The following is a 55,791-nucleotide window of genomic DNA, read 5'->3' as shown; positions in this document are numbered from 1 at the left end:
AGCCGCAGGAACATCGCGGGCCAGCTCCGCACGGCCAGCCGGGGCCAGACCCACAGCGTGCCGAGCACGGTGAACACCGCGAGCAGCGCCGTCAGAGCCAGCAGCTTGTGGCTGGTGAGTCCCATCGGTCCCGACCTCCCCTACCACTGTGGACTCCCGGTCGTGGAAACGGAGCTCCGTACTCAAAGTAGCCGGTCAGGCACCCCCGGACACGCCGCCGCGAGCGCGGGATCCGCAACTTCGACAGTCCTGTCGAAGTTGGCATGCCCGGGCTATGCTGACCCGAAGCCCACCCGCAGTCGGGCCCCTCGCCCCGTCGACGAACGCGCCGCCCAGGCGCGCCCGACCGGAAGGAGGTGCGGCACCAGCCTCCGAGAACCGGCCGACCGGCCAACAGGCCTCCCACAGCGCCTTCTTGACGAATCGTCAATTCCGATCCGCGATTTCACCGCCTGAGCCTTGACGCGTGCCCCAGGCCGCCCACCGCCGTTGTACGGAAGGTGAATCGCCGCGCCCACCCGAAACCCCCGGCCACCCCGCCGAGGAAGAGGTTCCGCATGACGACGTCCCGGACCCACCCGCGCCCCGCCGAAGCCGCGGTGCTGCTCACCGCGCTCAGCCTGCTCGTCCTGGAGGAGATCGCCCTCGGCATGGCCGAGGAGGAGGACCGCCCCGTCATCGGCGGCATCCTGATCGGCGCCTCCGGCACCGGCCTGCTGGTGGTCGGCGCGGTGCTGCTCAGCCGCTGGCTCGACCTCCGCCGCCCGCTCCCGCTGCCCCCGCCCGGCCCCAACGGCCGCGAGTACAGCGCCCGCGCCCTCGAGGGCTTCCCGATGGAGGCCGTCCGCCCACTGCTGCTCGCCGAGAACGCGCCCCAGCTCGGCCACCTGTACTCCGCCTGGATGCTCGCCCGGGCCGGCCGCCCGGCCCCCTGGATCGCCCGCCGCCTGGCCATCCCCCCGGACGCCGCCCAACTCCTGGTCGACGCCGCCCGCTCGGCGAGACTCGATCAGCGCCGCTGACCCGGCGCCGCACCCGCCTGCGCCACCAGGTACGGCACCAGCCCGCGCTCCGCCAACGCCGACCGCCAGGCCTCCCGCGCCAGCGGCAACTCCCCCGGCCCGTCCGACGCCTCCACGGCCCCGGCCCCGGCCCCCCTCGACCGGGCCGCCCCCAGCAGCCCCAGGCCGCCGACCACCAGACTCACCGCGGCCACCCCGGCCGACACCCACCCGGCCTCCACCAGCGCCCGCGCCAGCACCCCCAGGTCCTCGACCAGCCCCAGCACCGAGCCCAGCAGCAGGAAGATCACCGCCGCCGTCCCCGCGATGATCGGCACGACCACCCCCAACACCCCCCACCACCCCGACGCCCGCTCCCGCGCCGGCACCTCCACCGGCACCCGCGCCACCGCGTCCGCATCCGCCCGCAACGCCGCGTACCGCTCGTACTCCGGCGCCGCCGCGGCCAGCACGAACTCCGCGTTCTCCCGCGCCGCCCGCCGCAACCGCTCCACACCCCGAGCGTCCTCCCCCGTCTCCCGCAGCGCGGCCCGCACCTGCGGCGCGGCCAACGCCCGCCCGAGCTCCGTCTCGAAGTCCGCCCGATCCTGCTGCGGCAGCCGAAGCGGCCTGTCCATGCTCGTCCCCGATCGTCGCCCCGTTGTAGTTCTACAGAACTGTAGAACAAGGAGCAGCGTTGCAGCAGCCCTGTTCACGGGTGGATTCGGTGCTCAGGAGGGGTCGGCCATGGGGACCCGGGCGAGGGCGTCGCGGATCAGCTGGGCGGGGTCGGGGACGTCGATGCCCCACTCGCGGTACCACTGGGTGATCTGCACCATCGAGTGCCCTGTCTTCAGCGACAGCCTCAAGAGCTCGGCCAGGTCGAGATGCTCGACCCACAGCAGTCCGATCGATCGAGACCTACCTCGATTGAGGAGGACAACCGCTTGGTCCAAGGTGAGTCCGGCCGGCAACTCGCCACTGGACGAGACGATTCCGCGAGTCCGGAGGTGGCGAGCAAGATCTTCAGGCCGCCGCTGGAGTGTGCGAGCCGCCATGATCAACCGGGCAAACGGGACTGGATCCGCCACTCGCAGGTCCTCCCAGTCCATCGCACCATCGAGCAAGAACAGCTCCTCGTCCAGCCGGGCGAGCTTCTCCGGCAGAACAATCGAGATCTCCACGCCATAGACCCTGAACCGTTCGATCACTTCACGTAGCGAGGATTCCCGTGAACCCATCATGTCAAAAAGCTGTTCGAAGGTCAGATCGGCCGCATCCCGCAGCGGCTCCCCGTCCACCAGCAGCAACTCCAGATCCGCGACACATGCGTCCTCCGGAAAACGCTGCATGCGAAATCCCATGGCTCCGAGCGTCTCCGTGGCCCACTCCACAGAAACCCCCAGGTCTCGCAGTGCACACAATAGATGACGTGCCGGCACCTCCTCCGATCGGCTCAGCCATGGGCTGGAACCATTGAGTCCCCAACTCAGCAATGCCAGAGTCTCGTCCGAGACGGGCGATGGCAGGCCCGTTGGGTCTGCCTCCAGGCCGTGGTCCGCGATCGCTGCACAGACCCGGTCGATTGGCATCCCGAAGACCCGACTGGCTTTGGCCAGATGCCCCGGCGCAATCGCACCTCCTGGCTGCGGACCACTCCAGAAGGTTCCCTCCCCCGACCGCTCCCAGAGGAATAGCGGGTTGGTATCGACGGCAATCGCCAGATCCACGACCTCGTGAGTGGCATCCCGGCCCAGACGAACCCATGCATCTGCTGCTTCCGATGCGGAAATGCCGTTCAGATCGGCAATGACCAGGAGATTATTGACAGTCGCTGGCGATCGATCGTGCTCCTGCCGAAGGCGAACGCTACGCCTCGGGTGCACGCCGAGCTCATTTGCCCTGGCGCGAGCGCTCTCGGCCGAGACACCAAGCTTTCGCGAAAGCGCTGAGATCCAGCTGTCGTCCGGATGCATCAGGGACCACCCCCCTCGCGGCCCATCCGGCGCAAACACGGCAATGTCGGAGGGCATGGCGGGGCGCACCCTTCGAGACACGGAAGACCTAGGAAAGAACTCGGCTAGCTCCGGAATCAATCGCTCCATCCCATGCGCCATCAGCCGCCACAGCAGGACGTGGTCGGGCGGGCTTCCCATCACGTGCCTGGGGTTGAAATCATCCCGGTCCTCAAGCCACTTGATAATTCCGTCGTCAGCCAGGAAGCAGCCCGTACGGCGGGTCTCGTACTCAATACCGTGGTATTCGAATTGGCGGCCCTGCCGAATTACTTCGGTTCCCACCAGATCGGCGAGGTGGTAGTTTCCCTCCGTCACCCGGTGGATCCACTCCATACTCAGCACAGCCGAGTCGCCGCTCACGAAATCGGCTACTGCCGCCTCCAACAGCCCCCGGACCGACTCTGACAGGTCGCTGATGACGCGGCGGCGATCCACGGACAGCTTTGCTGGCGAGAACTCTCCGCTGAGGTTCACCACGACCCCTGACAACCCGCCCGCCGAGATGACTCCGCGAACGACGTCCGGCTCAGCCAGCAGGCCGTCAACCAACAAGGCGCCACCGTACTCACACCACGTCACCTGCGCGCCCTCCGGAGCATCGTTCCAGGGCGTCAACCGGCCCCAGGCACTGAAGCCGAAGGGTTCGTCCCGAGGCATCTCCCGCGCCTTCAGAACTCCGGACTCCCAGGCCGCCTCCCGGCTGTCGTGCACCGCCGACGTGGAGAACTCCGCCACGGCCAGGAGGCGTTCGAGGACTTCCACGCACGACCAGGACTCTGCCATCTCGATGTCGTCCCGCAGGTACAGCCGTACGGTGGTGCCCGGCGCGTGGCCCTGTTCCGACCGCTCGGCAATGCGGAAGAGGTGGCTCGGGCCGTAGATGGAAACATCCAGCTGCGAGCCCAACCGGCCCGAGGCGTCCATGCGGCAGGTCGATACCTTGATCTCGTCGGCGAGCATGAAGTAACTCAGCACGCCGATGCCGAAGCGGCTGTTGGGATACAGCTCAACGGGCGGGTCGACCTTTCGCCACTCTGCCCGTTCGAGCTTGTAGTCCAACTGCTCCGCGAAACGGGCGCCGGCGTTGGAGAAGACTCCTCGTAACTCCTCCTCGCCCATGCCGACGCCGTTGTCCTGGCACTCCAGGTAGGCGCGGCCGTCCTCGTCCACGCCTTGGCGGAACTCGATGCGCCCTTCGTACGTGAAGGTGGCAATGGGATTCGTGCGGTCCAGGTACTCCGTCCGGGCGCGGCGGTACCGGCAGGCGTCGAGGGCATTCTGGTAGAGCTCGCGAACGGCCAAGTCCCGGTCGCGATACAGCTCTACGCCCATCAGCAGACTGCGCACCCGGCGTTCATCCATGCGGAACCGCGCCCAGCCGGTGAACGCACCAGTGGCGGGGACGGCTTCGTCCGAGGTGAGGCGGGTCGGGAGCGGGTGATCGGTGAGGACGCGGCGGACGGCGTGGAGGAGTTCGTCGGCCCGGGCCGTGTACTCGTGCAGGCCCTCGACCACCGCCTCGTGGCTGCACTCGGCACGCAGTACCGGCAGGTCGTACGAGCCACCCCACGCAGCCTCGTCCAAGGTCCGGCGCAGGGCGGTGAGGTCGACCTCGTCCGGGATACCGAGGTGTTCGGCCACGATCTCGGGCAGAGCCGTCATCTCGATGGCGGTCCCGTATGCCAACGCCAGCAGCAGGGCCAACCGTTGCTCCCGGACCTGCTGCTCGCCCGGGGCCCTCAGGTGGTCATCCACGCTGAGGCTTGCCAGGTAGTCACGGTTGCCGACGTCGGGTCCCCGGCGCAGGCCGTGCAGCAGGGCGCAGACCCGCTTGAGTGCGAAGGTCTCGCCGAGGTCAGCAAGAGCCGGGAGTCGACCGAGGATCTCCTGCACACCCTCGGGGTCGACGAGGTCCTCGTGCTGGTCGAGCCAGCGGTGGAAGAGCCACCAGCCGAGGGGCGCCGCGGAGGCGGGGCGCGTCCGGGTGCGGCCCACCAGTAGGTCGTGGGACTCGATGAACTGCTCGTACGCCGCGCGGTCTGCGTCGGGCTCGGACGCAGGAGCAAGATCGGTCGGGCCGACGGAGACCCGTGCCGCCGCCAGGCGCAGTGAGCGGACGCGGTAGAGGAACGGCAGCACTGCCAGCAGCGCGGCCTCGGCCGGGTAGAGGTCCAAGCGACCCAGCAGCCAGTCGATCCGCTGCGCGAAGCGCTCCGCGATCCCGGGGTCCTGCCACGGGTCCTCGGCGAGCCCCGTCTCGTCCCGCAGCCGAGCCAACTCGCCGACGGCCTCCAGCGCGACACGCTGATAAGGCTCGACACCCCAGCCTTCCCGGACATGCTTCCAGACACGCGAGCCCGCGACGAGCTTCACCCAGTCGTCGGCGGTGTCGGGCACCGCCTGGGGCAGGCCCCCTAGGAAATTGACGGTCTCGGCCTGCACGGCCAGCCCGTGCACCGTGCCACTCATTGTGTTCGACGTGCTGTCGGCCATCCCTCGTGCCCTCCCCAGGTGCAGGGCACGAGCGTAGGGCAATCGCCCCTCAGGACACGGTCAGAATCCCGCGCATGAAGTGGTGGAAGGAGCACAGGTACGCGTACGCGCCCGGCTGGCTGGGCGCCGTCACCGTGGCGGTGGCGCCCGGGGCGATGGGGCCGGTGCCGAAGGTGCCGTCCTGGGCGGTGAGGGTGTGGGCGGTGGTACCGGTGTTGGTCACGGTGACCACCGCGCCGGGGCCGGCGGTGAAGTCGGCCGGTTCGAAGGAGAAGTCGCGCGCCGCCACCGTCCCGGCGGCAACGGACGGGCTGGGCGAGGCGGCCGGAGAGTTCTCCACGGACGGCGACACGACGGCGGGGCTGCTGGTCTCCTCCGGCGCCGGCCCCACCAGCGCGCTGACGCAGCCGGTCAGGGCGGGACCGGCCGCGAGCAGCAGCGCCAGGGCGACGGCCCGGAAACGGGACCGCATCACTCAGCGGTGACCAGCGTGACCCGCTTGGCGTCGGCGGCGGCGGGCGGGGTGGCGCCGAGGTCGGAGACGGTGGCGGTCAGGATGGCCTCGACGTCCGGGAGCCAGTTGTAGGTCTTGGACTGGACGATGACCTCCCGGGTCTGCGGCGTCCCGTCGCAGACGACGTCCGTTTCCGCCGTCCGGCTGGAGCCGAAGGCGGTGACGGTGGTGTCCTCCGGGTCCTTCTGTTCCACCGAGACGGTGAGCGAGCGGGCTTCCTCCGCGTTCGCGCAGACGTACCCGATCTCCACCCGGACCCGGCCGGCGGCCTTGGGGTCGATCCTGGCCTCACCGAGGGTGACGGCGGTGGCGACCGGGTCTTCGTCGGCCCAGGCGGGCACGGCGGCGCCGGTGAGGCCGGTGAGGCCGGTGAGAGCCGAGGTGAGTACCGTCATGATGATCCACCGTTGCACTGCAGCCTCCGGGGTCCGAGGACGTGTTGCGGCCGACGCTAACCGCCCGGAGAACCACCCGCGCGCCGGGCCGTCCTGACCGTCATACCAACGGCCCAGCCCCCGCCGCCCGGAGCGCCGTCACCACCACGGCGAGCCGGACCAGCACCCCGCCGGCAGCCCACCCGGCCGTCGCCCGCCTGGTACTGCGGCGCTACGACGAGGCGAGGGCGGCCACCGCGCTGCCCTCGGCGGCCTGAGCGCCGCAGGACCGGGACCGGCACCTCCGCATCTATCCACAACCGGAACGGCACGAAACCGTGGCGCGGACGGGACGGGCGTGCCAGCCTGTTCCAGGCCTCGGGGGCGATGGTCCGCAAGGGACCCGGCCTGCCCGGCCTTCCTGCACTGTCGACTGGGACGGGAGTACGGAATGCGCATCACGTTCGGACAACGCGCGGCCAAGATCGCGGCGGTGGCGGCGTTGACGGCCGGCACGGTGGCCATGGCCACCGGGAGCGCCCACGCGGCGGGCCCGGGCGGGGCGGAGGCGTGCCCCAGCGGCAGCGTCTGCCTGTACTACAACTCGCCTGGCGCCGGCTGGGGTTCGTTCGACAACTTCTCGCCGAACCAGTCCCTCTACCTGGGGAACTACACCTTCGCCCGCTACGCGAACGGCTCCGGCTACGGCCAGAACATGTACGGGAACGCCGCGTCGATCGTCAACAACACCGGCCACACGGTGTCCGTCGGGCTGATCACCGGGGGCTACCAGTCCTTCGGGGCGGGATACGCGGGATCGCTCAACGGCGCGACGAACAACGACTCCTACCTGTACAGCTGACAAACACCGCCAGGCGACCCTGAAGGGCCCTCACCGAGTGCGGGCCCTCCAGGGTCCTGGCGCACCGCCCGGCTACGTGGCCCGCCGCTCCCGCCCGACCTCGCCGATGAAGCCCAGCAGCCGCTCGTTCACCGTCTCGGGCTGCTCCAGGTTGAGCCCGTGGCCGGCCCGCTCCAGGATCTCCGCCCGCACACCGGGAATCAGGCGGGTGACCCGCTCCACCACCCGGCGCGGCCGCAGCAGCGCACTGCGCCTGCCCAGCAGGACGAGTACCGGCAGCCGGATCGACGCCAACTCCTCGTCCGTGAACGTCCGGACCGGCGGGCGGCCGCTCGGCTTGTAGCTCCGCAGCGCGAGCATCAGCGGCGCCGTCATCTCCCGCGGCGCGCTCAGCGCGGGGTTCGCCAGCAGCCGGCCGACCGCCGGACGCAGCGGGCGCGGGGCGAGCATGCCGAGCAGCCCGGCGACCAGGTGGACGTAGAAGCGCGCGGGCACCTTCTCGATCCCGCCCGGGTCGAGCGGCACGACGGAGGCCAGCCGCTCGGGGGCGTGGACGGCCTGGTTGAGCGCCAGCCAGCCACCGTACGAGGCCCCGACCAGGTGCACCCGCTGCAGCCCGAGGCCGGCCAGCACCTCCCCCAGCCAGGCCGCGTTCTCCGGCGATCCGGCCGCGACGGCGCGCTGGACGCTGCGGCCGGGGTCGTCCAGGGTGTCGATCGCGTAGACGGGGTGGTCCTCGCCGAGGGCGGCGATCTGCGGGTACCAGTTGGACGGGTGCCCGGCGTGGCCGTGCAGCAGCACGATCGGGTCGCCGGTCGCCGCGCCGTAGCGGTGGACGTGGACGCTGCCGTAGGCGGTCTCGACGTCCAGCTCCTGGCGCGGACTCGGCCAGAGTTCCATCGCCCGGTCGTAGGCCGCAAGGAACTTCGCCCGGGCCGACTCGCTGACGAAGTGTCCGACGGTGGTCCTGGTCATGATCGCCCTCCCTTATTGGTGGTATGGTTGTACCACAAAAACATCCGGAAGGAACCCGATGCCGAAGCTGGTGGATCACGAGGAACGGCGGGCGCAGATCATCGACGCCCTGCTCCGCTCAGCGGCGAGCAACGGACTGCACGCCGTCACCATGCGGTCGGTGGCGGTCGAGGCCGGTGTCTCGGTGCGGCTGGTCCAGTACTACTTCGACACCAAGGAACAGCTGCTGCTCGCCGCCATGACCCGCCTGGCGACCCGCATGGGCGAGCGCGTCCAGCGCCGCGCACGCGAGAGCGGGGCGAACGGCGACCCGCGCGGCATCATCGAGGCGGTGCTGCTGGAGGCGGTGCCGACCGACGAGGAGAGCAGGGCGTTCCACCTGATCTACACCGAGTACGCGGTGCTCTCCGTCACCGATCCCGGGCTCGGCGGCCAGCCGTTCCTGGCCGCGCCGAACGAGATGGAGGCCTTCCTGGCCGCCCAGATCACCGCCGCCCGACAGGCCGGGGACGCCGTCCCCGGCCTGGACCCCCGCCAGGAGGCCGTGGTGCTGCTGGCCGTCTCCGCCGGCCTCGGCCTCAGCGTCCTACTCAACCAGCGCACGGCGGAGGAGGCCGTCGGCGTACTGCACTACCACCTGGGCCGGATCTTCCCCGGCCGCGGGTGACGGAGCGAGCTACCCCGCCGCTGGTCTCGACTTCCTTTCTCCATGGGACAGTTGACGAGAGCGCGAGGGGACGCGGGGGCCCTCAGTGCGCGGCCCGGTCCCTGATCAGCCGGGCGGCGAGCAGCCCGGAGGCCGCCGTGAGGACGGCCGCCGCCACGATGGTGGCGCTCAGGCCGAGGGCGTCGGCGAGCACTCCGGCAAGCAGGGCGCCGGCCGCGTAGCCGATGTCGCGCCAGAACCGGTAGGTGCCTAGCGCGTTGGCCCGGCGGCTCGGGTGGGCATGGTCGGAGACGGCGGCGATCAGCGCCGGATAGACCATGGCGGTGCCGAGCCCGAGCAGCACCGCCGAGACGATGCCGGCCAGCAGCGGACGGTCGAGCAGCACCAGGGCCAGGGCGAGGCCGGCGGCCTGCACCAGCATGCCGGTGACGATCAGCGGCTTGCGGCCGATCCGGTCGGCCAGGTGGCCGGTGGGGATCTGGCCGAAGCCCCAGAGCAGCGGGTAGAGCCCCTTGATCAGGCCGACCGCGGCCAGGCCGAGCCCGTGGTCGGTGAACAGCAGCGGGAAGACGCCCCAGGTGAGGCCGTCGTTGAGGTTGTTGACCAGGCCGGCCTGGCTGGCGCCGCGCAGCGAGCGGTCCCGCCACGAGGTGTGCGCGAAGGTCTGCCAGAGGCCGGGGCGCGGCCCGTCACCGTCGGGCGCGGGGTGCTGGGCGAGTTCCAGCGCGACGTGCGCCGCCGTGTCGCGGACGGCCAGGGAGAGCGCGAGGCCGGCGACGACGAAGACGGCGCCGATCAGCTCGGGCGCCGGCCGCAGCCCGTACGAGGTGGCGAGGTAGCCGGTGAGCAGGGCCGTCGCGCCGAGCGAGGCGTAGCCGGCCGCCTCGTTGAGGCCGGTGGCGAGTCCGCGCCGGGCCGGGCCGACCAGGTCGATCTTCATGTTGACGGTCATCGACCAGGTGAGGCCCTGGTTGATGCCGAGCAGCACGTTGGCGGCCACGATCCAGCCCCAGGAGGGTGCCCAGGCGAGGGCGAACGGGACGGGGACGCCGACGAGCCAGCCCGCGACGAGCAGCTGCTTGCGGCGGAAGCGGGCGGTCAGGGCGCCGGCGGCGAGGTTGGTGAGGGCCTTGGTGACGCCGAACGCGATGATGAAGGAGAAGACCGCGAGGTCGCTGGTGAGGTGGAAGACCTCGGAGCCGATCAGCGGCACGGTGGTGCGCTCCAGCCCGACCAGGCCGCCGACGGTGGCGGTGGCCACGACCAGCAGGGAGAACTGGAGCCAGTTCTCCCGTAGGCCCAGCCGGACCGGTCGGGCGGCCACCCGGGCGGGCGCTTCGGGGGTCGTGGTGCTCATCGTTTCTCCTGTGTGAGTCCCGTCGATGACGGGTGCGTCTGCGGCGCGCCTTGTGCGTCCTGCGCGTCCTGTGCGTCCTGCGCTCGGTGGCAGCGACCGACCGCATCAACAATATTCCATGGATTTATGGAGGAAGGACTCCAGTACAATATTCCATGGAACCTTGGACAAGAACCACGGAGCGTCCGGACGGACCGGCGGAGGCGGAGGAAGCGATGGCCAAGAGCGAGGCGAAGGCGCAGCTGTACGACGCGTTCGCGGCCAGCGGCAAGGCCCTGGCCAGCGGAAAGCGCCTGGAGCTGCTCGACCTGCTCGCCCAGGGCGAGCGCACCGTGGACGCGCTGGCCAAGGCGGCCGGGCTGAACCTGACCACCGCCTCCGCCCACCTCCAGGCGCTCAAGCAGGCCGGTTTCGTCGCCACCCGCCGAGAGGGCGTCCGGATCCACTACCGGCTCTCCGGCCCGGACGTCGGCGAACTGCTCGCCCTGCTGCGCAGGGTCGCCGAGCGCCACCAGGCCGCGGTGCCGCCCGCGCTGGACGCCTACCTGGGCGAGGACGGCGCGCGGGAGGTCGACACCGTGGAACTGCGTGCCCGCGCCGAGACCGGCGAGGTGGTCGTGCTGGACGTCCGCCCGGCCGAGGAGTTCCTGGCCGGGCACATCCCCGGCGCGCTCTCCATCCCGGTCGACGAGCTGGCCGAGCGGCTGGACGAGCTGCCCGCGGACACCGAGGTCGTCGTCTACTGCCGCGGCGAGTACTGCGTGCTGGCCTACGACGCCGTCCGCCTGCTCACCGCCCGCGGCCTGCGGGCGGTCCGGCTCAACGACGGCATGCTGGAGTGGCGCCTCGCCGAGCTGCCGGTGGCCGTCGGAACCTGAACGGTGGCCACCAGCGCCTGAACGATCGCCACCGGCACCCGAACCGCCGTCCCCCGGCCGGCCGACCGGTCGGCCGGCCGGGGGACGCCGTCGGGGAGTCCTCAGCGGACGCCCGGCAGGCCAGTGGTGACTCCCAGGGCGTGCGAGCAGACGCGGTCCCGCTCGGCGGGCAGGCTCTCCAGCACCTTGGACAGCACCGCGCGCAGCCGGTCGACGTTCCCCGCGAAGACCTCCGGCACCTCCGCGTGGGTGATCCGCGGCTCGGTGACGTGGTCCGGCAGCGCGTACGGCCCCGAGCCGCCGATCACGCCCGACTCGGCCCGCGCGGCGCCCTGATCGATCGTCATCGTTCGCACCCTTCTTCGAGAACGCCCGGGCCACTGTGGGTCGGTGACGGACCGCGAGGGTGACGGACGATCGGCCGCGGGCCGCCGGGGTGGTCCCGGGCGGCCATGCGGGTGACCTGTCGGACGTGTCGGCGCCGGAGCACCCCGTCCGGCGTGCATGGGTGGGAGTGCGCCGTCCGCGGACGGTGCGAGTCCTTGTCCCCGAGTCTGTGAGCCGCGCATGCCTCCCACCGCCCGTCTACGCCGTATCGTCCCGACCGCGCTCTGCGCCCTCTCCGTGGCCGTCGCCGCCCCAGCGGCCCTCGCCGCGCCACCGGGCCGCGACACCGGGTCCGACCCCGGGAGGTCGGGCGGCGGCTCGTACGACTGGGACCGCGTGGCGTCCTGCGAGAGCCACGGCAACTGGCGCATCAACACCGGCAACGGCTACTACGGCGGCCTCCAGTTCGACCAGCCCACGTGGCGGGAGAACGGCGGCCTCGCCTACGCACCGCGTGCCGACCTCGCCACCCGCGAGCAGCAGATCGCCGTCGCCCAGCACCTCGCCGACCGCCGCGGCCTCTCCCCCTGGCCCGTCTGCGGCGCCCGCGTCCCCCGCGCCCCCCGCGGCCAGGGCCGCGAGGCCGTCAAGCCACCCCCGGCGGCCGCCCGGACCTCGCCCGTGTCGGAGGACGGCACCTGGACCGTCCGCCGGTACGACACCCTCGGCGAACTCGCCGAGAACCTGGGCGTCCCCGGCGGCTGGCCCGCACTCTTCGAACTCAACCGCGACACCATCGGCGAGGACCCGGACCTCATCCAGCCCGGCATGGTCCTCGACCTCCCTTCCTGACCCCTCCTGAATCCGTCGATCCCTACGACCCCACCGACCACCCGACACCGACCACCCGACCACCTGACCCCATCGACCCGCCGCCCGCGCCCGCCCCGGCGCGGGCGGCGCCCTGTTGCCCCCCGGGGAACGCCGCCGGCCCGCCCGCTCACTCGGAGCGGACGGGCCGGCGTGCGAGTGGCCTCCGGACGGGGTCAGCCGACGTGGACGCGCGGGCGGCGCGAGCGGTCCGGCTCGGCCTCGCGCAGCACCTCGCGGGTGACCGGCGCGACCTCGCCCTGTCCGAACAGGAAGAACCGCAGGAACTGGGCGAAGGGGCTGCCCTCGGTCCACTCGAAGTAGAGGTGCGGCTGCTGCCCGGTGCGGTCCCGGATGTTCAGCGCCAGCGCGGCGAGCGCGTTCGGGATGCTGGAGCTCTCCAGGGTGAGCACACGGTAGCGGCCGTGCAGCACCTCGCCGCGCACGGTCAGCTCGGCCTCGAAGTCGGAGGCGTCGCGGACGGTCACCTCGACGAAGACCAGGTCGTCCTCGCCGGGGATGTCGTTGTCGGCGCGGATCTGGCGGATCTTGTCGCGGTACTCGGCGATGTCGCGGTGGCTCGGCTCGTTGGCGATCAGGCGCAGCGGTCGGTGCGCGTAGTCCCTGATGAAACGTTCCGCCACGTCGTCCATGGCCACGCTGGTGACGCGCAGCTCGAAGGCGCGGCGCAGCCGGGAGAGCAGCGAGACCAGGATGATCCCGGCGATGAAGCAGGCGCCGATCTTCAGACCGTCCGGCCGTTCCAGCACGTTCAGCACGGTGGTGTAGAGGAAGATCGCCGCGATGACCGCGAAGGCGATGGTCCAGCCGCGCTCGCGCTTGCGGTACGCGGCGATGGTCACCGCGATGGCGGCGGAGCTGATCAGCACCAGCACGCCGGTCGCGTACGCGCCGCCCTGGGCGTCCACGTCCGCGTCGAAGATCCAGGTGACCAGGAAGCCGATCAGGGTCAGCACGATCACCATCGGCCGCACCGCGCGGGCCCAGTGCGGGGCCATGCCGTAGCGCGGCAGGTAGCGGGGCAGCAGGTTGAGCATGCCCGCCATCGCGGAGGCGCCGGCGAACCAGAGGATCGCGATGGTGGAGAGGTCGTAGACGCTGCCGAAGGCGCCGCCCAGGTACTCGTGCGCCAGGTACGCCAGGGCGCGGCCGTTGGCGTCACCGCCGGCCTTGAACTGGTCGGCCGGGATGAGCAGCGTGGTGATGAAGCTGGTGGTGATCAGGAAACAGCTCATGATCACGGCGGCGGTGGTCAGCAGCTTGCGGGTGCCGCGGATCCGGCCGGCCGGGTCGGCCTCGGTGTCGGTCGGGTCCCCCTGGATGTGCGGCATCACGGCGACGCCCGTCTCGAAGCCGGACAGGCCGAGCGCCAGCTTCGGGAAGGTCACCAGGGCGACGCCGACCATGACGATCGGGTTGCCGTGCTGGGCGGTCAGCGCGTCCGTCCAGTCGGTGACCACGTGCGGCGCCTCGATGATCTTCCAGAGGCCGACGGCCACCACGACCACGTTCAGCACCAGGTACGTCCCGACCAGGAACACCGCCAGGCCGATCGCCTCGCTGAAGCCCTTGAGGAAGACCGCGCCGAGCAGGGCCACCAGGACCAGCGTGATCAGCACCTGCTTGCCGCCGAGGAAGCCCGTCAGGTGCGGGTTCTCCACCAGGTGCGCGCTCGCGTCGGCGGCGGACAGCGTGATGGTGATCAGGAAGTCCGTGGCCGCGAAGCCGAGCAGCGCGAGGACGAACAGCTTGCCCTTCCAGAACGACAGCAGCCGCTCCAGCATCGCGATCGAGCCCTCGCCGCGCGGGCTCTCCTTGGCCACCCGTCGGTAGACCGGCAGCGCGCCCAGCAGGGTGACCACCACCAGCACGATGGTGGCGATCGGCGACAGCACGCCCGCGGCGAGGGCGGCGATGCCCGGCTGGTAGCCGAGCGTCGAGAAGTAGTCCAGGCCGGTCAGGCACATCACCCGCCACCAGCGCTGACCGACGTGCCCACCCGGCGCGGCGGAGTCCCCCGCCGCCGCGCCCCCGTCCGACGCCTCGGGGGCACCCTGCGCCGAGGACGTCTGCGCGGGCTTCTCCGCGGTCACGTCCTCCAGCAGCCAGTTGCGGAGGCGTATTCGCGCCGACGGCGCATCCGACTCCGCCGTCTCCGTCGAACCCGACGAAACCACCTTGCACCTCTTGTTTAAAGACCCCGTAAAAACGCCGTCGGGCGACGGCAGAGCGACACGCTATGCGACGGGCGTTAAGAATCCGCTACCGGCCCGCGTTAAGAAAACGTCATGGCCGCGCAGGTCGGCGGGGTGGCACGGCGCGGTGGGTCGGGTGCCGCGAACGGAGTGGCCCCGAACCGTTGCGCCGGTTCGGGGCCACTCCCGGGGTGAAACCCGGGACCATTTCCGCGGGGGGGGGGGGAGACCTTGAGGGTCAGGCCCGGTAGCCGAGGACGGTCATCATGCCCGTCTCCGCGTGGTAGACGTTGTGGCAGTGCACCATCCACAGGCCCGGGTTGTCGGCGTCGAACTCGACGGCCAGGGTGGCGCCCGGCAGCACGATCGCGGTGTCCTTGCGCGGGCCGTCGCCGGGCAGCGCGAAGCTGTGGCCGTGCAGGTGGACGGGGTGCCACATGGTGGTGCTGTTGCGGAACTCCAGCCGCACCCGCTCGCCCGCCGCCACCGGGTGGCGCTGCGCCGGGTCGTACGGGCGGCCGTCGAACGCCCAGTCGGCCTTCGCCATCCCGCCGGTGAGCTCCAGCTTCACCGTGCGGTCCGGCGACTTGGCGGGCAGCCGGACGCCCGGGGCGGCCTTGAGCTGCCCCGCGGTGACCAGCCGGCCGTCCAACTCGGCCGGGCGGACGGCGGCGTCGGGCGCGGCGCCCCCACCGGTGCGCAGCACGGCCAGGGCGGTGGCGTTCTTGCCCTCGGCCAGCGCGGTCAGCGGGAAGGCGCCGTCCTTGGCGGTGACCAGCACGTCGTAGCGCTCGCCCATGCCGAGCAGCAGCGCCTGGGTGGTGGCGGGTTCGACCGGGAAGCCGTCGGTGTGGGTGACGGTCAGCTCGTGGCCGCCGAGGGCGACCCGGTAGGCGGTGTCGCCGCCGGCGTTGACCAGGCGGATCCGGATCCGGTCGCCGGGCTTGGCGGTGAAGGTCTCGGGCGCGGTGGCGAGCCTGCCGTTGACCAGGTGGAACGGGTACGCGACGTCGCCGGCGTCGCCGCCCAGCAGCGGGCTCCGGGCGCCCATCAGCATCCGGGTCGGGCCGGCGGGCGTGCCGGGCGTGCCGGCTGCGCCGCCCGTGTTCATGCCCGGCATCCCGGACATGTCGTGCCCGGCGCCGCCCGCGTGGTCCATGCCGCCCGAGTGGTCCATCCCGGCCATCCCGGCCATCCCGCCCATGCCCTTGGCGAGTTCGGCGAGGACGGCGTCCGGGGTGCTTCCGTCTACACCGTCCACCCAGTCGTCCAGGACGACGACCCACTCCCTGTCGTAGGCGAGCGGCTCCCTCGGGTCCTCGACGATCAGCGGGGCGTACAGGCCGCGGTCCTGCTGGACGCCGGAGTGCGGGTGGAACCAGTACGTGCCCGGGTGGCTGAGCGCGAAGCGGTACTCGAAGGAGGCGCCGGGCCTGACGTCGGCCTGGGTCAGGCCCGGGACTCCGTCCATGTCGTTGCGCAGCGCGAGGCCGTGCCAGTGCAGCGAGGTGGCCTGCGGCAGGTGGTTGGCCAGGGTGACGGCGAGGGTGTCGCCGAGGGTGGCGCGCAGCTCCTGGCCGGGCAGCCGGTCGCCGTACGCCCAGCTGCGGACGGTGCGGCCGCCCAGGTCGAGAGTGGTCTCGGTGGCGGTGAGCGCGACCTTGCGCTCCGGGCCCGGGTTGCGCGCGGCCTCGGCGGCGGCGACCTCGGGGCCGTTCGGGGCGAGGTAACCGGCCGGGGCGGCGGTCGCGGTCGCTCCGCCCGTGGGGCCGTGACCCATGGACGCGTGGTCCATGCCCTTCATCGAGTCGGAGGAGCAGGCGGTGAGCAGACCGGTCCCGGCGGCGGCGAGCGCGGCGCCGAGGACGGTACGGCGGGTGGGTATGCGCATGACGGAGTGCACCTCGTGCGGTGTGTGGGTGTGCAGGACGTCGCGTCGGCCGTTCCGCGCGCGGGCGCTCGGGAGTGCGCGCGGGCGCGTTGAGGTGCGCGCGGGCGCCTCTGAGCGGGCGCGGGCACGGAACGGCGGGCGCGCGCCTACTGACGCAGCACCGAAAGCCGGGTGAGGAGCATCCGCCCGCCTCCGGGCGGGGGAAGCGCGCGTACGGCCCGCAGCAGCCGGGCCCGTACGTCGGCGGCGGCGTCACCGCTGTGGCGCGGCAGCGAACCGACGAGGAGGAACACCAGGGTCCAGCCGGCCAGGACGGCGAGGCAGACCGCCATCGGGTCCATGCCGCCGGGGGCGGCGGGGTCGGCCGCGGAGGCGGCGTCGCGGACGGGCTCGGCGGCCGGTCCGTGGTGGACGGCGCCCCCCGGATGCGTCGCGGAGGCGTGCGTCCCCGGGCCCTCGTGCCCGCCGGCGCCACCGGAGCCGCCGTGCCCGCCGCTCGGATGGCCGAGGGTGTGCATGGTCACGATGCCGAGCAGCAGCGCGGCGAGCAGCAGCAGGCGCGGCGCCCACGGCACCGGCGGACCGAACGCCCGCAACCGCGCCATCCTCCGCCTCCTCGACCTCCACACCGCCCCTTGTTACCCCCGCAGGGTATCTCGACCTTACGCGCCGGACCGCGCCGGGGCGCGCCGTGCACCCTCCCGCTCAGGCCGTGCCGTGCGGGTCCGCGCCCGACCCCGCACCCAGGACCGTGGTCGGTCCGGGCGCACGACCGCCCGGGACCAGTGGTCCCGCGGCCGGGACCACCCGGCCCTCGCGGCCACCGCTCCGGCTCCAGAAGGCTGGAAGCAGCCTGCCGACCCTACGCAGGGCGCCCAGGGGCGCCGTCCCCCACATCCGGAGAAACCATGATCGACAGTTCGCGGGAGACCAAGGCCTACCTCGTCGGCGGCGGCATCGCCTCCCTCGCCGCAGCGGCCTTCCTGATCCGGGACGGCGAGTTCCCGGGTGAGAACATCCACGTCCTGGAGGAACTCCCCCTGGCCGGCGGCTCACTGGACGGCCGGGGAGCCGCCGAGCAGGGCTACGTGACGCGCGGCGGGCGGATGCTGGAGGACGAGGCTTACACCTGCCTGTGGAACCTCCTGGAGACCATCCCCACCCTGGACGACCCGGACCGGACGGTCCGGCAGGAGATCCTCGACTTCAACGAACAGTGGCCCACCGACGCCAAGGCGCGCCTGATCGACCGGGACCACCGCATCCTGGACGCCTCGCAGCTCGGCCTGGACACCCGTGACCGGATCGAACTCGCCCGCCTGCTGGCCCTGCCCGAGTCGGTGATCGGCCCCCGGCGGATCGACGAGTTCTTCTCCGAACACTTCTTCGCCACCAACTTCTGGGCGATGTGGCGTACCACCTTCGCCTTCCAGAACTGGCACAGCGCGATCGAGCTCAAGCGCTACTTCCTGCGCTTCGTCCAGGAGTTCCCGCGCATCCACACCCTCTCCGGGGTCCGCCGCACCCGGCTGAACCAGTACGACTCGATCGTCCGGCCGCTCATCCGGTGGCTGACCGAGCACGGGGTGCACTTCGAGCACGGCGTCACGGTGCGGGACGTCGACTTCACCGAGGACCGCGGCATCCGCCGCGCCAAGCGCCTCCACCTCGACCGGGACGGCCGCCCGGAGACCGTCGAACTCGCCGATCCCGACCTGGCGTTCATCACCCTCGGCTCGATGACCGCGGACGCCGCCTACGGCTCGGACGACACCGTGGCCGAGCTGGTCCGCGACAAGCGCGACGGCGGCTGGGCGCTGTGGGAGACGCTCTCCCGCAAGGCCCCCGACTTCGGCCGGCCCGCCGTCTTCAACGGCAACATCGCCGAAGCCGCCTGGCAGTCCTTCACGTTGACCATGCGCAGCCCGGCCCTGCTGAAGCGGATCGAGGAGTTCTCCGGCAACGCCCCCGGCACCGGTGCGCTGATGACGTTCAAGGACTCGCCCTGGCTGATGTCCGTCGTGGTACCGCGCCCGCCGCACTTCGAGGGCCAGCCGGAGGACGTCCTCACCCTCTGGGGCTACGGCCTGTTCATCGACACGCCCGGCGAGCACACCGGCAAGGCGATGGCCGAGTCCACCGGCCGGGAGATCCTGGACGAACTCCTCGGCCAGCTCGGTTTCGACGACATCGCCGACGAGGTGCGCGCCACCACCACGGTCACCACCGTGATGATGCCCTACATCACCAGCCAGTTCGTCCGGCGCGGTGTCCACGACCGGCCGCTGGTGATCCCGCACGGTGCCCGGAACTTCGCCTTCCTCGGCCAGTTCGTGGAGATCCCCGAGGACGTGGTCTTCACCGTCGAGTACTCAGTGCGCGGCGCCATGCACGCCGTCTACCGGCTGCTCGGCCTCGAGAATCCGATTCCGCCCGTCTACCACGCCCTCTCCGACCCGAAGACGGCGTTCCAGGCGCTGAAGACCGCCTTCGGCTGAGCCCGCGACGCCCGGATGCCGCGTCCACCCCCGGGTGGGCGCGGCTTCCGGCTCCCGGCTCCCGGCTTCCGGCTTCCGGCTTCCGGCTTCCGGCCGGCTAGCGCCGCCGCACGCCACACGGGCGCACGGGCGCACGTGCGTACGGGCGTACGGGCGTACGTCAACGGCCCGCCACCGTGGCTTCGGTGGCGGGCCGTTGACGATCGGGCCGGGACCGACCCGGGACGGGACCGGCCCGACGCGGCCGGGGCGGCCCCGCCGGCTCGGCTCGCGCCGGCTCGGCTCGCGCCGGCTACTGCGCGGGAGTGATGACGCCGTAGTGGCCGTCGTACCGGTGGTACAGCACGTTGCCGCGCCCGGTCTCGCTGTTGGTGAAGAACACGAAGGGCAGGCCGCTGAGGTCGAGCCGCGATACGGCGGCGGCGACGGTGAGTTCGGGCGCCGCGTGGGTGCTCACCGAGATGCCCGGCTCGGCCTCGGGCGCCGCTCCGGCCGAGGCGATCCGGTACACCCCCGTCTCGCCGTCGTGGTGGACGACGCTGTCGCAGCCCGTCACCGCGTCGGTGTACAGGTGGAAGTCGTAGTCCATCGCCTCCAGTTCGTACACCGCCGCCCACGTGGTCTGACGCGCGAGGCTGTAGCTCTTGTGCCGCACGATGCGGCGCTCCTCGGCACTCAACGCCTGGCGCTGCGGCCGGTGTTCGCGCCCGGCGGCCGCCGACGGGCCGGCGTGGTGGCGGTGCTGGTGCCGGTGGGCCCGGACCCGGGCGATCCTGGCGTTCAGCCGGTCCTGGAGCAGGTCGACGGCCTCCTGCATGGTGGCGGCGGCGACGTGGGCGCGCACCGGACGGCCGTTCAGGTCGATCGTGGCCTGGGCGGTCGACGGCCTGGCCACGGCGTGGTTGGGCTCCTGGGTGAGCCTCACCCGGACGGAGAGAACGGGCTCGTCGAGGCGTTCGAGTACGGCGAGCAGCTTGGTCCGGGCGTATTCGGGTGCGGCCAGGGAGACTTCACCACGGGTCGTCACCAGGACGTCGGTGGCGGGACGGCTCTGCAGACGGGTCATCGGAGTTCCTTTCCGGGTGGGCTTCAGACTGCCGCGCGCCGGTCCGCCGGGCCGAGGGCTGAAGGTCCCGTCGGCAGCGCCTTGGGTCCCGGTCCCGCGGCCGGTCGGCAGCGCCCTGGGTCCCGGTCCCGCCGTCGGCAGCGCCTTGGGTCGTGCGGTAGGGCCGTCCGGCCCTACCGGCGCGCCCCGCTGTCCGGCACACTGCGGTGAGATCTGTACGACCTGCCCCTGGGGGCGGGCTGAGCACGGAGCGGTGATGGCGGACGACACGGTGGCCGACGCGGGCGAGCCGGTGAAGGTGTTCCTCCTCGACGACCACGAGGTGGTCCGGCGGGGTGTGCACGACCTGCTGGACGCGGAGCCCGGCTTCACGGTGGTCGGCGAGGCCTCCACGATGACGCAGGCACTCATCCGCGTTCCCGCCCTGCGCCCCGACGTCGCGATCCTGGACATGCGGCTTCCCGACGGCGACGGCGTGACCGTCTGCCGCGAACTGCGCTCCCGGATGCCGGAGTTGGCCTGCCTGATCCTCACCTCCTTCGACGACGAGGAGGCCCTGCTCGACTCGATCATGGCCGGCGCGGCCGGGTACGTCCTCAAGCAGATCAGCGGCACCGACCTCGTCTCCGCGGTCCGCACGGTCGCCTCCGGGCAGTCCATGCTCGATCCCGGTGCCGCCACCCGGCTGATGGCCCGGCTGCGCGGTGAGGCCGCGGCCCAGCAGCCGTCCGACTTCCCGCAGCTCACCGACCGCGAGCGGGAGATCCTCGCCCTGGTCGGCGAGGGCCTGACCAACCGGCAGATCGGCCAGCGGCTCTACCTCGCCGAGAAGACGGTCAAGAACCACATCTCCCGGCTGCTCGCCAAGCTCGGTGTGGAGCGCAGGGTCCAGGCCGCGATCATCGCCAACCAGGTGCTGACCGGCCAGGACCCGCAGTCGGCCCGCCGGACCGTCTGATCCGCCGGATCGTCTGAGCGGCCGGGCTGTCTGCCGGCACCCGCGCCCGGGCCGAAAGCACCCGGTGTCCGGGGACCACCCGGAGGCCTTCGGGGGGACCATCAGCCCCTCGCGGAAGGACGTGCCCCCGCCGAGCATGGATGCCATGACCGCCGAATTCACACCACTGGACGAGCCGCAGTGCCTGGCCCTGCTGGGCGGGGCTGCCGTCGGCCGACTGGTCTACACCGTTGGTGCGCTGCCGGCCGTCATGCCGGTCCGCTACCGGATCGCGGCGGACGGCAGCGTCCTGCTCCGCGCCGACGCCGACTCCGAGATCGCCCGGGCGGTCGCCGACGCAGTGGTCGCCTTCGAGGTGAGCGAACTCAGCGAGACCGACGGCAGCGGCTGGAGCGTCACCGTCCTCGGCCGGGCGGACGTCACCTCCGATGTCCCGGACGGCCGCCCCGTTCCCGCCGTCGTGCCCGCGCCGCCCCCGGAACCGGCCGCCGGCCACGTGACCATCCGCATCCACCCGGAACTGGTGACCGGGCGTTCCCTGCCCGGTTCACCCTCCTGCTAGGGCGTGACCGGGCCCGCGGGCGGGGCCGGCCGGTCCTCACCCCAGCGGAGCGGACCAGGTCAGCCGCGTGCCTCCCCCGGTCGGGCTGATCACCTCGAACACGCCGCCGAGGCCTTCCGCCCGCTCGGCGAGGTTGCGAAGGCCGCTGCGCCGCCCCTGCTCGGGGACGCCGACGCCGTTGTCCTGCACCGTCAGCACGACGTGCTGTCCGGTGGCGTGCAGCGCGACCTCCACCCGGTTCGCCTTCGCGTGCCGGGCGGCGTTGCTCAGCGCCTCCCCCAGGACGGCCACGACGTGTTCCGCGACCTCCGCCGGGACGTCGGTGTCCAGCAGGCCCTCCAAGCTCAGCCGGGACGGGTAGCCCAGGACCGCCTGCGCCCGTTCGACGGTCCGCATGGCCCTGGCCCGCAGGCCCTGCCCGGCGCGTTCCTCGCGCGCGCGGAGCCCGAAGATCGTCGACCGGATGATCTCGATGGTCTCGTCCAGGTCCCCGACCACACGGAGTACCCGGTCCGACGCCCCGGGTGTTCGTGCCGCGGACCGGGTCGGAGACGATCGCCGCCCCGCCGGTCAGCGGCAGGTCGTTGCTGCGAATGCTGTCGGCGGTGCCGGTCAGCTTCCACCGGTCGGCGGCCTGCCAGGCCGACGTCCGGGCGCCCGGGATCCGGGTGATGGTGCCGTTGCCGGACGTCGTGACCGGAAGAATCACCGGAAGCGGCACCACCCCATTCTCGGAGGAACAGCGGTGGCGAAGGACTACTTCAAGACCTCGCTCGAGACCTGGCACGGAAACGACGCAGTCATCTACATCGAGTTCACCGACGGATTCCCCACTCGACAGGTGTCGAACGTCGGCGACAGGTGGCTCTCCTCCAGGGAGGACTTCGATGACGACATCGGCCCGCTCCTGACCGAGTCGAAATTGCTGCCGGGGGAATTCGAAGAGGAGGATCGGTTGAGCTCCGACGAGTTCGAGATCCTCTGGAGCAGAACGGCCCCCGGAAAGGAATAGCGGCCTCCGGGAGAAGGCTCCTGCACGTCGGATGTGCGGGGCATGGCGAACATGCCCCGCACATTGCTTTTCCGGGAGTGCGGACGGAGGTGTCCGTCAGGCCTTCGGTGAGCAGGCGGACGACCGCCTCCCCGAGGTCGTCCGCGGCACCGGGCCACCCGCCGCGGCCGGTTCCCGGAACCGGAAGGGGCCCGGTCCCGGGCGGTGACCCGGACCGGCCCCTGAGGAACGACCCCTAAGGGCGTGAACACGCTCGCCGACGGGCATGGCACGGTCGTAGTGCAACGCCATCAGCCGTGAGAAGGTAGCAAGCATGAGTGCAATAAGGTTCATCCTCAATGTCATCTGGCTTATTTTCTGCGGCATTTGGATGGCTCTTGGCTACCTGCTCGCCGGAATCATCTGCTGCGTACTCATCATCACGATCCCGTTCGGCATCGCGTCGTTCCGGCTTGCCGGGTTCATCCTGTGGCCGTTCGGACGGTCGGCGGTGGAACGGCCGGACGCGGGGCCGGCGTCCTGCGTGGGGAACGTCATCTGGCTGGTGTTCGCCGGGTGGTGGCTGGCTCTCGGGCACCTGATCACGAGCATCCCGCTGTTCCTGTCGATCATCGGCATCCCCTTCGGGTGGGCCAACCTGAAGATGATCCCGGTCTCGCTGATGCCGCTCGGCCGCGAGATCGTGCCGACCGACCAGGAGTGGGGCGCGCGGTAGTCGTCACGGACGTCGACGGCCGGCGAGGGCAGCAAGCCCTCGCCGGCCGTTCGTGTTCCCGGGGGTCAGGCGCGGCGGGTCAGAGCCTTGCGTGCCGCGTAGGCGGCGGCGCCGAGGGCGAGGACGGCGGCGCCCCAGAGGACGGAGCCGGCGGGGAGGGCGAACGCGAGGACGAGGCAGCCGGCCGTGCCGAGGACGGGGACGGCTCGCGGGGGCCGGCCCTCTGCGGGGGTGAGGGTCCAGGCGGAGGCGTTGGCGACGGCGTAGTAGGTGAGGACGCCGAAGGAGGAGAAGCCGATCGCGCCGCGGAGGTCGCCGAGCGCGGCGGCGAGGGCCACCACCGCGCCGACGGCCAGCTCGGCGCGGTGCGGGACGCCGAAGCGGGGGTGGACGGCGGCGAGGGGGTGCGGGAGATGGCGGTCGCGGGCCATCGCCAGGGTGGTGCGGGAGACGCCGAGGATCAGGGCGAGCAGCGAGCCGAGGGCGGCGACCGCCGCACCCGCGCGCACCACCGGGACGAGGGCGGGCGCTCCTGCGGCCCGGACGGCGTCGGCCAGCGGAGCGGTGCTGTGGGCGAGGCGGTCGGGGCCGAGGACGGCCAGGACGGCGAGGGCGACGGCGGCGTAGACGACCAGGGTGATGCCGAGGGCGAGTGGGATCGCCCGGGGGATGGTGCGCCGGGGATCGCGGACCTCCTCGCCGAGGGTGGCGATCCGGGCGTACCCCGCGAAGGCGAAGAACAGCAGGCCGGCGGCCTGGAGCACGCCGTGGAAGCCGGCGTCCGCACCGACGGCCCAGTGGCCGGTGTCGGCCGCGCCGCCGGCCAGGCAGGCGGTGACCACGGCGGCGAGCACCGCCAGGACGACGGCCACGATCGCCCGGGTCAGCCAGGCGGCCTTCTGCACGCCGACGTAGTTGACGGCGGTCAGCGCCACCACGGCGGCGACCGCGACGGCGTGGGCCTGGCCGGGCCAGACGTAGGAGCCGACGGTGAGGGCCATCGCGGCGCAGGAGGCGGTCTTGCCGACGACGAAGCCCCAGCCGGCCAGGTAGCCCCAGAAGTCGCCGAGCCGCTCCCGGCCGTAGACGTACGTGCCGCCGGACTGCGGGTAGCGGGCGGCGAGCCGCGCCGAGGAGGTGGCGTTGCAGTACGCCACCACGCCGGCCAGCGCCAGGCCCACCAGGAGCCCGGAGCCCGCTGCCCCGGCGGCGGGCGCCAGCGCGGCGAAGACGCCCGCGCCGATCATCGAGCCCAGCCCGATGACCACGGCGTCGAACACCCCCAGGTGCCGCCGCAGCTCCCCCGGGGCGGCCACCGTCGGCGACGAACTCATGCGCTGTACCTCTCTCGATCCGGCTGTGGTGTCGGCGCACCCTACCGGAGGGAGGGGAACAGGGGGTGCGGGGCCGAGGAACCGAGGAAACCCCTGGTCAGCGGGGAGGTGAGGGAGGAGGCGGGGGTGGAAGGGGCCAGGGTGTCGGCGCCGGAGGGAGGGGAACGGCAGCGGTCACCCGCTGAGCCGGGCCTCCAGGGCGCGCAGGTCCGCGGTGAGGGCGGCACGCACCTGGCAGGACATCAGCGGGGCGACCAGGAGGGGGCCGCCGCGGACGCGGATGCGGGCGAAGGTGCCGGCGTGGGTGGGTTCGAAGGTGTAGGTGACGCGCATGGGCATCGGCCCGAAGACGGAGACCATGTCGAGCACCGTCGGCGGGCGGTGGAGTGCCACGCGCAGCACGTACCGGAAGGACCTGCCGAGGAAGTGCGCGGTCCGGGTGACCTCGGCGCCCACGCCGAAGCCGCCGGTGTCGGCCTCCCGGGTGAGGGCCGCGGTGCGGATGCCCCGGGTCCACTCGGAGTCGTGGCGCCAGTCCATCGCGTAGGCGGCGACGGTAGCCGGCGGGAGGGGGATCAGGCGTTCCACTGTGACGTCGAGGGGCATGATCACACTCTCCCGCCGGGTGGGCCACTGCGCTCCCTGGACCCGCCCGGGGGAAGGGCCGAACGGGTGGATCCGCCGGAGCCTCGGGGTCAGGGCCCCGTGATCAGAGCCCCAGGATCCGCTGGGCCTGCGCCCGCATCTCGACCTTGCGGATCTTCCCGGTGACCGTCATCGGGAACTCCTCGACCACGTGCACGTAGCGCGGGATCTTGAAGTGGGCGAGCCGGCCGGCGCAGTACGCGCGGACGGCCTCGTCGGTGAGCGGTTCGGCGCCCTCCCGCATCCGGATCCAGGCCATCAGCTCCTCGCCGTACTTGGCGTCGGGCACGCCGATGACCTGGACGTCCAGGATGTCCGGGTGGGTGTGGAGGAACTCCTCGATCTCGCGCGGGTAGAGGTTCTCGCCGCCGCGGATCACCATGTCCTTGATCCGGCCGGTGATGGCGAGGTAGCCGTCCTCGTCCATCACCGCGAGGTCCCCGGTGTGCATCCAGCGGGCGGCGTCGACGGCCTCGGCGGTGCGGTCGGGCTCGCCCCAGTAGCCGAGCATGACGGAGTAGCCGCGGGTGCACAGCTCGCCGGGTTCGCCGCGCGGGACGGTACGGCCGGTGGCCGGGTCGACCACCTTGACCTCCAGGTGCGGGCCGACCCGGCCCACCGTGGTGACCCGGCGCTCGACCGGGTCGTCGACCCGGGTCTGGGTGGAGACCGGCGAGGTCTCGGTCATGCCGTAGCAGATGGAGACCTGCGCCATGCCCATCCGCCCGATGACCTCCTTCATCACCTCGCTCGGGCAGGGCGAGCCGGCCATGATGCCGGTGCGCAGGCTGGTGAGGTCGTAGCGGTCGAAGTCCGGGTCGGCCAGTTCGGCGATGAACATGGTCGGCACGCCGTACAGCGAGGTGCAGCGCTCGGCGGCGACGGCGGCGAGGGTCGCACCGGGCTCGAAGGACGGGGCGGGGATGACCATGCAGGCGCCGTGCGAGGTGGCGGCGAGGTTTCCCATCACCATGCCGAAGCAGTGGTAGAAGGGCACCGGGACGCAGACCCGGTCCTGCTCGGTGTAGTCGAGCAACTCGCCGACGAAGTAACCGTTGTTGAGGATGTTGTGGTGCGAGAGTGTCGCACCCTTGGGGAAGCCGGTCGTCCCGGAGGTGTACTGGATGTTGATCGGGTCGTCGGGGGCCAACTCGTCCTGCCGCTCGGCGAGTCGGGCGTGGTCGGCGCGCCTTCCGGCGGCGGTCACGGCGTCCCAGTCCGGACTGCCGATCAGCAGGACGCGCTCCAACTCCGGGCAGCGGGGCCTGACTTCCTCGATCATTCCGGCGTAGTCGGAGGTCTTGAAGCGCTCGACGGCGACCAGCAGCCGGATGCCGGCCTGGTTCAGCACGTACTCCAACTCGTGGGCCCGGTAGGCCGGGTTGACCGTCACCAGGATCGCGCCGAGCTTGGCGGTGGCGTACTGGGTGAGCGTCCACTCGGCGCAGTTGGAGGCCCAGATGCCGACCCGGTCCCCCTTGGCGATCCCGAGCTCCAGCAGGCCGAGCGCCAGGGCGTCGACGTCGGCGGCGAGTTCGGCGTACGTCCAGCGGCGGGCGGTGGCCCGGTCGACCAGGGCGTCGCGCTCGGGGAAGGCGCGCACCGCGCGGTCGAGGTTCTCCCCGATGGTGTCACCGAGCAGCGGGACGTCCGCAGTGCCGGAGGCGTAGCTGCGTGGGGTCGGCGTGGTCGGCACGGGCTGGCTCCCGGGGACGGCGGTGCGGGTCAGGGACCATGGTCGCCCGCCCCGACCCCGCGCCGCCACCCCCGAACGGGGGTGCGGACACGGCGCTGGGGCCGCCCGTCGGCTTCGACGGACGGCCCCAGCGCGCGGGGTCACTCGTTGACGCAGATGTTGCCGAAGGCCGGGTTGACCAGGCCGATGATGTCGATCGAGTTCCCGCAGATGTTGGCCTCCAGGTTGATCGGCACCTGGATCTGGTTGCCGGACAGGACGCCGGGCGAGTTGGCGGCGATGCCGTTGGCGGTGGCGTCGCCGGCGGAGGCGGTCCCGGCACCGGCGAGGACCGTCACCGCGGCGAGGGCGGTGGCGGCGAGGGTGGTACGCATACGCATTGCGTCGCTCCTTGTGAGCATGGCGGTTCGAAGTGTGACGATCACACTCGCCCACGATCACAAGCGATCCACCCCGCCGCACGCCGGATTGACCCGTTCTAGGGCGCGTCCGCCTCCCGTCCCTCCCCCCGCCCCGCCGGCGCCGCGCCCTCGGGACCGGCCACGCTCAGTGATCCCAGCAGCTCGTGGGCCGGACGCAGCCCGGGCTCGGCCGCCACCGCGCGGTGCAGCAGCCCCAGCGCGAGCCCCTCCTCCCCCGCCACCAGGGCGGCCAGCGCCCGGTTGTAGTCGATCCGACCGGCGTAACGCAGCCGGAACAGCACCGACAGGTCCTCCCTGCAGGAGGGGCAGCGCAGGGTCTGCCGGTCCGCCGGCACCCTGCACAGCGGGCACGGCACGTCCAGGGCCTCCAGGGTCTCCGGGGCGTCCGGCGCGGCCAGGGCGCCCAGGACGCCCGGGGCCTCCGGCGCGTCCGCGGCGCTCATCGCGGCCCCGCCTCCTCCGGGCGGACCGGGCCGAGCGGCTCCGGGGCCGACTCGCTGCCCAGCTCCCGCTGCGCCTGCGCGTACAGGGCCAGCAGGTTCGACATGTGGGTGTTGACCTCCGCCATGTTCGGCGCCTCCACGGCCGCGTCCAGGCCGCGCAGCTCGGCCATGATCAGCTGGGCCAGGGCCGGCGAGACCATGTTCTGGGTCACGTACACGTTGCACATGGTGATCATCCGCATGGTGTGCCCGAGCGAGTCGCAGAGCTCGTCCGCCTTCCGGGCCGCGCGCACCGCAGCCTCCCAGTCGGCGGCCTCGCGGCGCAGCCGCAGCTCGGCGGCCACCGAGCGCAGCCGGTCCAGGTCGCTAGGGTCGAGGTGCTTCTCGCAGTAGTGGATGAACAGGCTCAGGTACGCCTCGGAGCCGCGCACCCAGCGCTGGGCCTTGAGCTGCTGCTGGGCCCGCTCCAGCGCCGCGTCCACCGACTGGCCGCGGGTCTGCCCGGCCGCCAGGTCGTCCAGGGTGTCCATCAGCCGCTGTGCCTCGCGCCGCTCGGCCTCGGTCAGCTCGCTGCCCCAGCGGTCGGTGAAGGACTCGATCTGCCGCTGCTGCTCCTCGACCTGCACCTTCAGCTCGGGGTCGAGGGTGACCCGCTCCAGCTTGACGGTCTTCTCCGCGCCGCCCTGGATCCGCACCGACAGGGTGATGGTGCGGTCCCGGTCGAGGCCGAAGGAGACCTCGACCGGGGTGCGGCCGCCCAGGCCCTCGGGCAGCCGCAGGGTGAGGTGGCCGATCAGCTCGTTCTGCTGGGCGATCTCGTGCTCGCCCTCGTAGACCGCGATCTCCAACCGCTGGCGCCCGCTGCCGGAGACCACGAACTCCCGGCTGACCGGCGAACTCGTCGGGTAGCCGCTGTTCTTGGGGATGATGACGGCGAGGCGGCCGTCGTTCAGCTCGATGCCGAGGTTCTTCGGGGTGATGTCGAACGGGTTGGTGACCTGCGCCAGTTCGCCGCAGCCCGGGCAGACCTCGCAGCCGGGCGGGTTGACCACCCCGCAGGAGGCACAGCGCAGGCCGACGTCCTCGGCGGCGGCGGTGGCCACCCTGGTCCGGCCGGGGGCGGCCGAGTTGAGCGGCTCGCCGCACAGTTCGCAGGCGGTGACCCCGGGGGCGGCCGGCGTGCCGCAGCGCGGGCAGTTGCCGCCGTGCACCACGGCGGTGGCCTCGGTCCGCTGCGGGGCCGTCGTGCCTCCCGGGCCGGTTCCGGTGGCTCCCGTGGCTCCGGTGGCTCCGGTGCCGGTGGCGCCCGAACCGTCCAGCACCTGCTCGCACTTGGGGCAGGCGGCGGCTTCGGCGTCGACCGGGATGTGACACGTCGGACAGGAGACCCGGGCGCCGCCGAGCAGGGTGGTGGCGCAGTTGGCGCAGCTGGAGGCGGACAGGTCGCCGGGGGCCCGGCACTCGGGGCACTCCACCTCGCCGACCAGCGCGGACTGCACGGCCGCGCCGAGCGCCACGCACTGCATCGGGTTGACGCCGCGCCTGATCCGGCGCGGGCCGAAGACCTCGCCGAGCCGGCGGGCGACCAGCGGGATCGCGGTCGAACCGCCGACCAGCACCACCTCGTCGATGTCCCCGACGGTCAGGTTGGCCTGCATGATGGCCTTGTGGGTCAGCTCGATGGTCCGCTCGATCCGGCCCTCGATCAGCTCCTCGAACCGGGCCCGCTCGAACTCCGTCTCCAGCACCAGCTGCCCGGCACCCAGGCCCGGCAGGATGACCTCGGAGGACTCCTGGTTGGAGAGCTCGATCTTGATGGTCTCGGCGGTGGCGGCGATCTTCGGGCGGTCGCGCAGGTCGGGCTGGTACTCCGCGCCGTACTCCTCGCGTATGTCCTCCAGCAGCGCGGTGGTGATCCCGCGGTCGAAGTCGTCGCCGCCGAGCAGGTTGTCGCCCTCGATGCCGAGCACCGAGACCGAGCCTGGCACCAGCAGCAGGATGGAGATGTCGAAGGTGCCGCCACCGAGGTCGTAGACCAGGACGGTCTTCCCCTCGTCGCCCGCCTCGGAGGTGATGCCGTACGCGAGGGCGGCGGCCGTCGGCTCGTTGATGATCCGCAGCACGTGCAGGCCGGCCATCCGGCCCGCCTCCTGGGTGGCCGCGACCTGCCGCTCGCCGAAGTACGCCGGGACGGTGATGACGGCCCGGTGGAAGGGCTCGCCGAAGCGCTGCTCGGCGTCCTCCTTGAGGCGGTGCAGGATGATCGCGGAGATCTCGATCGGGGTGTACGAGCGGCCGTTGAACCAGACGTTGACGTCCCCGTCGGTGCCCGCGGTGACCTTGTAGTCCACCTCCTTCAGGGCCGCCTGGACCTGCGGGTCCTTGAACTTGCGGCCCATGAAGCGCTTGACCGAGCGGATCACGTTGGCGCCGTCGATGGCGAGCCGGCTGCGCGCGGTGGAGCCGACCAGCAGCTCGCCCTTGCGGCCGCTGCCGACCACGGAGGGCGTGGCCTCCTGGTTCTGGCGGTTGAAGATGATCTCCGGCTCGCCCCGGCGCAGGTGGGCGACCACGGAGTTGGTGGTACCCAGGTCGATCCCGAGTGTGCGGTACATGTCGTTCCCCTCTTGCCCCTCGTGGTCCTGGTCCTGGCTAGTTCTTGCGCTTGGCCTGTTGGGCCTGTTGGGCCTGTTGGGCCTGTTGGGCCACGGCCTTGGCCCGGCGGCGGGCCCGGGGCGGGGCTGCCTTGGGCTGGACGCGGATGACCGGCGCGGTGGCGGCGGTCGCGGTCGCCTCAGGTGTCTCCGGTGCCTCGGGGGTCTCCAACACCTCGGGCTCGACGGCTTCGGTGGCCTCGAGCGCCTCCAAGGCCTTGGGCTCGACGGCTTCGGTGGCCTCGGACGGCTCCAGCGCCTCGGGCTCGACGGCTTCAGTGGCCTCGGACGGCTCCGGGTCCGGCTCCGGCGCGGCGACCACCACCTGGGCCCGGCGCAGCACCTCGTCCTCCCAGAAGAACCCGGTCACCACCGTCCGCACCACCGTCTCCGGCGCCACCCCGGGCCGGGCCTCGGTGCCCACGATCTCGGTCAGGTCCGGGTCGGCCGTCATGCCCTCCAGCCGCATCGGCCGCACCTTGGCCTTGGCCAGCTGTCCGAGCAGCCGCCTCCGGGTGGCCTCCAGGCCGGCGCCGCGCCCGAGCGCCACCAGTTCGCGGTCCAGGCCGAGGGCGGCGAGCGCGTCGTCCACCTCGACCAGGATGCCCAGGAGTTCGCGTTGCTCGGCCCGGGCCGCCTGCTTCTGCTCCGCCAGCTTGCTCCCCAGCAGCGAGGCCCGGAAGAGCAGCCGGCCGAACGCCGCCTCCAGGTCGACCTCCTCGACGCCGGGCGGGATCTCCAACGGCCGCTGGCCGCCGAGCAGTTCGGCGGTCGACGCGCCGGCGGTCAGGTCAGTGGGTGCGTCGGTCATTCGGGTACCTCGATCTGCGGCAGCACGGACAGGTCCGCCGCGTAGCGGGCGGGAACGGGCGGTTCGGGGTCGGCGCCGCCGGGGGCGGGCTCGGTGAAGTCGGCGGCCAGCTCGGCCCGGTGGAGGACGGGCAGGGTGGCGACGGGCGGCAGCGGCTCGCGCTCGATCACCAGCAGCGGTTCGGCGAGCGCGGGGGCGAGGAGCTCGGCGGCCTGGTCCACCGGTTCCGGCGGGAGCGGCTGTTGGAGGTCCGCCTCCAGGCGCCGGTCCGGGTTGCGCAGCAGCGCGGCGGCCTCCTGGATCTGTTGGCGGCTGTAGCGGCCGGCCCGCATCGCCGGTCCGACGGCGAGGTTGATCTCGCGCACGCCGGCCGTGAGCGGGATGCCCAGGACCTCGTACGGCGACGGTTCGTGCAGTGGCATGGCGGGCGGTCCCTCTCCTCACAGTGGCCGGGGTGGGTGGCTGGGATGCCGGTCCGGTCGGCGGTACGGTCGGCGGTACGGGTGGCGGTACGGTCGGCGGTCCGGGTGTCGGTACGGTCGGCGGTGCGGGTGGCGGTACGGCTGCGGCGTACGGTCTGGGACGCATCCCAACTGCCGTACGGTTGCCGTCAGTAGAGCGAGTTGATCCGCATCTGCATGGCTCGCAGCTCAAGGTCGTCCGGATTGTGCTCGACGGCCTTGCGAGCCAGGTCGCGGGCCTCGCGCAGCTGCCGGGCGTTGGCCCGCTGGACGGCGAACGAGCCGTAGACGATGCCGAGTTCGCGGTGCAGCTTGTCGGTGTCCTCCGGGGTGCGGGACAGGCCGAGGGCCTCCTCCAGCAGCCGGATGGCCTCGAGGTAGCGGCGGGCCTCGTAGTGGCCGATGGCCTCGCCGCGCCAGAGGCTGACCATCAGCCGGCGGATGTCCGGCGAGTCGTCGTAGGACTTGGCCTTCTGCAGCATCGCGGCCTGGGCGGTGAACGGCTGGTCCTGCATGGCGTCCACCACGTGGTTGGCGAGCATCACCGAGACCCGGCGCGGGGCCTCGTGCTCGACCCCGCCCTCCCAGTCCGGGTCGGCACGCAGCGCCTCGGCCATCCGCTCGACGGCGCGCCGGCGGTCGTCGGCGAAGGCGGCCGAGCGGGAGAGCTGGCGCAGTACGAAGGCGAGGCCGATCCGGTGGTCCGGGTCGGGGTTGAGCTCGATCAGCGCCCGCCAGGCGTCGGCGGCCTCCTCCAGTTCCGCGTCGGTGGCGTCGGGGTGGCTGAGCTGGCCGGCCCGGTTGCCGAGGGCGGCCTCCAGGAAGTGCCGGGCGGTCGGGTCGCCGGGGACCAGGTCCAGGCTCTTCTCCAGCAGGGCGAGGGCGCGGGGGTAGTCCTGGTCCTCATTGTTGATCTTGCGCGCCCACTGGGCGTAGGTGGCGCCGAGGTCACCCCGCACCTCGGGGTCGTCGGGGGCCAACGCCAGTGCTCTCTCCAGGAGTTCGGCGGCTCCGGCCTGGTCGTCCAGGCTGTTCTTGAGCAGCGCGCGGGCGGCCCGGACGCCGGACTCGGCGGCGATCGCGGCGGCGTCGGCGGGCAGCCGGGCGCCGGGGACGGACCGCGCGCGGGTGAGGCTGTCCAGCGCCTCGCGCCAGTCCTGGTTGCGGTGGTGCTCGCGGGCCTGGCTGACCAGGGACTCGCCGAGCAGCGCCTGCCAGTCCTCGCCGCGCCGCTGTTCGGGCACCGCGTCCAGGGCGGCGACGGCGGCGGCCTGCCTGCCCTGGAGCTGCAGATAGCGCTGTGCGCCGAGCTCCCCGAACAGGCCGAGGGCGCGGGTGGGCGCGGGCGCGTCGGGGCCGGCGGGCCGCTGCCAGGGCCGGACGGCCTGCTCGAACGCCTCGGCCCAGCCTGCGAGTTCAGGATCAGCGCGGAGCAGCCGGTCCAGGGCGGGGCCGAGCGCGAGGCGGCGGTCCGGGCGGCCGGGCAGGGCGATCCGGACGTCCTCCTGGGCGAGGGCGTCCGCACAGTACGCCTCCATGCCGAGGCGCAGCGTCCAGGCGGTGACCTCGTCGCCGCCGCGCCCGGCGGCCCGGTCCAGGGCGCGCAGGTCCTCACGGAGGCGGTCGAGCAGTCCGGTGCGGGCGGCGGCGAGCCGCTGGGGTTCGGCGGTGCGGCCGGTGGTCCGGGCGGACTCAGCCCACAGCTCGGGCTGGTGGAGGGCGGCGACCAGGCAGCCGAGCGTCCAGGCCCAGAGCTCCTCGTCCGGCTCCTGGTCGGGGGTGCCGGCGGCGAGCCGGTAGCCGGCCAGCCCGAGCGCGTGCAGCAGCCGGGGGTGGGCCGGGTCCTCGCGCAGCAGCTCCCGGTAGGCCTCCCAGGCCTCCCGGTGGCGGCCGTCGAGGGCGGCCTGGTGCGCCTCGTGCTCGGCGAGCAGGACGAGCGCGCCCGCCGCCTGCGGGTGTTCGGGGGCGAGCCGGAGCGCCTGGCGCAGGTCGACGGCGGCCGCGCCCGGCCGGTCGGCCGCGAGGGCGGCGCCGGCCCGGCGGACCAGGACGGCCGCGCGGGCCGTCGTGGCGTCCTCGGGCAGGTCGGCCAGGGCTTCGTCCGGTCGGCCGAGTTCGGCGCGCAGCAGGGCGAGGTCGAGCCGGACGGGTGCGGCGGCCGTGCCGTCGCCGAGCGCCTCGGCCCAGCGGGCGAGCACGGGTTCGGCCTGTTCGGGAGTGCCGGCCCGGCGGGCGCAGTCGAGGACGGCGCGCAGGACGGGGGCGGTGCAGCGCACGCAGCGGGGCGAGGCGGCATCGCGCGGGGTGTGCTGGTGGTCGGTGCAGGCCTCGCGGCCGCAGCCGCCGCAGGTGTCGGCGGCGGGGCGGTCGCAGAGCGCGCAGTCGCCGGTCGGCGCCCGGCCGGCCGCTGTGCCCGAGGCCAGGAAGTGCCGGTACCAGTCCAGTGCGGCGGCCCAGTTGCCGGCCCGTTCTGCGAGCAGGGCGCGCAGCCGGGCGATCGCCGGGTCGCCGGCCGGGTCGGGCGGGCCGAGCAGGGCGATCGTCCGGGCCGGGCGGCCCGCCAGCAGGGCGACGGCGGCCAGGTGGTAGCGGTCGCGCAGGCCGCTGCCGGCGTCGAGCAGCGCGGTGACCGGCTCCGGGGTGCCCTCGGCCAGGGCGAGCGCGGCGCGCAGCCGGGCCTGGCGGTGGGTGAGGGCGCCGGGCAGGGAGTCGGCGAGGGCGAGCGCGGCTGCGGCGCGGCGGCGCGGTTCGGCCCGGTCGCGGCCGGTGACCAGCAGGTGGGCGGCCTCGCGCAGGGCGGCTTCGCGCAGCGCGGCCCGGTAGCCGGGGGCGGCGGGGTGCTCGACGACGGCCTGCTGCCAGAGTTCGCGGGCGGCCGTCGGGTCGGTGGCGAGCCGGGTGCGGGCGAGCCGGTCGCGGGCCAGGGCGCGGCGGGGGTGCAGGTCCTCGTCGTCGAGTTGCTCCCAACGGGCGAGGGCGCCGGCCTGGTCGTCGGTGCGGGCGAGGGCGAGGCCGTGGTGGAAGGCGGCGATGGCGCTCCAGCGGCTGCCCGGTTCGGTGTCGGCCTCGGCGCGCAGGATCGGCTCGGCCGGTCCGGCCTGACCTGCGGCGAGCAGGGCGGCGCCGAGCCGGACCCGGGCCGGGCGCCAGTCGGGGGCCGTGCCGAGGCCGGCCCGGTAGTCGGCGGCGGCCTCGGCGGGGCGGTCGGCCCGCTCGTGCACCAGGGCGAGGCCGAACCGGGCGGGGGCGAAGTCCGGTCGGAGGGTCAGGGCGGCGGTGAACTCCTCCCGGGCCTGCTCGTCGGCGCCGAGCAGCAGGGCGAGCCGGCCGAGGGCGTAGCGGGGGCGGGGGTCGGTCGGACTCTCCACGGCGGCGGCCGCGAGGTCGCCCCAGGCCCGCTGGGTGTTGCCGGCCCGCTGCCTGGCGAGGCCGCGGAAGAGCAGTGCGTCGGTGCGCAGGGCCTGGCCGCGCCCCCAGGGGGAGGGCTCGCCGGGGCCGAAGTGCAGCGCCTCGTCGAAGGCGGCGACGGCGGGCCCGTCCTGGTGCCGGGCGTACAGCTGTACGCCCCAGCGGAACCAGAGTTCGCCGCTGCCGCCGGGGGCCGCTTCGGCGACCAGGCCCTCGGCCTCGACGGCCCGGCCGGTGGCGGTCAGCAGGGCGGCGCGGGCGAGCACCGGCCAGTCCCGGCCCGGCAGGGCGGCGAGGGCGCGGGCGGTGGCGTCCTCGCGCTGCTCGACGGCGCCCTCCCGGCAGCGGCGCTGCAGCCAGTCCAGGGCGTGGTCGGCGGCCTCGGCCTCCTCGCCGGGCTCGGCGCCGGCGGCGGTGGCCTGAAGGAAGGCGAGCAGCGGGCCGAGGTCGCCGTCGGGGGCCCGCATCCGTTCCTCGGCGAGGCTGCGCAGGCTCCACCGGGGCAGCTGGCGGGCCGGGTCGGCGAGCAGCGGGTAGGCCTCGCGGTGCAGGGCGAGGGTGGCCTGCTGGTCGCCGGTGGGGATGGTGGCCTCGGCCTGGCCGAGCAGGGCGAGGCCGCGCTGCGGGCGCAACTCCTCGGGTGCGTCGGCGAGTCGGCGGGCCAGCCGGGCGTAGCGGCGGCGGGCCTGGGCGGCCCGGCCGGCGGCGAGCCGTTCGGCGGCCGCGGCGAGGGCCTTCGCCACCGCCGCGGCGTCCGTGGCCCGTCGGCGCCGGGCCAGGACGACGGCGGCCGCACCGACCAGTGCCACCACGACCAGCAGCACCGCTAACAGCGCCATGCACCGTCCCCCTGGTTCGAGTACCGCCCACCCGGATGATCAACTTCCCTGGAGTGGCCGTGATTTGACGTCGTGTCGCGATGTTGCCCGAGTGCCATCAGAATAGGCCCTCGATCGGACGGACGAACAGGAAAGGAGCACTATCCTGGGCATCACATCACCAGGGGGACGAGAGCACAGCAGCAGCTCAACAGCAGCGCGCCAACAGCGCGTCCACAGCGGTCGGTAGCGGCCAGTAGCGTCGGGGGTCGGGTGTCGCAGTCGCGTTGGGTGCCCGGGCTCCGCTTCGGGCCGGAGTTCGACCCGGAGCAGTACGAGCTCCTGGAGTTCCACCACCGGGGCGGCGAGGCCGAGGTGTGGCGGGCGGTTCGCACCGGCCACAACGGGCGCAAGGAACTGGTCGCCGCGAAGATCATGCTGGAGCGCGACCCGACCGAGGTGCGGCGCTGGCTCGGCCGTTGGGACGACGTCTCGCACAACGCGCACCGGCTGGGCGTCACCGACCTGGTGGTGCCCAGCTTCCTGCTCGGCCCCTCCCCGCACCGGCCCGGCAGCCCGCCCGGCGCCGCGCTGCTCGGCTACCAGATCTCGCCCTGGGTCGAGGGCGTGCCGCTGCACACCTGGGCGCGCGGCCGGCACGGCGGCCCGTCGGCGGTCGCCGAGGTGCTGGCCCGGCTCTGCCGGATCGTCGACGAGCTGCACCGCAAGCGCTGGGTGCACCGCGACATCTCCCCCGCCAACGTCCTGGTGGACGGCCAGGGGCAGGTCAAGCTGATCGACCTGACCTTCCTCGCCCCGCTGGACCACGCCCTGACCGTCGCGGTGTTCACCCCCGGGCACGTCCCGCCGGAGGCCGAGCAGGTCGGCGGCTTCCCGACCACCGCCAAGGACCTGTTCGCGGTCGGCACCCTCGCCCGAACCCTGCTGTTGCCCGACCACGGCCGCCTCGACCACCGGCTGGCCGCCGAGCAGGCCCGCGCCGAGCTCCTCGCGGCCGGCTACGGCGAGGAGTTGGCGCGCTGGGCCTGCGAACCGCTGGCCCGCGACCCGGACCGCCGCCCCTCCCCGCTCGGCCCGTGGGCCGCCCGGGGCCGTGAACTGCTGCGCGCCCACCGGCCGGTGGCCCGCACCGCGGGCCTGGCCGTGCTGCCCGACCCGGACGGGCGGCCACTGGTGGTCACCGGCGGCGCCGACGGCACCGCGCTGGCCGGCCCCGGCGCCCTCGGCCGACGGCTCCCGGCGGGGCAGGGGCCGTCCGCCGTACGGGAGCTGGCGGCCGGCTGGGCCGGGCAGCCGGGCGAGCTGGTGGTCTGCGCGGAGGACCGCGGCGGCACCCTGTGGGTCGGTACGGCGGCGGGCTGGTGGGAGGCGGCGCGCGGGGTCAACGGCCTGGCGGGCGGGGTCGGTTCGGGCGGGTGGGGTGGTCCGGGCGGCTCGGGCGGCTCGTTCGGCTCCGGCGGCTCGTTCGGGTCGGGCGGCTCGGCCGGAGAGATGACGGTCTGGACGGCGGCCGGCGGCGCGCTGCGCTCCTACCGCTGGGCACCCGGCCGCACCCTCACCGGCCAGGAACACCCCGGCTGCCCGGCCGACCGGGTGCTCGCCGCCGCCGAGGAGCGGCCCGGCGCCTGGCTGCTGCTGGTCGAGCACCGCGAGCGGGTGCTGAGCTGGCGGCCCGGCACCGCGCAGCCGCCCGTCCCGGTGGGCCCGGCCGGCCCGCTGCGCGCCGGAGCGCTGGCCCGCACCTCCGCCGGACCGCAGGCCGCCACGCTGCGGCCGGACGGCTCGGTCCAGCTGCACACCCTCGGCAGGGCCGGGGCGGGAACGGAGATCGGCGACGGTGAGCCCTCGCTCGGGATCGCCATGGTGGGCCACCGCGGCGGCCCGACCGTCGCGCTGGCCGGCGCGGGCGGCGTACGGCTGCGGCTGCCGGCCGGCGGCGCCTCGCGCCGACCGCGCTGGTGGCGGCCCACGCTGCGCCCGGCGACCGGGGTCGCGCTGGCCATGGGCGAGGACTGGCGGCTGTGCCTGGCGGCGGTGGTGGAGGGCGAGTTGCAGGTGTGGCAGGAGGACGCGGCGTACCGCTGGCAGGCGGTGGAGCTGCCGGAAGAGCGTTAGCCCTCCGCGGGTCGGTGCTGTGCCGGTCGGTCCTCTCCCTGGTCGGCGCCTTCCGGGTCAGTCCTTCTCCGGGCAGCCGTGGAGCAGTTCGGCGAAGGCCGCGCCGGCGGCGTCGTGCGGGAGGATCCGCTGTGCCCGGACGCCGTCCGGCGTGCTGATCACGTAGTGCTCGGCGAGGTACGAGAAGTCGTCCCAGGGCTCCCAGCCGTGGGCGCGGAGCAAGGTCCGGCCGCAGCGGGCGCAGCCGATCCACGGCACCAGCACCAGGTCGGCCAGCTCCGGCTCGGTCCAGCCCGTCAGTACCTCGGCCTCGTCGCGCTCGCCGTCCAGCAGCCGCACCGGGGCGGGCGCGCCGTCGCCCGGGCAGCGCAGGAGGCCCGGGGTGAGCCGCTCGCGCACTCCCCACTCCTCGGCGAGCACGGAGATCTGCGCACGGTCCGTGCCGCTGATCGGTATCTGGCGGGCCAGCAGGCCCTCGACCAGCCGACCGAGCCCGCTCTCCTGCTCCCCGATCGCCCGGCAGTCCTTGACCTCCCGGGCGATGTCGTCCGGCAGGAGATCGGCGATCCGGTTCCAGCGCGCGGTGTCTTCGTCCATGGGTCGGACTCTAGCTCCCGGCGGATCGGCGCTGGTCGGCAAGGGGCCCCTGGCGGAGGGTCCTCGTACGGGCCTCGTCGGCGGCAGGGCCGGAGCAGCGCCGAGGCCCCGGAACCCTGGCGGGGTTCCGGGGCCTCGGCCCGGTGGTGGAGAGCGGCTCGGATGTTCGGTCCCGCTGAGCACCGACGGACCGACGGACATACGGACCGACGGATCAGCGGAAGCGGCGCAGCCGCAGGCTGTTGCCGACCACGAAGACCGAGGAGAAGGCCATCGCGGCCCCCGCGATCATCGGGTTGAGCAGTCCGGCCGCGGCCAGCGGCAGGGCGGCGACGTTGTAGCCGAAGGCCCAGAACAGGTTGCTCTTGATGGTGCCCAGGGTCTTGCGGGAGAGCCGGATGGCGTCCGCCGCGGCCAGCAGGTCGCCGCGGACCAGGGTGAGGTCGCCGGCCTCGATGGCGGCGTCGGTGCCGGTGCCCATCGCCAGGCCCAGGTCGGCCTGGGCGAGCGCGGCCGCGTCGTTGACGCCGTCGCCGACCATCGCCACGACCCTGCCCTCGGCCTGCAGCCGCTTGACGGTGGCGACCTTGTCCTGCGGCATGACCTCGGCGATCACGTGCTCCGGCGCGATGCCGACCTCGGCCGCCACGGCCTCGGCGACCGCCCGGTTGTCGCCGGTGAGCAGCACCGGCGTCAGGCCGAGTGCGCGCAGCCTGCCGACGGCCTCGGCGCTGGTCGGCTTGACCGCGTCGGCGACCTCCAGCACGGCCCGGGCCTCGCCGTCCCAGCCGACCGCGATCGCGGTGCGGCCTGCCGCCTCGGCGGTGCGCTTGGCCTCGGCCAGCGCCTCGGGCAGCTGCTGCGACCACTCGCCGAGCAGGGCCTCTCGGCCGGCCACCACGGCGTGGCCGTCCACCACGCCCTGGACGCCCAGGCCCGGGACGTTCTCGAAACCCTCGACGGCGGGCAGCTCGCCGGCCTTGGCGGCGGCGTTGGCGATCGCCCGGGCGATCGGGTGCTCGGAGGCGTGCTCCAGGGCTCCGGCCAGGCGCAGCGCCTCGGCCTGGTCCACGCCCTCGGCGGTGTGCACGGCGAGCAGGGTCATCTGGCCGGTGGTGACGGTGCCGGTCTTGTCCAGGACGATGGTGTCGACCTTGCGGGTGGACTCCAGGACCTCCGGGCCCTTGATCAGGACGCCGAGCTGGGCGCCGCGGCCGGTGCCGACCAGCAGCGCGGTCGGCGTGGCCAGGCCCAGGGCGCACGGGCAGGCGATGATCAGCACGGCGACGGCGGCCGTGAAGGCGGCGGTCCAGCCCTCGCCGGTGCCCAGCCAGTAGCCGAGGGTGGCCACCGCGAGGGTGATCACGATCGGCACGAAGACCGCGGAGATCCGGTCCGCGAGGCGCTGGGCCGCCGCCTTGCCGTTCTGCGCGTCCTCGACCAGCCTGGCCATCCGGGACAGCTGGGTGTCCGCGCCGACCCGGGTGGCCTCGACCACCAGCCGGCCGCCCGCGTTGACGGTGGCGCCGGTGACGCCGTCCCCGACCCCGACCTCGACCGGGACGGACTCGCCGGTCAGCATCGAGGCGTCGACCGCCGAGGCGCCCTCGACCACCGTGCCGTCGGTGGCGATCTTCTCGCCGGGGCGGACCACGAAGCGGTCGCCCACGGCGAGGTCCGCGATCGGGATGCGCACCTCGGCTCCGCCGCGCAGCACCGTCACGTCCTTGGCGCCCAGTTCCAGCAGGGCCTTGAGTGCCGCCCCGGCGGTGCGCTTGGAGCGCGCCTCGAAGTAGCGGCCGGCCAGGATGAAGGCGGTGACGCCGGCCGCCGCCTCCAGGTAGATGTTGGACGAGCCGTCGGTGCGGGCGATGGTGAACTCGAAGCCGTGCCGCATGCCCGGCATCCCGGCGTCGCCGAAGAACAGCGCCCACAGCGACCAGAGGAACGCGGCGAGGGTGCCGAGCGAGACGAGTGTGTCCATCGTCGCGGCGCCGTGCCGGGCGTTGGTGAACGCGGCCCGGTGGAACGGCCAGGCGGCGTAGGTGACGACCGGCGCGGCGAGGGTCAGCGAGAGCCACTGCCAGTTGTCGAACTGGAGGGCCGGCACCATCGCCATCGCGATCACCGGGACCGCGAGCGCCACCGCGGTGAACAGCCGCTGGCGCAGCGGGGCCAGTTCGTCGGCGGGCTCGGCCTGCCCGGTGCCGCCCGTGCCCTCGGCAGCCGGGGGCTTGGGCAGCGCGGCGGTGTAGCCGGTGGCCTCGACGGTGGCGATCAGGTCGGCGACCTCGACTCCGCCCTCGAAGGAGACCTTCGCCTTCTCCGTGGCGTAGTTGACGCTGGCGGTGACCCCGTCCATCCGGTTGAGCTTCTTCTCGATGCGGGCCGCGCAGGAGGCGCACGTCATTCCGCCGATCGAGAGTTCCACCTCCGCGGAGGCGGGTGCCTGCGTAGTCATCGTCGCTCCTCGTGACGTCGTCGTGCGGTACGTTCGGCGGCCTGGCCGTCATACCCAGATGGGGTATCGGGGCGGTGCCGGGTTCATTTATACCCCCGAGGGGTATCTACGGCAAGGCCTCGCGATACCCCTGGCCGGTATTTTTTCGAGCCCCGCGATCCGGTTGACTTGATACCCCTATGGGGTATTCACTCAGGGGCATCGAGCCGATGGGCGAGCCCGCCGGGATCGCCGAGGCCTCGCAGGCCGTCGCCCGGCTCGTGCGGGCCTGGGCCCGCCCCACCACTCCGTACGTCCGTCCGAGCCACACGTCCCGTCCGACCCGCACGTCCTTCCGAGGGGAACCCCGCCATGAACACCGCCCTGCGCATCACCGCCTTCACGGGCGGACTCGCCGCCGCCTTCGGCCTCGCCCTCGGGGTCGGCCACGCCACCGGCAGCGGCCCCGCGCCCAAGCCCGCCGCGGCACACGCGGGGCACGGGGGGCACGGGGGGCACGAGGAGAAGGCGGACGGCGGCAGCGCCGAGCACCTGCCAGGCGGGCTGCAGATCTCCGAACGCGGCTACACGCTCAGCGTCGACAACCCCTTCGTGACCGCCGGCTCCCCCACCGACCTGCGCTTCCGCATCCTCGGCACGGACGGCAAGCCCGTCACCGCCTACCAGCCACAGCACGAGAAGGAGCTGCACCTGATCGTCGCCCCGCGTGACCTGTCCACCTTCCAGCACCTGCACCCGACACTGACCGCCGACGGCACCTGGAGCGCCCCCACCGCCGTCCCCGCCGCCGGCGAGTACCGGGTCTTCGCGGACTTCACCCCCGCCGGCCAGAGCGAGGGCCTCACCCTCGGCGCCGACCTGCACGCCGCGGGCGACCTGCACCCCGCCCCGCTGCCGGAGACCGGCCGGACCGTCACCGTCGACGGCTACACCGTCACCCTGGGCGGCGACCTCACCCCCGGGCGCAGCGGCCGGCTCACCCTGGGCGTCAGCAAGAACGGCAAGCCAGTCACCGACCTCCAGCCCTACCTCGGCGCGTACGGCCACCTCGTCGCCCTGCGCGCCGGCGACCTCGCCTACCTCCACGTCCACCCGGACACCAGTGCCCCGGGCCCGGAGATCGGCTTCACCACCACCGCCCCCAGCACCGGCGGCTACCGGCTCTTTCTGGACTTCAAGCACCAGGACACCGTCCACACGGCGGCCTTCACCCTGACCACCACCGGCGTCGCCGCCACCGCCACCGCCACCGAGCACGCCGAGGAGGCGGGCGCCCACCAGCACTGACCGCCCCGCCGCACAGGGATGTGCCGGGCGATCCCACCACGGATCGCCCGGCACTCAGGTGTTCCCACGTGTGCAGGGCCCCGGCATGCACAGCACCCTGACCGACCTCGCCCGCTGCCTCTACGGCGACGAGTACGGCCCCGCCGCCGCCCAGGAGCTCGCCGGGTCGGCGCCGCGCCGGCGGCGACGCGCCGACCGAGCCCCCGGTGAGACCGAGAGCCGGGTGCGACACCTGAACCTTGCCGTCACACTTGAGGCTGTCGACGGAGCGGGAACAGCACCTCCCCGTCGCGCAAGGCCTGCGCCGGGGCGTCCCGGCGCGATCCGTACACGGCAATGAGGTGAAGGCGATGCCCCTTGAGGGCGAGTACGAGCCCAGTCCGACGCAGTGGGTGCGCGAACAGGTCGAGCTGTACGAGAGTTCGGGCGGCACCCAGGGCACGACGCTCCGGGAGACGGGCCTGCCGGTCGTCATCGTCACGATGCGCGGCGCGCAGAGCGGCAAGATCCGCAAGATTCCGCTGATGCGCGTGGAACACGAGGGGCGGTACGCGGCGGTGGCCTCGAAGGGCGGCTTCCCGCAGAACCCGTCCTGGTACTCCAACCTCAAGGCCGACCCGCGGGTGGAGCTCCAGGACGGCCCCGACCGCCGGGCCATGACGGCGCGTGAGCTCACCGGGGACGAGAGGGCCCAGTGGTGGCAGCGCGCGGTCGCCGCGTATCCGCCGTACGCCGAGTACCAGGAGAAGACCCAGCGCGTGATCCCGGTCTTCGTGCTCGAACCCAGGTAGCGGAACGTGTCGGGCGGCCCGTGCGGGCTCGCCCGGCACCTCCGCGCATCCGGAGTCGTCCAGCGTGAGAAGTCGGCCTGGCCGACTTCTCACGCGGTCGGCTCACGCGGTCAGCGGCGCCCCGGGCAGCCGGGCCCGGCGGTGCTCCGGGCCGGGTCGGCGGCAGCGGCGGCCGCGACGGCGGTGGCCAGGCAGGCGAGCAGGCAGCGGGTGACGGGGTGGCGTACGGCGCGCAGCAGGGCGTCGTCCGGACGCCGGGGGGGATCCGTTCACCTGAACCCGTCCGCCCCGCCGCCGGCCCCCTCCCGCCCGGCGGCTACCGTGACCGGCATGCCCACCGACCCGCACCGCCGCCTGCTCGCCGCCCACGCCACCAGCCCCTCGTACCCCGAGGTGGGCGCCACCCGGAACGGGGGCGGGAGACTGCCGGACGGCTACGCCCACCTGCGGCGGCGGGTCCACCTCGGGCACGGGCGGGAGGCGCTGGAGCGGGCCGGGCGGTACGTGCTCGGCTGGGGCAGCCAGCTGGGCACCGGCTTCGCGGTGTTCCCGGCCGGCCCCGCCCGGCACGGCGAAACGGTACTGCTGCGGCTGAACCTGCCGGGGATCCGGTGGCCGCGGCTGGTGATCCCGTGCCGGGTGGTGTGGACGGTGGACGAGCCGGACCGGATCGGATTCGGGTACGGAACCCTCCCGGGGCACCCGGAGTGCGGCGAGGAGGCGTTCCTGGTGTCGATGGACGCCGCCGGTGAGGTGTGGTTCGAGGTCACCGCGTTCTCCCGGCTGTCCGCCTGGTACGCCCGGCTGGGCCGCCCGGTGGCCCTGCTCTGCCAGCACCTGGCGATCGAGCGCTACCTCGCCGCGGTGGCCGCGCACGTCCGCTGAGTCCGCCGCGCGGGCGGCGTCAGCCGCGCCGCTCGGGCGTCAGCCGAGGAAGGACAGCCGGACGGTCCGGCGCGGGTTGTCCCCGTTGGTGTCGACCAGCACCACCGACTGCCAGACGCCGAGCGCCAGTTGGCCGCCGAGCACCGGCAGGGTGGCGTGCGGGGCGACCAGCCCGGGCACCACGTGGTCCCGGCCGTGCCCCGGGCTGCCGTGCCGGTGGCGCCAGCGGTCGTCGGCCGGGAGCAGGTCGCGCAGGACGGCGAGGAAGTCGTCGTCGCTGCCGGATCCGGTCTCCAGCACCGCGATCCCCGCGGTGGCGTGCGGGACGAAGATGTTGAGCAGGCCGTCGCGCCCGACGGCCCGTTCGTCGAGGAACGCGGCGCAGCGGTCGGTGATGTCGAGCGCGACCTCGCGGGCGCCGGTGGTGATCTCGAAGGTGCTGCTCTGGAAGGTGGCCGTCGGGTACGGGCCGGGCTGGGTGGAGTGGTTGTTGTCCGCCATGGCGCCATCCTGTCCCAGGCCGGCGGGCCGGGCGTACTCCCTCGCCGTCTCGCCGTGCCGGAGGGGCGAACTCGCGTAGGGTGAAAGGTTCAGACCACAGCACCCCGGGCACCGGGGGTACCCACCCGGGCACGGCCAGGGCACGCCCCGGGCACACCGAAGACCCGGCGGACCGGATGGTCCACCGGGTCGGTTGCCGACCGGGCGGCGGGGAGGGACCCGTACCGCCGACCGGACCAGGCTCTAGCCGCGCCCGCCGAAGAGGCTCCGACGCAGCCGACGCAGCGGCGTCAGCAGCGAGATCCTGGTGTGGCGACGGCGGATCGTCGGGACCTCGGCGCCGCGCGGCGTGAGTTCCCTTATCAGCCCGAGCGCCTCGGCGGTGTCCACCGCCGGGAGTGCGGGCGCGCCGAGCACGGCCAGGTGTCGGTCGATCCGGCGGCCGGTCGTGCCGACACCGCACTGGATCGCCGGCACGCGGGGCCGAGTCCGCACTTGCATGTGTTCCATCAGTTTTCCCACCCCTACGAGGCGCCAGGGCCGTGAGGCGAAGACTATCCGTGACGGACGGCCTTCGCGCAACCGTCCTTGGTGTTGTGCCACCGTACCGTGCGGCGTCAACTGACGAAGCACCAGGGGCCGCCCGGCCGGTCACGACTAGGCATCAATGATGGTGCACGACCAGCCGCCCGTCACCAGGGACGGCCGATCCGGCTGCGGCGACGCCGCGCACGGCACCCGCCCGGCGCCGCCCCTCGGCCCGCGCCTCCACCCGCGTCTCCGTAGTAGGGGACGGCCGCCACGGACAAAGTGATCATCGAGGCGTCCGCCGAGCGGCCCGGGGCCCGCCCGGGGGGCGTCATCGGCCCCTGACCGCCCGACTTCAGGAAGTGAACACATTCGAGGGATTGACTCCCGTCAAACCTCCAAGCAGTATTCTGATGCACGCGCCAGTGCCCGCACCGCACTCAAGCGCGTGTTCGAGTGGTGAAGAACTCCGGCTCCCCGCGAGCCACTGCCCGGCCGCCTCGACGCTGCGGCGGCCAGGCTCGCGCGGTGCCCGGACCGGCGGTCGGCCGTAGAGGGTCGGCCGGACCGCCACCTGACTGCCGGTGCCGCCCCGCACGGGGCCCGGCACCGGCGGTTCCGGGTCCACCACGGACGCCCGCCCCCGGACTCCCGCCCACGGGCCCGCCACAGCCGCTGGTCCCCACCGCGCCCGCATCGGCCTCCAGGGCCCCACAGCGCCCGCACCGGCCGTCCGCGCAGGTCGCACCCGGTGGATCGGTACACTCGGCCAGCGTGTCCCTCCTCCTCAGCATCGTGCTCCCGGTCCACGGCGTGGAGCGGTACCTCCCGCGCTGCCTCGACTCGATCCTCGGCGACACCCCCGCCGCCGAGACCCGTTTCGAGGTGATCGCGGTCGACGACCTCTCCCCCGACGGCTCCGGCGCGATCCTGGACGCCTACGCGGCCCGCGACAGCCGCCTGCGGGTCCTGCACCTCACCGAGAACCAGGGCCTCGGCGGCGCCCGCACCGCCGCCCTGCCGCAGGCCCGTGGCGAGTACGTCTGGTTCGTGGACAGCGACGACTGGGTGCCCGAGGGGACCGTCGGCGCCCTCCTGGACGAGCTGACGCAGGAGAGCCGCCGGGACACCCCCGCCGACGTGCTGATCACCGACTTCACCCACGTCTACCCGGACGGCGGGACCGAGCCCAACCCCTGGCGCCACGTGCTGACCGGCTCCCCGCTGGTCGAGGGCTGCACCCTGGCCGAGCACCCGGCGCTGTTCCAGACCGTGATGTCGGTGTGGAACAAGCTGTTCCGCCGCGCGTTCCTGGACGGCCTCGGCGTCTCCTTCGGCCGCGGCTACTACGAGGACATCTCGGTCACCTACCCGGCGCTGCTGGCCGCCGAGCGGCTGCGCTACCTCGACCGCCCCTGCTACTTCTACCGGCGCGGCCGGGACGGCGCGATCACCGCCACCGCCTCCCCCAAGCACGCCGACGTGTTCGCCCAGTACGACGCGATCTTCGCATTCCTGGACCGCCCGGACCGCCCCGGCCGACCCGTCCCGGACCCGCTGCGCACCCTGGTCTTCGACCGGACCGTCCGCCAGGCGCTGAACGTCTACGACACCCCCGGGCTGGTCCCCACCGACCTGCGCAGGGACTTCTTCCAGCGGATCGCCCGGCACTTCGACCGCCACCGCCCGGCCGACTACCGCTTCCCCGGCGGGGTGCGCGGCGTGCAGTACCGGCTGGCCGCCCGCGGCGCCCGGATCGCGTACGCCGAACTGCGCCGCACCGGCCGGCTGCCGCGCGAACTCAAGCGCGGGGCGAGGGCGGTGGCGCCCGCGGTGAAGAAGGGGATGCGCAGCAGCGCCCGGTTCACCGCGTACAACGCGTTCCGCCGGCTGCCGCTGGACGAGAACCTCGCGGTCTACGCCGCGTACTGGCACCGGGGTTACGCGTGCAGCCCGGCGGCGATCTACGAGAAGGCGAAGGAACTCGCGCCGCGGATCCGGGGCGTGTGGGTGGTGGAGAACCGCGCCCAGGCCGCCACGCTGCCGCCCGGGGTGCCGTACGTGATCGTCAACACCCCCGCCTACCTCAAGGCGATGGCGACCGCCAAGTACTTCGTCAACAACGTCAACTTCCCCCGCACCATGACGAAGCGGCGGGGCACGGTGCACGTCCAGACCCAGCACGGCACCCCGCTCAAGGCGATGGGCATGGACCTGCGCGACCACCCGGCGGCGGCCGAGGGAATGGACTTCGAGGCACTCCAGGAGGCCGTCGACCGCTGGGACTTCCTGGTCTCCCCCAACCCGCACACCAGCGGGCACTTCGCCCGCGCCTTCCCCGGCCGGTACGAGATGCTGGACACCGGCTACCCGCGCAACGACCGGCTGGCGAACGCCACTTCGGACGAGGTCCGGGCGATGCGCGAGCTGCTCGGACTGCGGCCCGACACCCGGACGGTGCTGTACGCGCCGACCCACCGCGGCAGCAAGGGCGGCTACGTGCCGCTGCTGGACGTGGCGGAGCTGGCCCGGCGGCTGGGCCCGGACTTCACGCTGCTGGTGCGCACCCACTACTTCCACACCGGTGGTCCGGGCGACCTGGCGGAGGCCGGGGCGGAGTCGGCGCGGATCGTGGACGTCTCGGCGCACCCCACCGTCGAGGACCTCTACCTCGCGGCGGACGTGCTGGTGACGGACTACTCGTCGATGATGTTCGACTACGCGGTGCTGGACCGGCCGGTGGTGATCTTCGCCCCGGACTGGGAGGAGTACCAGCGGGAGCGCGGCGTCTACTTCGACCTGTTCGCGGAGCCGCCGGGCGCGGTCACGGTGGACGCGGACGGGCTGGCGCGGGCACTGCTGGCGGGCGACCCGGAGCCGGCCGCGCGGGCGCGGTTCCGGGAGAAGTTCTGCGTCTGGGACGACGGCGGGGCAGCGGAGCGGGTGGTGCGCCGGGTGTTCCCGGTGGAGAAGTAGCGGTTCACGGCGGAGGAGCAGCGGTTCGCGGCGGAGGGGCTGTAGGCCCGCGCGAGGACGGGCCTCCGGACGGGGCCGGTGCCGCCGGTACGGCGACCGGCCCCGTCGGCGCGGGCTCAGCGCCGGCGGGCGGCCAGGAACTCCTCGAAGGTCAGGACGCCGTCGTGGTTGGTGTCCATGCTGTGGATCAGCGCCTCGGCCATCGAGAGGGTGACGTCGTGGTCGCCCATCTCGTTGGCGGCCAGGGCGTACTCGGCCGCCGTGATCTTGCCGTCGCCGTCCTTGTCGAAGCGGTCGAAAAAGGCCTTGATCGCCTCGGTGGTCTCCATCGTGCCCTCCTGGGTACTGCGCGGTGTTGCTCTGTTCCGACGGCCGTACCCTACCCGGCCGTGGTGCGCGCCACGGTCGCCGGGAGTGGACGTGCGCGGGGGTGGGTGTCGTAGTCTGCGGATCTGATTGCGGGCCCGGGCTCCTCCCGGGCGGTCGTTCGTCCAGGGAGGGAATCGTGCTCGACCTCGTCACCAAGTTGGTGCTGAAACCGGTCTCGCGGGGGATCTGGCGGCCGGCCATCGAGGGAATCGAGAACGTGCCGCGCAAGGGCGGGGTGATCCTCGCCAGCAACCACCTGTCCTTCATCGACAGCGTGGTGATCCCGCTGACCGCCCCGCGCCGGGTCCACTTCCTGGCCAAGGCCGAGTACTTCACCGGCACCGGGCTCAAGGGCCGGCTCTCCAAGGGCTTCTTCGAGGCCATCGGCGCCGTGCCGGTCGAGCGCGGCACCTACCGTTCCGCCCAGGCCTCGCTGGAGTCGGCGCTGGAGATCCTGGAGGACGGCAAGGCCTTCGGCATCTACCCCGAGGGCACCCGCTCTCTGGACGGCCGCCTCTACCGGGGCAAGACGGGCGTCGCCTGGCTCGCGCTGACCGCGGGCGTGCCGGTGGTGCCGGTGGCCCTGGAGGGTCCGGAGCAGATCCTGCCGGTGGGCAAGCGGGTGCCGCGGCTGAAGAAGGTGACGGTGCGCTTCGGCGAGCCGCTGCACTTCGACGAGCTGCACGGGCAGGCCCGCTCGCTGAAGGCCCGTCGGCAGGTGACCGACGAGGTGATGGCGGCGATCCAGCGGCTCTCCGGCCAGGAGGTCGCCGGGAGCTACAACGAGGTCCCGAAGGCGGCCTGATCGGCGGCCGCTCGCCGGCGTCGGCGGTCCGTCGGCGGCCTGGCCGATCGGTCGGCGTGGCCGGTCCGTCGGCGTGGCCGGTCCGTCAGCGTGGCCGGTCCGTCACACGGGCTCCGGCGCGGCCGCTTCGGGCTGCCCGGCGGGCTCCGGCGCGTCGGCCCGGACGGCGGCCTCCGGCACCTCCCGGCGCAGCAGTGCCGCGTACCGGCCGTCCAGCGCCACCAGCTCGTCATGGGTGCCCAGTTCGACCACCTCTCCGCGGTCCAGGACGGCGATCTGGTCGGCAGCGCGGACGGTGGAGAGCCGGTGCGCGATGGTGATGGTGGTGCGGCCGGCGGCCAGGGTGTCCACAGCCTGCTGGACAGCGCGCTCGGTGCGGTTGTCGAGCGCGCTGGTGGCCTCGTCGAGGATCAGCACCGGCGGGTTGCGCAGGATCGTCCGGGCGAGTGCGAGGCGCTGCTTCTCGCCGCCGGAGAACCGGTAGCCACGCTCGCCGACCAGGGTGTCGTAGCCGTCCGGGAGGGCGGCGATGGTGTCGTGGATCTGCGCGGCCCGGGCGGCCTCGACCAGTTCGGCGTCGTCGGCGCCGGGCTTGGCGAAGCGCAGGTTCTCGGCGACCGAGGCGTGGAAGAGGTAGGTCTCCTGGGAGACCACGCCGACCGCCCGGGACAGCGTGTCGAAGGACAGTTCGCGCACGTCCACACCGTCCAGGCTGACCTGTCCGCCGGTCACGTCGTACAGCCGCGGGACGAGGTAGCTGAGGGTGGTCTTGCCCGAGCCGGTCTCGCCGACCACGGCCAGCGAACTCCCGGCCGGGACCGTCAGGTCGACGCCGGACAGGGTCGGCCGCTCCTGCGTCGGGTCGTAGCGGAAGTCGACGTCCTTGAAGCGGACCTCGCCGCGGATGTCGGTCAGGGTGATCGGGTCGGCCGGCTCGTCGATCTCCACCGGCAGGTCGAGGTACTCGAAGATGCGCTGGAAGAGCGCGAGCGAGGTCTGCACGTCCACCCCGGTGGAGAGCAGGCTGACGGTCGGGCGGAAGAGGCCCTGCTGGAGGGTGACGAAGGCGACCAGGGTGCCGACGGAGACGATCGGCGCGCCGGCGGCGGAGGTCAGCCCGGCCGCCCAGTAGATGAGCGCGGGCATCGCGGCCAGCACGATCTGGATGGTGTTCATCCGCCAGCGCCCGGCCATGCTGGCACGCACCTCCAGGTGGGCGAGCTGGTCGGACTGCCCGGTGAACTCCCGGGCGAGCGAGTCGGAGCGGCCCATCGTGCGGCCGAGCAGGATGCCGCTGACCGAGAGCGACTCCTGGACCGCCGAGCTCATCGCGGCCAGCTGCTTCTGCCGCTCGGTGGTGATCTTCTTGCGTTCCTGGCCGACCCTGCGGCTGATCCAGACGAAGAGCGGGAGCAGCAGCAACGAGACGACGGTCAGCCGCCAGTCGAGGGCGACCATGGCGAGGACGGAGGCGACCACCGCGGTCAGGTTGGAGACCAGGCTGGTCGCGGTGGAGGTCACCGTGGACTGCATGCCGCCGATGTCGTTGGCGATCCGGGACTGGACCTCGCCGGTGCGGGTGCGGGTGAAGAAGGCCAGCGACTGCCGCTGGAGGTGGCCGTAGACGGCCGTGCGCAGGTCGTGCATCACGCGCTGGCCGACGGTGGTGGAGATCAGCGTCTGGAGGACGTTGAAGACGCTGTTCACCACGGCGGTGAGGATCATCCCGAGCGCGAGCAGGCTGAGCAGTCCGGTGCGGCCCTGCGGGATCGCGGTGTCCAGGACGGCCCGCAGCAGGAACGGCGACACGACCGAGACCACGGCGGAGGCCGCGACCAACAGCCCGACCACGGCCAGACGGCCCCGGTACGGGCGGAAGAGGGCGAGGATGCGGCGCCACTGCGCGGGCGGGCGGGGCTCGCCCTCGGCGCGCTCGGGCGGGGTCCAGTCGATGGCGGTGGGCCTCAAGGACGGGCCTCCCTGGGTGGGGGGGTCGGGCGGACGGGCGGGTTGGGGGGTGTCGTCGACATAGCGAGGATAGCTCATAGTTAGACAAGCTAATAGTGAGGGCGGCTCTATTCCTCAGCCCTAGCCCCTCGGCCCTCGGCCCTCAGCGCTCGGCCCTCAGCGCTCGCTCCCGCCCCTCCGGGGGGCCTCGCTGACCCGCGCCGGCCCGCGCCGGCCCGCGCCGACCCGCGCCCGACCGCGCCGATCGTCAGTTCGTCCGGTAAGTGCGCGCCGCCTTCGAGGAGAGCCCGCCGAGCTTCCCGGAGGGCAGCACCCGGGCGATGGCCACGGCCATCTTGTACCGCTTGCTCGGCACCGACACGGACCGGCCGCGCGCCAGGTCGCGCATCGCCTCGTCCACCACCCGCTCGGCGGAGAGCCAGGACCAGGACGGGATGTTGCCCGTGCCCATACCGGCCCGCTGGTGGAACTCGGTCCGGGTGAAGCCCGGGCACAGCGCCATCATCCGCACACCCGTACCGCCGAGGTCGCGCATCACGCCCTGAGTGAAACTCACCACCCAGGCCTTGCTGGCGCCGTAGGTGCCGCGCGGCAGGAAGGCCGCCACCGAGGCGACGTTGACGATCGCTCCGCGGCCGCGCTCCCGCATGCCGGGCAGGGCGGCCGTGGTCAGCCGCAGGATCGCCTCGATGTGCACCTTCAGCATGGCCAGCTCGTCCTGGAGCGGGACCGTCCCGAAGGCGCCCTTGTTGCCGAAGCCCGCATTGTTGACCAGGAGGTCCACCGGGCGGGCCGAGTCGGCGAGCCGGGCCTCCACGGCGCCGATGCCCTCGTCGGTCGCGAGGTCGGCGGTCAGCACCTCCGTCTCGATGCCGTACCTGCCGTGCAGGTCGGCGGCTGCGCGCTCCAGGCGCTCGGTGTCCCGGGCCACCAGGACGAGCCGGTAGCCGCTGCGGGCGAGCCGGCGGGCGAAGGCGGCTCCGATGCCGGCGGTAGCGCCGGTGATCAAGGCTGTGGTCATGCCCCGACCGTACCGACTCGTCGCACCCGAGCACACACCCAGGGCGATCCCACCTGCTCAGCGACCTCCGGATGCAGGCCCCCGGAGGTGCTCGTACCGTCGAACGGGGGCATCGCCCGACCGGGCGGTGAAATCCATTTGAGGAGGCACATCTGATGCTTACTCAGTTCCGGACCGAAACGGCTTCGACGTCGCACAGCGCGACCCTGGAGGCCGAGACACTCGCGAGCCTGATGGTGGAGGACGAGGCCGTCGTGTCCGACGCGCCCACGTATCTGCCCGAGGCCGCCGGCGCGGTGCTGCTGGCCGCGCTCCTGCTCCTCTCGCCGAAGGGTCCGAAGGAGAAGCCGACCCGGTAGGACGGCTCCTCCCCCGTCGGGCCACGCGCCCGTGACCACTCCCTCCTGAAGGGGGACCCGATCACCATGCCAACCGCCGAGACCCCTCTCCGTGACGAGTTCGCCGCGGCGGTCGAGCGGGTGGCGGACCGGACCCTCGCCGCCCTCCAGGACGGCGGGGGCACGGCCGCACTCGCGGACCCCGACAGCCTGGTACCCCGCCCCCTGCTGGCCGCGGTACGGGTGCTCGGCGCGGACCTGTTCGCGCCGCAGCTGCTCACCGGCGCGGAACCCGACGGCACCGCCGCCGCCCTGCTGTCCGAGGCACGCGTGGCCTTCCCCGCACCCGCCCCCTCCTCCGCGGAGGCCGCGCTGGTGATCGGGTGGCAGGACTGGGCGGCCGGCCGGCTGCTCGCCCGCACACCGTACGGGGCGGACGTGACACCACCGCCCGCACCACTGTCCGACCCGGAGACCGTCGGCTGGCAGGCGTGGTCGAAGCGGATGGCCCAGCTGTCCTCGCTGGCACTGCCTACGCTGGACGGCCCGATCCACGACGCCGCCCGCGCCCACACCCTGGACCTCGCCCGCGGCACCGTCCGCTGCATGCTCCGGCGCGACCCCACCACCGCCGTCCGGCTCGCCCGGTGGCTCGCCTGGGCCCGGGCCGACGGCCGACCGCTCCGACTGGAACTCGAACCCGTCCTGGATCGGATCCGCTTCTCCGGCGACGGAACCGCCCGGTCGGCGCTCGAACTCGCCATCGCGCAGCGCCTGTTGAACGGACTGCGCGGTGCTGGCGACCCTGACGGCTCCGATGGCTCCGACGGAATGAACGGCCCGACTGGCTCCACTGGTTCGAACGGAGCGACGAGATGACGACCGACACCGAGGTGCTCGCCACCGCCCAACAGCTCGGCTCCCGGTCACTGGCCTGGTTGCACGACGGCTACCAGCGCGGCTACAACCGATTGGAGGAGAGCACCATCGTCGACCTGGCCGACCCTGAAGACGTCTACAAGCCTCTCTGCGAGGCCGCCTTGGCGTCCTCCCTGGTCCTGCGCGACGGCGTCACCGGCCCTCACGGCGCCAACCTCGCAAGGGAGTTGCTCGAAGCCGCGTGGTCCCAGCTGGGCGAGGGAGACCTGCTGCTCGAACGGCAGCTGCGTCACGTCACCCTCGTCGACCCGCTGGAGACGTACGGCCACTTCGCCCGGTCCGGATACCGCCACGCCGCCATGGAGGAACTGCTCACCTCGATCGGCCGGCTCCGGGCCGTGCACGCCGTCGAGATCCAGGGCAGCCGCCACCTCGCCCTCGCCAACGCCCGGCGGATCGCGGGCCTCGAACCCCAGCCGGACTGGCCCAGGCTGGCCCGGAACACCTGGCTCGGCGCCCTCGCCGAACCCTGGACCATCGCCTGGGTGATCGCCTACCAGGTCACCCACACCGTCTTCCACCTCACCGACTGGGGCGCCCGGCCCGAGTGCCTGCCCGAGCCGATGCGCGACTACCTGCGCGACTGGCTGCCGGTCTGGCTCGACATCTGGCTGGAGATCGAACAGTGGGACCTGGCCGGCGAACTGCTCATCGTGGACTCGTGCATCGGCGAGCCGGTCACCGGCCGGGCCGGCTGGGAGGCGCTGGCCGCGGCCCAGGAGGCGAACGGGATGAAGGTGCGAGGGCTCCGCACCCGACAACGACGACCCGGAGGAGGACTTCCGCCAGCACTGCCACACCGCGGTGGTCGGGGTGGTGGCCGCCACCGTCACGCTCTCCCGGGCGCTCGGCGGCACACCGGTGGGCCCTTGAACGGGTCCAGGCTTCGGGGTTCGACGTGAGCGGCCTGGACGCCGCGGTCACGGCGGTGGTTCGGGCGGCACGGCCCCACGCCACCGCCGTGACGGTCGCCCTGGCCGTCCGGGACCAGGCCGACGTGCGCTGCTTCGGACGGATCGGGAGGGGACCGGCCGCCGCCCCCTGCACGCCCGACACCGTCTTCGAACTCGGTTCCGTCAGCAAGACGTTCACCGCACTGCTGCTCGCGGAGATGGCCGCCCGCGGTGAACTCGCCCTGGACGACCCGGTCGAGGCCCGGCTGCCGCACCGCTGGCGCGCGGCGAAGGTCCGGTCGACCGAACCCATCCGGCTCCTGCACCTGGCCACCCACACCTCGGGCCTGCCCGGCCTCCCCCCGGGACTGCTCACGAAGGCCGTTCCGGCCTGGTTCAGCAACCCGTACGAGACGTACGACGACGAGCAGTTGAGGGTCAGCCTGTCCCGGACCACCGTACGGGGCACGCCCGGTAGCCGGTACGGCTACTCCAACTACGGTGTCGGACTGCTCGGACGGGTGCTCGCCGAGACGGGCGGACTGCCGTACGGGGAACTGCTCGCCGAACGGGTCTGCCGCCCCCTGGGCCTGCGGTCCACGACCTGCTCCCCGGACCTGCCGGGCCGGGCGACCGGCTACCGGCGCGGTCGGGCCCTCCCGCCCTGGCACATCCCCGGACTACCGGGAGCCGGCGCCGTCCGGGCCGACGGGGCCGACCTGCTGCGCTACCTCCGGGCCCACCTGGACGGCGGACCTGCGACGGGTCCGGACGGCGGACTGGTGAGGGGCCCTGGCGGCGGACCGGCTACGGGCCCGGACGGCGGACCCGCGACGGACCAGGGCTCCGGACCGGCCACGGGCCCGGACGGCGGGCTGCGGGCCGCACTGCGGGACGTCCAGCGGCTGCGGTTGCGACTGCCGCACTCGACCGACCGGATCGGCCTGGTGTGGATGCACCGCCGCTCGGGCGACCGGGACCTCTACTTCCACAGCGGCGGCACGCGGGGCTTCACTGCCTTCGTGGGGTTCTCACCGGACGGCCAGGCGGCCGTCGCCGCGGTGGCCAACACCGCCCCGGCGCTGGACGGCCGGTTCGTCCAGGCCGGGTACGAGGTACTGCGGGCCGCCAGCCGGGCCTGAGAGCGCCGGTGTCGGCACGGCCCGGGAGGGGACGGTTCCGCCCGGGAGGGGACGGTTCCCGGCTCAGACGGCTCTACCTTCTGAGTCGGGTTGATCGAGCCATTCGTAGGGTGGGGTCACCCAGGGGTGCTGGGTGTGGCTATCAGGCGGCTGCCGTCTCGTGGCTTGCGTCGCTTCGCCGCCCGGCACCCCACGACGACTCGGCCGC

48 protein-coding genes and 1 pseudogene (1 of these 49 only partly in view) are annotated in these 55,791 nt (G+C 73.2%); 20 read left to right on the top strand and 29 right to left on the bottom strand.

The features are described from left to right. Positions 1 to 125 carry the 5' portion of an alpha/beta hydrolase gene (locus ACZ5OX_RS11330; RefSeq protein WP_465629673.1) on the bottom strand. 1,081 nt of this gene lie to the left of the window's left edge, so only the first 125 of its 1,206 coding nucleotides appear in the window; it begins with the start codon at positions 123 to 125; its stop codon lies off the left edge, out of view. Between the two features lie 432 nt (positions 126 to 557). On the opposite strand from ACZ5OX_RS11330, the gene ACZ5OX_RS11325 reads away from it, so the two are divergent. Then, positions 558 to 1,022: a hypothetical protein gene (locus ACZ5OX_RS11325; RefSeq protein WP_402412806.1), complete on the top strand. Its 465-nt coding sequence runs from the start codon at positions 558 to 560 to the stop codon at positions 1,020 to 1,022. Here the strand turns inward: ACZ5OX_RS11325 and ACZ5OX_RS11320 are convergent. From ACZ5OX_RS11320 to ACZ5OX_RS11305, 4 genes are all read right to left on the bottom strand, one after another. Then, on the bottom strand, positions 1,010 to 1,639 hold the full coding sequence (locus ACZ5OX_RS11320) for a hypothetical protein (RefSeq protein ID WP_465629672.1): 630 nt from the start codon (positions 1,637 to 1,639) through the stop codon (positions 1,010 to 1,012). The two genes, ACZ5OX_RS11325 and ACZ5OX_RS11320, sit on opposite strands and share 13 nt — an antisense overlap. 93 nt (positions 1,640 to 1,732) lie before the next feature. Next, a complete protein-coding gene (locus ACZ5OX_RS11315) occupies positions 1,733 to 5,512 on the bottom strand; it encodes an HD domain-containing protein (RefSeq protein WP_465629671.1) in 3,780 nt (1,259 codons plus the stop codon). Between the two features lie 49 nt (positions 5,513 to 5,561). After that, positions 5,562 to 5,984, bottom strand: coding sequence for a cupredoxin domain-containing protein (locus ACZ5OX_RS11310; protein WP_465629670.1), 423 nt, complete (start codon positions 5,982 to 5,984; stop codon positions 5,562 to 5,564). Continuing rightward, a complete protein-coding gene (locus ACZ5OX_RS11305) occupies positions 5,984 to 6,421 on the bottom strand; it encodes a hypothetical protein (RefSeq protein WP_465629669.1) in 438 nt (145 codons plus the stop codon). The genes ACZ5OX_RS11310 and ACZ5OX_RS11305 overlap by 1 nt, the downstream gene beginning before the upstream one ends. Before the next feature lie 430 nt (positions 6,422 to 6,851). On the opposite strand from ACZ5OX_RS11305, the gene ACZ5OX_RS11300 reads away from it, so the two are divergent. Then, the gene (locus ACZ5OX_RS11300; RefSeq protein WP_465629668.1) at positions 6,852 to 7,262 is read left to right on the top strand and encodes a peptidase inhibitor family I36 protein; all 411 of its coding nucleotides are present in this window, start codon (positions 6,852 to 6,854) and stop codon (positions 7,260 to 7,262) included. A 72-nt stretch (positions 7,263 to 7,334) separates the two neighbouring features. Here the strand turns inward: ACZ5OX_RS11300 and ACZ5OX_RS11295 are convergent, their stop codons facing one another. Further along, positions 7,335 to 8,237: an alpha/beta fold hydrolase gene (locus ACZ5OX_RS11295; protein WP_465629667.1), complete on the bottom strand. Its 903-nt coding sequence runs from the start codon at positions 8,235 to 8,237 to the stop codon at positions 7,335 to 7,337. 58 nt (positions 8,238 to 8,295) lie between these two features. On the opposite strand from ACZ5OX_RS11295, the gene ACZ5OX_RS11290 reads away from it, so the two are divergent. Next, positions 8,296 to 8,904, top strand: a complete 609-nt coding sequence (locus ACZ5OX_RS11290; protein WP_465629666.1) for a TetR/AcrR family transcriptional regulator — start codon at positions 8,296 to 8,298, stop codon at positions 8,902 to 8,904. Positions 8,905 to 8,986: 82 nt separating this feature from the next. Here ACZ5OX_RS11290 and ACZ5OX_RS11285 read toward each other — a convergent pair whose 3' ends face one another. Continuing rightward, entirely contained in the window at positions 8,987 to 10,261 is a 1,275-nt protein-coding gene (locus ACZ5OX_RS11285) for an MFS transporter (protein WP_465629665.1), read from the bottom strand. A gap of 215 nt (positions 10,262 to 10,476) precedes the next feature. Here ACZ5OX_RS11285 and ACZ5OX_RS11280 point away from each other — a divergent pair, with 215 nt between their 5' ends. Then, a complete protein-coding gene (locus ACZ5OX_RS11280) occupies positions 10,477 to 11,139 on the top strand; it encodes an ArsR/SmtB family transcription factor (protein ID WP_465629664.1) in 663 nt (220 codons plus the stop codon). A 101-nt stretch (positions 11,140 to 11,240) separates the two neighbouring features. On the opposite strand, the gene ACZ5OX_RS11275 is transcribed toward ACZ5OX_RS11280, so the two are convergent. Beyond that, entirely contained in the window at positions 11,241 to 11,486 is a 246-nt protein-coding gene (locus tag ACZ5OX_RS11275) for a hypothetical protein (protein WP_465629663.1), read from the bottom strand. A 220-nt stretch (positions 11,487 to 11,706) separates the two neighbouring features. Here ACZ5OX_RS11275 and ACZ5OX_RS11270 point away from each other — a divergent pair, with 220 nt between their 5' ends. Continuing rightward, the gene (locus tag ACZ5OX_RS11270; RefSeq protein WP_465629662.1) at positions 11,707 to 12,318 is read left to right on the top strand and encodes a transglycosylase family protein; all 612 of its coding nucleotides are present in this window, start codon (positions 11,707 to 11,709) and stop codon (positions 12,316 to 12,318) included. A gap of 194 nt (positions 12,319 to 12,512) precedes the next feature. Here the strand turns inward: ACZ5OX_RS11270 and ACZ5OX_RS11265 are convergent, their stop codons facing one another. The 3 genes from ACZ5OX_RS11265 to ACZ5OX_RS11255 form a co-directional block, all read right to left on the bottom strand. After that, positions 12,513 to 14,324: an APC family permease gene (locus ACZ5OX_RS11265; protein ID WP_449793370.1), complete on the bottom strand. Its 1,812-nt coding sequence runs from the start codon at positions 14,322 to 14,324 to the stop codon at positions 12,513 to 12,515. A gap of 466 nt (positions 14,325 to 14,790) precedes the next feature. Further along, complete coding sequence (locus ACZ5OX_RS11260) at positions 14,791 to 16,443, bottom strand: multicopper oxidase family protein (protein ID WP_465629661.1); 1,653 nt, start codon at positions 16,441 to 16,443, stop codon at positions 14,791 to 14,793. A 146-nt stretch (positions 16,444 to 16,589) separates the two neighbouring features. Then, positions 16,590 to 17,048 (bottom strand): hypothetical protein, encoded by a 459-nt coding sequence (locus ACZ5OX_RS11255; RefSeq protein WP_465629660.1) that lies wholly within the window; start codon positions 17,046 to 17,048, stop codon positions 16,590 to 16,592. 303 nt (positions 17,049 to 17,351) lie between these two features. Here ACZ5OX_RS11255 and ACZ5OX_RS11250 point away from each other — a divergent pair, with 303 nt between their 5' ends. Next, complete coding sequence (locus tag ACZ5OX_RS11250; RefSeq protein WP_465629659.1) at positions 17,352 to 18,941, top strand: oleate hydratase; 1,590 nt, start codon at positions 17,352 to 17,354, stop codon at positions 18,939 to 18,941. A gap of 292 nt (positions 18,942 to 19,233) precedes the next feature. Here the strand turns inward: ACZ5OX_RS11250 and ACZ5OX_RS11245 are convergent, their stop codons facing one another. Beyond that, complete coding sequence (locus ACZ5OX_RS11245; protein WP_465629658.1) at positions 19,234 to 20,007, bottom strand: ribosome hibernation promotion factor; 774 nt, start codon at positions 20,005 to 20,007, stop codon at positions 19,234 to 19,236. A gap of 256 nt (positions 20,008 to 20,263) precedes the next feature. Here ACZ5OX_RS11245 and ACZ5OX_RS11240 point away from each other — a divergent pair, with 256 nt between their 5' ends. Then, positions 20,264 to 20,965, top strand: a complete 702-nt coding sequence (locus ACZ5OX_RS11240) for a response regulator (RefSeq protein ID WP_465629657.1) — start codon at positions 20,264 to 20,266, stop codon at positions 20,963 to 20,965. A 145-nt stretch (positions 20,966 to 21,110) separates the two neighbouring features. Then, positions 21,111 to 21,527: a pyridoxamine 5'-phosphate oxidase family protein gene (locus tag ACZ5OX_RS11235; protein ID WP_465629656.1), complete on the top strand. Its 417-nt coding sequence runs from the start codon at positions 21,111 to 21,113 to the stop codon at positions 21,525 to 21,527. 36 nt (positions 21,528 to 21,563) lie between these two features. Here the strand turns inward: ACZ5OX_RS11235 and ACZ5OX_RS11230 are convergent. Beyond that, a pseudogene (locus ACZ5OX_RS11230) lies at positions 21,564 to 22,070 on the bottom strand (sensor histidine kinase); the annotation flags it as partial. A gap of 202 nt (positions 22,071 to 22,272) precedes the next feature. Here ACZ5OX_RS11230 and ACZ5OX_RS11225 point away from each other — a divergent pair. Then, a complete protein-coding gene (locus tag ACZ5OX_RS11225; RefSeq protein ID WP_465629655.1) occupies positions 22,273 to 22,539 on the top strand; it encodes a hypothetical protein in 267 nt (88 codons plus the stop codon). 313 nt (positions 22,540 to 22,852) lie between these two features. Continuing rightward, complete coding sequence (locus tag ACZ5OX_RS11220; RefSeq protein WP_465629654.1) at positions 22,853 to 23,254, top strand: YccF domain-containing protein; 402 nt, start codon at positions 22,853 to 22,855, stop codon at positions 23,252 to 23,254. Between the two features lie 65 nt (positions 23,255 to 23,319). On the opposite strand, the gene ACZ5OX_RS11215 is transcribed toward ACZ5OX_RS11220, so the two are convergent. From ACZ5OX_RS11215 to ACZ5OX_RS11175, 9 genes are all read right to left on the bottom strand, one after another. Then, entirely contained in the window at positions 23,320 to 24,588 is a 1,269-nt protein-coding gene (locus ACZ5OX_RS11215) for an APC family permease (protein WP_465629653.1), read from the bottom strand. Positions 24,589 to 24,762: 174 nt separating this feature from the next. After that, positions 24,763 to 25,194, bottom strand: a complete 432-nt coding sequence (locus ACZ5OX_RS11210; RefSeq protein WP_465629652.1) for an SRPBCC family protein — start codon at positions 25,192 to 25,194, stop codon at positions 24,763 to 24,765. Positions 25,195 to 25,297: 103 nt separating this feature from the next. Continuing rightward, positions 25,298 to 26,929 (bottom strand): AMP-binding protein, encoded by a 1,632-nt coding sequence (locus ACZ5OX_RS11205; protein ID WP_465629651.1) that lies wholly within the window; start codon positions 26,927 to 26,929, stop codon positions 25,298 to 25,300. Positions 26,930 to 27,069: 140 nt separating this feature from the next. Next, positions 27,070 to 27,309, bottom strand: coding sequence for a chaplin (locus ACZ5OX_RS11200; protein ID WP_465629650.1), 240 nt, complete (start codon positions 27,307 to 27,309; stop codon positions 27,070 to 27,072). Between the two features lie 98 nt (positions 27,310 to 27,407). Beyond that, positions 27,408 to 27,794 carry a hypothetical protein gene (locus ACZ5OX_RS11195; RefSeq protein ID WP_465629649.1) on the bottom strand — a complete coding sequence of 129 codons (387 nt, stop codon included), beginning with the start codon at positions 27,792 to 27,794 and terminating at the stop codon, positions 27,408 to 27,410. Beyond that, on the bottom strand, positions 27,791 to 30,409 hold the full coding sequence (locus ACZ5OX_RS11190) for an Hsp70 family protein (protein ID WP_465629648.1): 2,619 nt from the start codon (positions 30,407 to 30,409) through the stop codon (positions 27,791 to 27,793). Before ACZ5OX_RS11190 ends, ACZ5OX_RS11195 begins: the two co-directional genes overlap by 4 nt. A gap of 37 nt (positions 30,410 to 30,446) precedes the next feature. Beyond that, on the bottom strand, positions 30,447 to 31,259 hold the full coding sequence (locus tag ACZ5OX_RS11185; protein WP_465629647.1) for a nucleotide exchange factor GrpE: 813 nt from the start codon (positions 31,257 to 31,259) through the stop codon (positions 30,447 to 30,449). Then, the gene (locus ACZ5OX_RS11180; RefSeq protein ID WP_465629646.1) at positions 31,256 to 31,681 is read right to left on the bottom strand and encodes a hypothetical protein; all 426 of its coding nucleotides are present in this window, start codon (positions 31,679 to 31,681) and stop codon (positions 31,256 to 31,258) included. The genes ACZ5OX_RS11185 and ACZ5OX_RS11180 overlap by 4 nt, the downstream gene beginning before the upstream one ends. Before the next feature lie 188 nt (positions 31,682 to 31,869). Beyond that, positions 31,870 to 35,967, bottom strand: a complete 4,098-nt coding sequence (locus ACZ5OX_RS11175) for a tetratricopeptide repeat protein (RefSeq protein WP_465629645.1) — start codon at positions 35,965 to 35,967, stop codon at positions 31,870 to 31,872. Between the two features lie 252 nt (positions 35,968 to 36,219). Between ACZ5OX_RS11175 and ACZ5OX_RS11170 the strand changes: the two genes are divergently transcribed. Then, entirely contained in the window at positions 36,220 to 38,082 is a 1,863-nt protein-coding gene (locus tag ACZ5OX_RS11170) for a protein kinase domain-containing protein (protein ID WP_465629644.1), read from the top strand. 57 nt (positions 38,083 to 38,139) lie between these two features. Here the strand turns inward: ACZ5OX_RS11170 and ACZ5OX_RS11165 are convergent, their stop codons facing one another. Together ACZ5OX_RS11165 and ACZ5OX_RS11160 are read right to left on the bottom strand one after the other, a co-directional pair. Continuing rightward, positions 38,140 to 38,679 (bottom strand): hypothetical protein, encoded by a 540-nt coding sequence (locus ACZ5OX_RS11165; RefSeq protein ID WP_465629643.1) that lies wholly within the window; start codon positions 38,677 to 38,679, stop codon positions 38,140 to 38,142. Between the two features lie 214 nt (positions 38,680 to 38,893). After that, a complete protein-coding gene (locus tag ACZ5OX_RS11160) occupies positions 38,894 to 41,140 on the bottom strand; it encodes a heavy metal translocating P-type ATPase (RefSeq protein WP_465629642.1) in 2,247 nt (748 codons plus the stop codon). Between the two features lie 351 nt (positions 41,141 to 41,491). On the opposite strand from ACZ5OX_RS11160, the gene ACZ5OX_RS11155 reads away from it, so the two are divergent. The 3 genes from ACZ5OX_RS11155 (at position 41,492) to ACZ5OX_RS11145 (ending at position 44,103) form a co-directional block, all read left to right on the top strand. Next, positions 41,492 to 42,427 carry a hypothetical protein gene (locus ACZ5OX_RS11155; protein WP_465629641.1) on the top strand — a complete coding sequence of 312 codons (936 nt, stop codon included), beginning with the start codon at positions 41,492 to 41,494 and terminating at the stop codon, positions 42,425 to 42,427. A 350-nt stretch (positions 42,428 to 42,777) separates the two neighbouring features. Continuing rightward, the gene (locus tag ACZ5OX_RS11150) at positions 42,778 to 43,218 is read left to right on the top strand and encodes a nitroreductase family deazaflavin-dependent oxidoreductase (protein WP_465629640.1); all 441 of its coding nucleotides are present in this window, start codon (positions 42,778 to 42,780) and stop codon (positions 43,216 to 43,218) included. 330 nt (positions 43,219 to 43,548) lie between these two features. Continuing rightward, the gene (locus ACZ5OX_RS11145) at positions 43,549 to 44,103 is read left to right on the top strand and encodes a DUF1990 family protein (RefSeq protein ID WP_465629639.1); all 555 of its coding nucleotides are present in this window, start codon (positions 43,549 to 43,551) and stop codon (positions 44,101 to 44,103) included. A 39-nt stretch (positions 44,104 to 44,142) separates the two neighbouring features. On the opposite strand, the gene ACZ5OX_RS11140 is transcribed toward ACZ5OX_RS11145, so the two are convergent. Beyond that, positions 44,143 to 44,604, bottom strand: coding sequence for a YjbQ family protein (locus ACZ5OX_RS11140; RefSeq protein WP_465629638.1), 462 nt, complete (start codon positions 44,602 to 44,604; stop codon positions 44,143 to 44,145). Positions 44,605 to 44,847: 243 nt separating this feature from the next. After that, a complete protein-coding gene (locus ACZ5OX_RS11135) occupies positions 44,848 to 45,114 on the bottom strand; it encodes a hypothetical protein (RefSeq protein WP_449793275.1) in 267 nt (88 codons plus the stop codon). 792 nt (positions 45,115 to 45,906) lie between these two features. Between ACZ5OX_RS11135 and ACZ5OX_RS11130 the strand changes: the two genes are divergently transcribed. Continuing rightward, positions 45,907 to 48,108 carry a bifunctional glycosyltransferase/CDP-glycerol:glycerophosphate glycerophosphotransferase gene (locus ACZ5OX_RS11130; protein ID WP_465629637.1) on the top strand — a complete coding sequence of 734 codons (2,202 nt, stop codon included), beginning with the start codon at positions 45,907 to 45,909 and terminating at the stop codon, positions 48,106 to 48,108. A 116-nt stretch (positions 48,109 to 48,224) separates the two neighbouring features. Here ACZ5OX_RS11130 and ACZ5OX_RS11125 read toward each other — a convergent pair whose 3' ends face one another. After that, positions 48,225 to 48,437, bottom strand: coding sequence for an EF-hand domain-containing protein (locus ACZ5OX_RS11125; RefSeq protein WP_392871794.1), 213 nt, complete (start codon positions 48,435 to 48,437; stop codon positions 48,225 to 48,227). Between the two features lie 176 nt (positions 48,438 to 48,613). Here ACZ5OX_RS11125 and ACZ5OX_RS11120 point away from each other — a divergent pair, with 176 nt between their 5' ends. Then, positions 48,614 to 49,282, top strand: a complete 669-nt coding sequence (locus ACZ5OX_RS11120) for a lysophospholipid acyltransferase family protein (protein WP_392871797.1) — start codon at positions 48,614 to 48,616, stop codon at positions 49,280 to 49,282. 102 nt (positions 49,283 to 49,384) lie between these two features. Here ACZ5OX_RS11120 and ACZ5OX_RS11115 read toward each other — a convergent pair whose 3' ends face one another. Then, the gene (locus tag ACZ5OX_RS11115) at positions 49,385 to 51,250 is read right to left on the bottom strand and encodes an ABC transporter ATP-binding protein (protein WP_465629636.1); all 1,866 of its coding nucleotides are present in this window, start codon (positions 51,248 to 51,250) and stop codon (positions 49,385 to 49,387) included. Positions 51,251 to 51,497: 247 nt separating this feature from the next. Further along, positions 51,498 to 52,271: an SDR family NAD(P)-dependent oxidoreductase gene (locus ACZ5OX_RS11110; protein WP_449793279.1), complete on the bottom strand. Its 774-nt coding sequence runs from the start codon at positions 52,269 to 52,271 to the stop codon at positions 51,498 to 51,500. 155 nt (positions 52,272 to 52,426) lie between these two features. On the opposite strand from ACZ5OX_RS11110, the gene ACZ5OX_RS11105 reads away from it, so the two are divergent. From ACZ5OX_RS11105 to ACZ5OX_RS11090, 4 genes are all read left to right on the top strand, one after another. Beyond that, the gene (locus ACZ5OX_RS11105; protein ID WP_359821891.1) at positions 52,427 to 52,630 is read left to right on the top strand and encodes a hypothetical protein; all 204 of its coding nucleotides are present in this window, start codon (positions 52,427 to 52,429) and stop codon (positions 52,628 to 52,630) included. Between the two features lie 66 nt (positions 52,631 to 52,696). Beyond that, positions 52,697 to 53,488, top strand: a complete 792-nt coding sequence (locus ACZ5OX_RS11100) for a hypothetical protein (protein ID WP_465629635.1) — start codon at positions 52,697 to 52,699, stop codon at positions 53,486 to 53,488. Then, positions 53,485 to 54,450, top strand: a complete 966-nt coding sequence (locus ACZ5OX_RS11095) for a DUF6895 family protein (protein WP_465629634.1) — start codon at positions 53,485 to 53,487, stop codon at positions 54,448 to 54,450. The genes ACZ5OX_RS11100 and ACZ5OX_RS11095 overlap by 4 nt, the downstream gene beginning before the upstream one ends. Further along, entirely contained in the window at positions 54,447 to 55,583 is a 1,137-nt protein-coding gene (locus tag ACZ5OX_RS11090) for a serine hydrolase domain-containing protein (protein WP_465629633.1), read from the top strand. The genes ACZ5OX_RS11095 and ACZ5OX_RS11090 overlap by 4 nt, the downstream gene beginning before the upstream one ends. Positions 55,584 to 55,791: the final 208 nt, after the last annotated feature.

Source organism: Kitasatospora sp. NPDC032121 (assembly GCF_055580145.1).
Note: the sequence above shows the minus strand (reverse complement) of the source record. Positions and strands in the feature narration are given on the sequence as shown.

Excerpts from the sequence above, each read along its gene's own strand:
- ACZ5OX_RS11325 (WP_402412806.1), top strand. The coding sequence starts at position 558 with ATGACGACGTCCCGGACCCACCCGCGCCCCGCCGAAGCCGCGGTGCTG.
- ACZ5OX_RS11320 (WP_465629672.1), bottom strand. The coding sequence starts at position 1,639 with ATGGACAGGCCGCTTCGGCTGCCGCAGCAGGATCGGGCGGACTTCGAG.
- ACZ5OX_RS11315 (WP_465629671.1), bottom strand. The coding sequence starts at position 5,512 with ATGGCCGACAGCACGTCGAACACAATGAGTGGCACGGTGCACGGGCTG.
- ACZ5OX_RS11310 (WP_465629670.1), bottom strand. The coding sequence starts at position 5,984 with ATGCGGTCCCGTTTCCGGGCCGTCGCCCTGGCGCTGCTGCTCGCGGCC.
- ACZ5OX_RS11305 (WP_465629669.1), bottom strand. The coding sequence starts at position 6,421 with ATGACGGTACTCACCTCGGCTCTCACCGGCCTCACCGGCCTCACCGGC.
- ACZ5OX_RS11300 (WP_465629668.1), top strand. The coding sequence starts at position 6,852 with ATGCGCATCACGTTCGGACAACGCGCGGCCAAGATCGCGGCGGTGGCG.
- ACZ5OX_RS11295 (WP_465629667.1), bottom strand. The coding sequence starts at position 8,237 with ATGACCAGGACCACCGTCGGACACTTCGTCAGCGAGTCGGCCCGGGCG.
- ACZ5OX_RS11290 (WP_465629666.1), top strand. The coding sequence starts at position 8,296 with ATGCCGAAGCTGGTGGATCACGAGGAACGGCGGGCGCAGATCATCGAC.
- ACZ5OX_RS11285 (WP_465629665.1), bottom strand. The coding sequence starts at position 10,261 with ATGAGCACCACGACCCCCGAAGCGCCCGCCCGGGTGGCCGCCCGACCG.
- ACZ5OX_RS11280 (WP_465629664.1), top strand. The coding sequence starts at position 10,477 with ATGGCCAAGAGCGAGGCGAAGGCGCAGCTGTACGACGCGTTCGCGGCC.
- ACZ5OX_RS11275 (WP_465629663.1), bottom strand. The coding sequence starts at position 11,486 with ATGACGATCGATCAGGGCGCCGCGCGGGCCGAGTCGGGCGTGATCGGC.
- ACZ5OX_RS11270 (WP_465629662.1), top strand. The coding sequence starts at position 11,707 with ATGCCTCCCACCGCCCGTCTACGCCGTATCGTCCCGACCGCGCTCTGC.
- ACZ5OX_RS11265 (WP_449793370.1), bottom strand. The coding sequence starts at position 14,324 with ATGTGCCTGACCGGCCTGGACTACTTCTCGACGCTCGGCTACCAGCCG.
- ACZ5OX_RS11260 (WP_465629661.1), bottom strand. The coding sequence starts at position 16,443 with ATGCGCATACCCACCCGCCGTACCGTCCTCGGCGCCGCGCTCGCCGCC.
- ACZ5OX_RS11255 (WP_465629660.1), bottom strand. The coding sequence starts at position 17,048 with ATGGCGCGGTTGCGGGCGTTCGGTCCGCCGGTGCCGTGGGCGCCGCGC.
- ACZ5OX_RS11250 (WP_465629659.1), top strand. The coding sequence starts at position 17,352 with ATGATCGACAGTTCGCGGGAGACCAAGGCCTACCTCGTCGGCGGCGGC.
- ACZ5OX_RS11245 (WP_465629658.1), bottom strand. The coding sequence starts at position 20,007 with ATGACCCGTCTGCAGAGCCGTCCCGCCACCGACGTCCTGGTGACGACC.
- ACZ5OX_RS11240 (WP_465629657.1), top strand. The coding sequence starts at position 20,264 with ATGGCGGACGACACGGTGGCCGACGCGGGCGAGCCGGTGAAGGTGTTC.
- ACZ5OX_RS11235 (WP_465629656.1), top strand. The coding sequence starts at position 21,111 with ATGACCGCCGAATTCACACCACTGGACGAGCCGCAGTGCCTGGCCCTG.
- ACZ5OX_RS11220 (WP_465629654.1), top strand. The coding sequence starts at position 22,853 with ATGAGTGCAATAAGGTTCATCCTCAATGTCATCTGGCTTATTTTCTGC.
- ACZ5OX_RS11215 (WP_465629653.1), bottom strand. The coding sequence starts at position 24,588 with ATGAGTTCGTCGCCGACGGTGGCCGCCCCGGGGGAGCTGCGGCGGCAC.
- ACZ5OX_RS11210 (WP_465629652.1), bottom strand. The coding sequence starts at position 25,194 with ATGCCCCTCGACGTCACAGTGGAACGCCTGATCCCCCTCCCGCCGGCT.
- ACZ5OX_RS11200 (WP_465629650.1), bottom strand. The coding sequence starts at position 27,309 with ATGCGTATGCGTACCACCCTCGCCGCCACCGCCCTCGCCGCGGTGACG.
- ACZ5OX_RS11195 (WP_465629649.1), bottom strand. The coding sequence starts at position 27,794 with ATGAGCGCCGCGGACGCGCCGGAGGCCCCGGGCGTCCTGGGCGCCCTG.
- ACZ5OX_RS11190 (WP_465629648.1), bottom strand. The coding sequence starts at position 30,409 with ATGTACCGCACACTCGGGATCGACCTGGGTACCACCAACTCCGTGGTC.
- ACZ5OX_RS11185 (WP_465629647.1), bottom strand. The coding sequence starts at position 31,259 with ATGACCGACGCACCCACTGACCTGACCGCCGGCGCGTCGACCGCCGAA.
- ACZ5OX_RS11180 (WP_465629646.1), bottom strand. The coding sequence starts at position 31,681 with ATGCCACTGCACGAACCGTCGCCGTACGAGGTCCTGGGCATCCCGCTC.
- ACZ5OX_RS11175 (WP_465629645.1), bottom strand. The coding sequence starts at position 35,967 with ATGGCGCTGTTAGCGGTGCTGCTGGTCGTGGTGGCACTGGTCGGTGCG.
- ACZ5OX_RS11165 (WP_465629643.1), bottom strand. The coding sequence starts at position 38,679 with ATGGACGAAGACACCGCGCGCTGGAACCGGATCGCCGATCTCCTGCCG.
- ACZ5OX_RS11160 (WP_465629642.1), bottom strand. The coding sequence starts at position 41,140 with ATGACTACGCAGGCACCCGCCTCCGCGGAGGTGGAACTCTCGATCGGC.
- ACZ5OX_RS11155 (WP_465629641.1), top strand. The coding sequence starts at position 41,492 with ATGAACACCGCCCTGCGCATCACCGCCTTCACGGGCGGACTCGCCGCC.
- ACZ5OX_RS11150 (WP_465629640.1), top strand. The coding sequence starts at position 42,778 with ATGCCCCTTGAGGGCGAGTACGAGCCCAGTCCGACGCAGTGGGTGCGC.
- ACZ5OX_RS11145 (WP_465629639.1), top strand. The coding sequence starts at position 43,549 with ATGCCCACCGACCCGCACCGCCGCCTGCTCGCCGCCCACGCCACCAGC.
- ACZ5OX_RS11140 (WP_465629638.1), bottom strand. The coding sequence starts at position 44,604 with ATGGCGGACAACAACCACTCCACCCAGCCCGGCCCGTACCCGACGGCC.
- ACZ5OX_RS11135 (WP_449793275.1), bottom strand. The coding sequence starts at position 45,114 with ATGGAACACATGCAAGTGCGGACTCGGCCCCGCGTGCCGGCGATCCAG.
- ACZ5OX_RS11125 (WP_392871794.1), bottom strand. The coding sequence starts at position 48,437 with ATGGAGACCACCGAGGCGATCAAGGCCTTTTTCGACCGCTTCGACAAG.
- ACZ5OX_RS11110 (WP_449793279.1), bottom strand. The coding sequence starts at position 52,271 with ATGACCACAGCCTTGATCACCGGCGCTACCGCCGGCATCGGAGCCGCC.
- ACZ5OX_RS11105 (WP_359821891.1), top strand. The coding sequence starts at position 52,427 with ATGCTTACTCAGTTCCGGACCGAAACGGCTTCGACGTCGCACAGCGCG.
- ACZ5OX_RS11100 (WP_465629635.1), top strand. The coding sequence starts at position 52,697 with ATGCCAACCGCCGAGACCCCTCTCCGTGACGAGTTCGCCGCGGCGGTC.
- ACZ5OX_RS11095 (WP_465629634.1), top strand. The coding sequence starts at position 53,485 with ATGACGACCGACACCGAGGTGCTCGCCACCGCCCAACAGCTCGGCTCC.